This window comes from Kitasatospora sp. NPDC032121 (assembly GCF_055580145.1).
This window is the reverse complement of sequence record NZ_JBVILX010000001.1, coordinates 317638-373821: the sequence shown is the minus strand read 5'-3', so window position 1 is coordinate 373821 and position 56184 is coordinate 317638. Positions and strand designations below refer to the sequence as shown.

At 72.5% G+C, this 56184-nt stretch carries 51 protein-coding genes and 1 tRNA gene (3 of these 52 running past the window's edge); 33 read left to right on the top strand and 19 right to left on the bottom strand.

The features are described 5' to 3' along the window. Positions 1 to 3, bottom strand: partial view of a DUF1990 family protein gene (locus tag ACZ5OX_RS01695; RefSeq protein ID WP_465628113.1) — the 5' end (the start) only. 513 nt of this gene lie to the left of the window's left edge; only the first 3 of its 516 coding nucleotides appear in the window; its start codon is at positions 1 to 3; the stop codon falls past the left edge of the window. After that, positions 1 to 875, bottom strand: partial view of a YndJ family protein gene (locus ACZ5OX_RS01690; RefSeq protein WP_465628873.1) — the 5' portion only. 1 nt of this gene lie to the left of the window's left edge; 875 of the gene's 876 nt are visible here — the first part of the coding sequence; the start codon lies at positions 873 to 875; only part of the stop codon is in view: it crosses the left edge, with 2 bases visible at positions 1 to 2. Before ACZ5OX_RS01690 ends, ACZ5OX_RS01695 begins: the two co-directional genes overlap by 4 nt. 166 nt (positions 876 to 1041) lie before the next feature. Between ACZ5OX_RS01690 and ACZ5OX_RS01685 the strand changes: the two genes are divergently transcribed. Continuing rightward, complete coding sequence (locus ACZ5OX_RS01685) at positions 1042 to 1311, top strand: DUF1876 domain-containing protein (RefSeq protein WP_449789873.1); 270 nt, start codon at positions 1042 to 1044, stop codon at positions 1309 to 1311. A gap of 182 nt (positions 1312 to 1493) precedes the next feature. Here the strand turns inward: ACZ5OX_RS01685 and ACZ5OX_RS01680 are convergent, their stop codons facing one another. The 4 genes from ACZ5OX_RS01680 to ACZ5OX_RS01665 form a co-directional block, all read right to left on the bottom strand. Beyond that, entirely contained in the window at positions 1494 to 1934 is a 441-nt protein-coding gene (locus ACZ5OX_RS01680; protein WP_465628111.1) for a PPOX class F420-dependent oxidoreductase, read from the bottom strand. A 30-nt stretch (positions 1935 to 1964) separates the two neighbouring features. Then, the gene (gene qcrB / locus ACZ5OX_RS01675) at positions 1965 to 3575 is read right to left on the bottom strand and encodes a cytochrome bc1 complex cytochrome b subunit (protein WP_465628109.1); all 1611 of its coding nucleotides are present in this window, start codon (positions 3573 to 3575) and stop codon (positions 1965 to 1967) included. Positions 3576 to 3886: 311 nt separating this feature from the next. Further along, the gene (locus tag ACZ5OX_RS01670) at positions 3887 to 5419 is read right to left on the bottom strand and encodes an MFS transporter (RefSeq protein ID WP_465628107.1); all 1533 of its coding nucleotides are present in this window, start codon (positions 5417 to 5419) and stop codon (positions 3887 to 3889) included. Between the two features lie 154 nt (positions 5420 to 5573). After that, complete coding sequence (locus ACZ5OX_RS01665; protein ID WP_465628105.1) at positions 5574 to 6251, bottom strand: TetR/AcrR family transcriptional regulator; 678 nt, start codon at positions 6249 to 6251, stop codon at positions 5574 to 5576. A gap of 440 nt (positions 6252 to 6691) precedes the next feature. On the opposite strand from ACZ5OX_RS01665, the gene ACZ5OX_RS01660 reads away from it, so the two are divergent. Next, positions 6692 to 7480 (top strand): VOC family protein, encoded by a 789-nt coding sequence (locus tag ACZ5OX_RS01660; protein ID WP_449789869.1) that lies wholly within the window; start codon positions 6692 to 6694, stop codon positions 7478 to 7480. 82 nt (positions 7481 to 7562) lie between these two features. Here the strand turns inward: ACZ5OX_RS01660 and ACZ5OX_RS01655 are convergent, their stop codons facing one another. Beyond that, complete coding sequence (locus ACZ5OX_RS01655) at positions 7563 to 8018, bottom strand: hemerythrin domain-containing protein (protein ID WP_465628103.1); 456 nt, start codon at positions 8016 to 8018, stop codon at positions 7563 to 7565. A gap of 144 nt (positions 8019 to 8162) precedes the next feature. Further along, complete coding sequence (locus ACZ5OX_RS01650; RefSeq protein ID WP_465628101.1) at positions 8163 to 8759, bottom strand: TIGR03086 family metal-binding protein; 597 nt, start codon at positions 8757 to 8759, stop codon at positions 8163 to 8165. A gap of 217 nt (positions 8760 to 8976) precedes the next feature. Here ACZ5OX_RS01650 and ACZ5OX_RS01645 point away from each other — a divergent pair, with 217 nt between their 5' ends. The 3 genes from ACZ5OX_RS01645 (at position 8977) to ACZ5OX_RS01635 (ending at position 14707) form a co-directional block, all read left to right on the top strand. Then, positions 8977 to 9558, top strand: a complete 582-nt coding sequence (locus tag ACZ5OX_RS01645) for a DoxX family protein (RefSeq protein WP_465628100.1) — start codon at positions 8977 to 8979, stop codon at positions 9556 to 9558. A 284-nt stretch (positions 9559 to 9842) separates the two neighbouring features. Beyond that, on the top strand, positions 9843 to 12134 hold the full coding sequence (locus ACZ5OX_RS01640) for a M9 family metallopeptidase (RefSeq protein WP_465628099.1): 2292 nt from the start codon (positions 9843 to 9845) through the stop codon (positions 12132 to 12134). Between the two features lie 332 nt (positions 12135 to 12466). Further along, positions 12467 to 14707, top strand: a complete 2241-nt coding sequence (locus ACZ5OX_RS01635; protein ID WP_465628098.1) for a M9 family metallopeptidase — start codon at positions 12467 to 12469, stop codon at positions 14705 to 14707. 87 nt (positions 14708 to 14794) lie between these two features. Here the strand turns inward: ACZ5OX_RS01635 and ACZ5OX_RS01630 are convergent, their stop codons facing one another. Beyond that, complete coding sequence (locus ACZ5OX_RS01630) at positions 14795 to 15556, bottom strand: PP2C family protein-serine/threonine phosphatase (protein ID WP_465628097.1); 762 nt, start codon at positions 15554 to 15556, stop codon at positions 14795 to 14797. A gap of 158 nt (positions 15557 to 15714) precedes the next feature. On the opposite strand from ACZ5OX_RS01630, the gene ACZ5OX_RS01625 reads away from it, so the two are divergent. The 6 genes from ACZ5OX_RS01625 to ACZ5OX_RS01600 all read left to right on the top strand — a co-directional run bounded on the left by ACZ5OX_RS01625 (position 15715) and on the right by ACZ5OX_RS01600 (position 21602). Then, complete coding sequence (locus ACZ5OX_RS01625) at positions 15715 to 16821, top strand: LLM class flavin-dependent oxidoreductase (protein WP_465628096.1); 1107 nt, start codon at positions 15715 to 15717, stop codon at positions 16819 to 16821. Further along, a complete protein-coding gene (locus ACZ5OX_RS01620) occupies positions 16818 to 17441 on the top strand; it encodes an FMN reductase (protein ID WP_465628095.1) in 624 nt (207 codons plus the stop codon). Before ACZ5OX_RS01625 ends, ACZ5OX_RS01620 begins: the two co-directional genes overlap by 4 nt. 234 nt (positions 17442 to 17675) lie before the next feature. Further along, positions 17676 to 18743, top strand: a complete 1068-nt coding sequence (locus tag ACZ5OX_RS01615; protein WP_465628094.1) for a Dyp-type peroxidase — start codon at positions 17676 to 17678, stop codon at positions 18741 to 18743. A gap of 14 nt (positions 18744 to 18757) precedes the next feature. Then, entirely contained in the window at positions 18758 to 19555 is a 798-nt protein-coding gene (locus tag ACZ5OX_RS01610) for a family 1 encapsulin nanocompartment shell protein (protein ID WP_465628093.1), read from the top strand. A gap of 253 nt (positions 19556 to 19808) precedes the next feature. Further along, positions 19809 to 20594, top strand: a complete 786-nt coding sequence (locus ACZ5OX_RS01605; RefSeq protein WP_465628092.1) for an electron transfer flavoprotein subunit beta/FixA family protein — start codon at positions 19809 to 19811, stop codon at positions 20592 to 20594. Between the two features lie 45 nt (positions 20595 to 20639). Then, entirely contained in the window at positions 20640 to 21602 is a 963-nt protein-coding gene (locus tag ACZ5OX_RS01600; RefSeq protein ID WP_465628091.1) for an electron transfer flavoprotein subunit alpha/FixB family protein, read from the top strand. A gap of 158 nt (positions 21603 to 21760) precedes the next feature. Here ACZ5OX_RS01600 and ACZ5OX_RS01595 read toward each other — a convergent pair whose 3' ends face one another. Then, entirely contained in the window at positions 21761 to 22198 is a 438-nt protein-coding gene (locus ACZ5OX_RS01595) for a PhlB family protein (RefSeq protein WP_449793658.1), read from the bottom strand. Between the two features lie 183 nt (positions 22199 to 22381). Here ACZ5OX_RS01595 and ACZ5OX_RS01590 point away from each other — a divergent pair, with 183 nt between their 5' ends. The 4 genes from ACZ5OX_RS01590 to ACZ5OX_RS01575 all read left to right on the top strand — a co-directional run bounded on the left by ACZ5OX_RS01590 (position 22382) and on the right by ACZ5OX_RS01575 (position 26454). Further along, positions 22382 to 23533, top strand: a complete 1152-nt coding sequence (locus ACZ5OX_RS01590; RefSeq protein ID WP_465628090.1) for an acyl-CoA dehydrogenase family protein — start codon at positions 22382 to 22384, stop codon at positions 23531 to 23533. 144 nt (positions 23534 to 23677) lie between these two features. Next, positions 23678 to 24361 carry a TetR family transcriptional regulator gene (locus ACZ5OX_RS01585; RefSeq protein WP_465628872.1) on the top strand — a complete coding sequence of 228 codons (684 nt, stop codon included), beginning with the start codon at positions 23678 to 23680 and terminating at the stop codon, positions 24359 to 24361. A gap of 190 nt (positions 24362 to 24551) precedes the next feature. Beyond that, entirely contained in the window at positions 24552 to 25913 is a 1362-nt protein-coding gene (locus ACZ5OX_RS01580) for a chloride channel protein (protein WP_465628089.1), read from the top strand. 271 nt (positions 25914 to 26184) lie between these two features. Then, on the top strand, positions 26185 to 26454 hold the full coding sequence (locus ACZ5OX_RS01575; RefSeq protein WP_449792419.1) for a hypothetical protein: 270 nt from the start codon (positions 26185 to 26187) through the stop codon (positions 26452 to 26454). Positions 26455 to 26592: 138 nt separating this feature from the next. Here ACZ5OX_RS01575 and ACZ5OX_RS01570 read toward each other — a convergent pair. Next, positions 26593 to 26677: transfer RNA gene (locus ACZ5OX_RS01570), tRNA-Leu, on the bottom strand. A gap of 291 nt (positions 26678 to 26968) precedes the next feature. On the opposite strand from ACZ5OX_RS01570, the gene ACZ5OX_RS01565 reads away from it, so the two are divergent. The 3 genes from ACZ5OX_RS01565 to ACZ5OX_RS01555 all read left to right on the top strand — a co-directional run bounded on the left by ACZ5OX_RS01565 (position 26969) and on the right by ACZ5OX_RS01555 (position 30057). After that, entirely contained in the window at positions 26969 to 28300 is a 1332-nt protein-coding gene (locus ACZ5OX_RS01565) for a M20/M25/M40 family metallo-hydrolase (RefSeq protein ID WP_392914098.1), read from the top strand. A gap of 290 nt (positions 28301 to 28590) precedes the next feature. Continuing rightward, positions 28591 to 28830, top strand: a complete 240-nt coding sequence (locus ACZ5OX_RS01560) for a chaplin (RefSeq protein ID WP_465628087.1) — start codon at positions 28591 to 28593, stop codon at positions 28828 to 28830. Between the two features lie 282 nt (positions 28831 to 29112). Further along, positions 29113 to 30057, top strand: coding sequence for a chaplin (locus tag ACZ5OX_RS01555; RefSeq protein WP_465628085.1), 945 nt, complete (start codon positions 29113 to 29115; stop codon positions 30055 to 30057). 197 nt (positions 30058 to 30254) lie between these two features. Here the strand turns inward: ACZ5OX_RS01555 and ACZ5OX_RS01550 are convergent, their stop codons facing one another. Continuing rightward, positions 30255 to 30461, bottom strand: coding sequence for a DUF5703 family protein (locus ACZ5OX_RS01550; RefSeq protein WP_360261758.1), 207 nt, complete (start codon positions 30459 to 30461; stop codon positions 30255 to 30257). 368 nt (positions 30462 to 30829) lie between these two features. Here ACZ5OX_RS01550 and ACZ5OX_RS01545 point away from each other — a divergent pair, with 368 nt between their 5' ends. Continuing rightward, positions 30830 to 31435 carry a hypothetical protein gene (locus tag ACZ5OX_RS01545; protein ID WP_449791861.1) on the top strand — a complete coding sequence of 202 codons (606 nt, stop codon included), beginning with the start codon at positions 30830 to 30832 and terminating at the stop codon, positions 31433 to 31435. Positions 31436 to 31503: 68 nt separating this feature from the next. Here ACZ5OX_RS01545 and ACZ5OX_RS01540 read toward each other — a convergent pair whose 3' ends face one another. Then, positions 31504 to 33672: a helix-hairpin-helix domain-containing protein gene (locus tag ACZ5OX_RS01540; RefSeq protein WP_465628082.1), complete on the bottom strand. Its 2169-nt coding sequence runs from the start codon at positions 33670 to 33672 to the stop codon at positions 31504 to 31506. A 58-nt stretch (positions 33673 to 33730) separates the two neighbouring features. Then, positions 33731 to 34711 (bottom strand): aldo/keto reductase, encoded by a 981-nt coding sequence (locus ACZ5OX_RS01535; protein WP_465628080.1) that lies wholly within the window; start codon positions 34709 to 34711, stop codon positions 33731 to 33733. 251 nt (positions 34712 to 34962) lie between these two features. Between ACZ5OX_RS01535 and ACZ5OX_RS01530 the strand changes: the two genes are divergently transcribed. Continuing rightward, the gene (locus ACZ5OX_RS01530) at positions 34963 to 36009 is read left to right on the top strand and encodes an LLM class F420-dependent oxidoreductase (protein WP_392874331.1); all 1047 of its coding nucleotides are present in this window, start codon (positions 34963 to 34965) and stop codon (positions 36007 to 36009) included. A 43-nt stretch (positions 36010 to 36052) separates the two neighbouring features. Here ACZ5OX_RS01530 and ACZ5OX_RS01525 read toward each other — a convergent pair whose 3' ends face one another. Further along, positions 36053 to 37033 carry a magnesium and cobalt transport protein CorA gene (locus ACZ5OX_RS01525; protein WP_465628078.1) on the bottom strand — a complete coding sequence of 327 codons (981 nt, stop codon included), beginning with the start codon at positions 37031 to 37033 and terminating at the stop codon, positions 36053 to 36055. 179 nt (positions 37034 to 37212) lie between these two features. Here ACZ5OX_RS01525 and ACZ5OX_RS01520 point away from each other — a divergent pair, with 179 nt between their 5' ends. The 6 genes from ACZ5OX_RS01520 to mshC all read left to right on the top strand — a co-directional run bounded on the left by ACZ5OX_RS01520 (position 37213) and on the right by mshC (position 43061). Then, positions 37213 to 37905 carry an MSMEG_4193 family putative phosphomutase gene (locus tag ACZ5OX_RS01520; protein ID WP_465628076.1) on the top strand — a complete coding sequence of 231 codons (693 nt, stop codon included), beginning with the start codon at positions 37213 to 37215 and terminating at the stop codon, positions 37903 to 37905. Between the two features lie 197 nt (positions 37906 to 38102). Next, positions 38103 to 38669, top strand: a complete 567-nt coding sequence (locus tag ACZ5OX_RS01515; RefSeq protein WP_449791855.1) for a DUF3090 domain-containing protein — start codon at positions 38103 to 38105, stop codon at positions 38667 to 38669. 44 nt (positions 38670 to 38713) lie between these two features. Continuing rightward, positions 38714 to 39511 (top strand): SCO1664 family protein, encoded by a 798-nt coding sequence (locus ACZ5OX_RS01510; RefSeq protein WP_465628871.1) that lies wholly within the window; start codon positions 38714 to 38716, stop codon positions 39509 to 39511. Between the two features lie 195 nt (positions 39512 to 39706). Next, entirely contained in the window at positions 39707 to 40636 is a 930-nt protein-coding gene (locus ACZ5OX_RS01505; protein ID WP_465628074.1) for an AraC family transcriptional regulator, read from the top strand. A 125-nt stretch (positions 40637 to 40761) separates the two neighbouring features. Further along, positions 40762 to 41589 carry a dioxygenase family protein gene (locus ACZ5OX_RS01500; protein WP_465628072.1) on the top strand — a complete coding sequence of 276 codons (828 nt, stop codon included), beginning with the start codon at positions 40762 to 40764 and terminating at the stop codon, positions 41587 to 41589. Positions 41590 to 41831: 242 nt separating this feature from the next. Then, the gene (mshC, locus tag ACZ5OX_RS01495) at positions 41832 to 43061 is read left to right on the top strand and encodes a cysteine--1-D-myo-inosityl 2-amino-2-deoxy-alpha-D-glucopyranoside ligase (RefSeq protein ID WP_465628070.1); all 1230 of its coding nucleotides are present in this window, start codon (positions 41832 to 41834) and stop codon (positions 43059 to 43061) included. 68 nt (positions 43062 to 43129) lie between these two features. Here the strand turns inward: mshC and ACZ5OX_RS01490 are convergent, their stop codons facing one another. Next, positions 43130 to 44086 (bottom strand): PAC2 family protein, encoded by a 957-nt coding sequence (locus tag ACZ5OX_RS01490; RefSeq protein WP_392914104.1) that lies wholly within the window; start codon positions 44084 to 44086, stop codon positions 43130 to 43132. 149 nt (positions 44087 to 44235) lie between these two features. Between ACZ5OX_RS01490 and ACZ5OX_RS01485 the strand changes: the two genes are divergently transcribed. Continuing rightward, a complete protein-coding gene (locus ACZ5OX_RS01485; RefSeq protein WP_465628068.1) occupies positions 44236 to 44373 on the top strand; it encodes a hypothetical protein in 138 nt (45 codons plus the stop codon). 34 nt (positions 44374 to 44407) lie between these two features. Here ACZ5OX_RS01485 and ACZ5OX_RS01480 read toward each other — a convergent pair whose 3' ends face one another. Then, entirely contained in the window at positions 44408 to 45511 is a 1104-nt protein-coding gene (locus tag ACZ5OX_RS01480; protein WP_465628066.1) for a glycoside hydrolase family 18 protein, read from the bottom strand. A 143-nt stretch (positions 45512 to 45654) separates the two neighbouring features. Here ACZ5OX_RS01480 and metH point away from each other — a divergent pair, with 143 nt between their 5' ends. From metH to ACZ5OX_RS01465, 3 genes are all read left to right on the top strand, one after another. After that, a complete protein-coding gene (metH, locus tag ACZ5OX_RS01475; protein WP_465628064.1) occupies positions 45655 to 49167 on the top strand; it encodes a methionine synthase in 3513 nt (1170 codons plus the stop codon). A gap of 139 nt (positions 49168 to 49306) precedes the next feature. Further along, positions 49307 to 50011 carry an HAD family hydrolase gene (locus ACZ5OX_RS01470; RefSeq protein WP_465628062.1) on the top strand — a complete coding sequence of 235 codons (705 nt, stop codon included), beginning with the start codon at positions 49307 to 49309 and terminating at the stop codon, positions 50009 to 50011. 221 nt (positions 50012 to 50232) lie between these two features. Next, positions 50233 to 51837, top strand: a complete 1605-nt coding sequence (locus tag ACZ5OX_RS01465) for an ABC transporter substrate-binding protein (protein ID WP_465628060.1) — start codon at positions 50233 to 50235, stop codon at positions 51835 to 51837. Positions 51838 to 51942: 105 nt separating this feature from the next. Here ACZ5OX_RS01465 and ACZ5OX_RS01460 read toward each other — a convergent pair whose 3' ends face one another. Together ACZ5OX_RS01460 and ACZ5OX_RS01455 are read right to left on the bottom strand one after the other, a co-directional pair. After that, complete coding sequence (locus ACZ5OX_RS01460; RefSeq protein ID WP_049650980.1) at positions 51943 to 52614, bottom strand: response regulator; 672 nt, start codon at positions 52612 to 52614, stop codon at positions 51943 to 51945. After that, positions 52615 to 53514, bottom strand: a complete 900-nt coding sequence (locus ACZ5OX_RS01455; protein WP_402404810.1) for a RecB family exonuclease — start codon at positions 53512 to 53514, stop codon at positions 52615 to 52617. A 264-nt stretch (positions 53515 to 53778) separates the two neighbouring features. Here ACZ5OX_RS01455 and ACZ5OX_RS01450 point away from each other — a divergent pair, with 264 nt between their 5' ends. From ACZ5OX_RS01450 to ACZ5OX_RS01440, 3 genes are all read left to right on the top strand, one after another. Further along, a complete protein-coding gene (locus tag ACZ5OX_RS01450; RefSeq protein ID WP_449791865.1) occupies positions 53779 to 54891 on the top strand; it encodes a site-2 protease family protein in 1113 nt (370 codons plus the stop codon). 61 nt (positions 54892 to 54952) lie between these two features. Further along, positions 54953 to 55912, top strand: a complete 960-nt coding sequence (locus tag ACZ5OX_RS01445) for a tRNA (adenine-N1)-methyltransferase (protein ID WP_449791847.1) — start codon at positions 54953 to 54955, stop codon at positions 55910 to 55912. A 127-nt stretch (positions 55913 to 56039) separates the two neighbouring features. Continuing rightward, a protein-coding gene (locus ACZ5OX_RS01440; RefSeq protein WP_465628057.1) for a hypothetical protein crosses the window boundary here: on the top strand, positions 56040 to 56184 show its beginning. Its footprint extends 470 nt past the window's final position; 145 of the gene's 615 nt are visible here — the first part of the coding sequence; its start codon is at positions 56040 to 56042; its stop codon lies beyond the right edge, outside the window.

Below are 56184 nucleotides of genomic sequence, written 5' to 3'. Positions count from 1 at the left end.
CATCGGGCGGTCTCCGTCGAGGCGGTCAATGGTCCGGCGGTGGTCCGCCGGGCGGCGATCCGGCGCCAGGCGAGCAGGGCGCAGAGCGCGAAGCCGAGCGCGTTGCCGACGCCGTGGGTGGCGGCCATCCAGGTCAGGGTGGGGTGGGGGAGTCCGGCGGCCCGGCCGAGTGCCCACCACAGGGCGAGCAGCATGGTGAGCGCGAGGACGGCCGAGGATGCGGCGAGCAGCCGGGCGGTGACCGGATCGCCGCCGTGGGGCCGGAGCTCGCGCCAGGTGACCAGGCCGACCAGCCACATGCCGGTGGTCAGGACGGCGGCCCCGGCGAACTGCCACCAGTCGCCGAGGAAGTACCCGGCCAGCACCAGCAGGGTGCCCGCCGGGACGCTGAGCGCCGCGCAGCGGGCCGCGGCCGAGCCCGGACGGGCGGCGCGGCAGACCAGTCCGGCGACCAGGGCGGCGGTGAACCCGGCGTAGTGGAAGTGCGGGACGGTGAGCGCCAGGATGTGCGGTTCGAAGCCGAACAACGGGTAGCCGGAGCGTTCGGCGAGCAGGGCGGGCCCGGCGACCGAGGGCGCGGCGAGCGCGGTGAGCACCGCGACCTCGGCGGGTGCGAGCGACCGGGTGCGGGCCAGCCGCAGCGGCGCGTGCAGGGCGACGGCCAGGGTGCCGAGCGCGTAGAGCGCGGCGAAGCCGGTGGCGAGGCCGCCGCGGGGCAGCCAGAGCGAGAGCGCGCCTGGTACCGCGGCGAGCGGCCACAGCCGGCGGACCCGGGCGAGGCCGGGCTCGTCGACCAGGGCGAGGCCGAGCGGGACGACGGCGCCCATGCCGAGCAGGATCAGCAGGTCGACCAGTTCCGTGGTGCCCTTCCCCATCGTGGGCACACCCCCTTGAACGCGTTCAAATAGCTTTCGCCGCCGACTCTACGCGCCGGACTTGAACGTGTTCAACTCGCCCCCGGGATGTCGCCCGACCGGCTGGCCTGGTGTTCACGATGGGTGCGGCGCACCCTGGAGGAGTAACCGATGGAGGTGATCCGCCATGAAGACTCTGGTCGGTTGGCACATCGAGATGGAGTTCCGCGAAGAGGGGCCGCGGACCAGCGCGGCCGCGATGCTGCGGCTCAGCGACGGGAGCGAACTGCGCGCCCACGGCTACAGCAGCCGCCACCCCTCCGATCCGGAACAGCTGAGAGTCGGGGAGGAGATCGCGGGGGCCCGCGCGCTCAACGAGCTCGCCTCGCAACTGCTCACCAAGGCCCACAGCGAGATCCAGGAGGTCAGCCCGGTCCCGACCCACCCGCTGTCCTGACCTCTCCCGCGGCTTCCCGGCTGCTGTCGCGAACGGCTGCTGTCGCCAACGGCCGCCGCCGTGAACCTCCGCCGCCGTGAACGGCCCCGGAAGCGGTGGCCCCGGGCGCAGCGGCCCCGGAAGCGCCGAGTGCCGGGGCCGCCTTCCCGGGGCCCCGGCACTCAACAGCGTTCGCCAGTCCGTCAGTTGACGCAGTAGGTGGCCGGCGGCTGCCACTCCGGGCCGACCAGTCGCTGTTCCAGTTCGTTCAGCGTGATCCGGATGCCGACCGTCCCGGCCAATCCCACCCGCAGCCGGCTGCGGGCCAGCGCGATCAGCGCCGACAGGCCGTACTTGTTGATCAGCGAGGTGCGGTAGCGCGCGGTGTCGTCGGCGTCGCAGAGCCGCGCCCGGGCCGGGACCGGGCGGCCGGTGGGGCGCCCGTGGGCGTCGCAGGGGCCGATCAGCACCCGGGGGTGGCGGCGGATCCGTTCGGCCTCGCCGGAGTGGGCCGGCGTCCAGACCCCGAGGGCCGTGCCGTCCGGCACCACCCAGAGCTGCGAGTCCATCCGGCTTCCGTCCTCGCCGAAGGTGGTGAGCAGGAGGTACCTGCTGTCGGCGAGCCGGTCGGTTCGGTGGTGCACCTGTCCTCCCTGTGCCGTCGGGGGCGCGGGTCAGTGTCCGTGGCCCTCGCTGATCTCGCGGTACTCCTCGGCGGTGGGCTTGGGGATCCGGCCGCCCTCACCGTAGAAGCCGCGGGAGAGCCGGGTCCGGGTGCGGGTGAGCACCCCCGCCGGGCGGGCCACTCCATTCTCGTCCACCGCGGCGGGCAGGACGAGGGGGCGGGGCTGTTCGTGCGCCGTGAGCCGGTGCAGTTCCCGCTGTGGGAGCGGGGCGTGCACTTCGGTGAACTCGCCGTGCGGCAGGCGCTTGATGACGCCGGTCTCGCGCCCGTGCAGCACCTTGTCGCGGTCCCGCCGCTGGAGGCCGAGGCACCAGCGCTTGGTGACGACGAAGACCACGACGGGGACGACGAAGAAGCCGACCCGGGCGGCGTACGTGATGGTGTTGAGCGACAGGTGCAGGTGGGTGGCGATGAGGTCGTTGCCGCCGGCCATCAGCGCCACCAGGTAGACGCTGATCCAGGCGGCGCCGAGGGCGGTGCGGACGGGTGCGTTGCGCGGCCGGTCGAGCAGGTGGTGTTCCCGGTCGTCGTCGGTCAGCCGGCTCTCCACGAAGGGGTACACCGCGATGGCGCCCAGGACGAGGGGGAACAGCGCGAACGGGATGAGCACGCCGAGGTTGAGGGTGTGTCCCCACAGCCCGATCTCCCAGCCGGGCATGATCCGGATCAGCCCCTCGGCGAACCCCATGTACCAGTCCGGTTGGGCGTCGGTGGAGACCTGGTCCGGACGGTACGGGCCGTACGCCCAGATCGGGTTGACGGTCGCGATCGCCGACACCAGCGCGACGATGCCGAAGACCAGGAAGAAGAACCCGCCGGCCTTGGCCGTGTAGACCGGCATCAGCGGCATGCCGACGACGTTCTTCTCGGTCCTGCCGGGGCCCGCCCACTGGGTGTGCTTGTGGTAGAAGACCAGGATCAGGTGCGCCACCAGCAGGCCGAGCATGATGCCCGGGATCAGCAGCACGTGGATGGTGAAGAACCGCGGCACGATGTCGTGGCCGGGGAACTCCCCGCCGAACAGGAACATCTGGATGTACGTGCCGACCAACGGGACGGCGAGGATCGAGCCCTCGATGAACCGGATGCCGGTGCCGGAGAGCAGGTCGTCGGGCAGCGAGTAGCCGAAGAAGCCGTCCAGCATGCCGAGGAAGAGCAGCAGGAAGCCGAAGACCCAGTTGATCTCGCGCGGCTTGCGGAACGCGCCGGTGAAGAACACCCGCATCATGTGGACGAACATGGCGGCGACGAAGACGATCGCGGCCCAGTGGTGGATCTGCCGGATCAGCAGCCCGCCGCGCACCTCGAAGCTGATGTCCACCGTGGAGGCGTAGGCCTCCGACATCGGGACGCCCTTGAGTGGCACGTAGGAGCTGGCGTAGACCACCTCGCCCATGCTGGGCTTGAAGAACAGCGTCAGCCAGACGCCGGTCAGGATGATGATCAGGAAGGTGTAGAGGCAGATCTCGCCCAGCATGAAGGACCAGTGGTCCGGGAAGATCTTCCGCAGGTTCGCCCTGGCCAGGGAGTAGATCCCCAGCCGGCCGTCCGCCCAGTCGGCGGCCCGCTGCCCCCGCCCAGGGCTCTGATTCCGGGTCATGTGTACGCACCTCGGTCCGAAGGAAACGGGGAGAGGTCCCCGATTCTCACTGGGAGCCACCATAATCGGGGAGAGATCCCCACTTCTACCCGGGGGTGCCTCCTTCCTCTCTCCGCTCCCTCTCTCCGCCCCGGCAACGGCGAGCTTTCTCCCCTCCGGAAAGGTCCTTCGGAAACGCCCTCCGGAAACGCCCTCCGGAAACGTCCTCCGGAAACGGCGAGCGGCCCGCCGGTGTCGTGGAAGACACCCGGCGGGCCGCGTACGCACCCGAGTCGACCCCGGAGCCCGTCGTCAGGGACGGGCCCCCGGCGTCAGTGCACCAGCACCGGCACCTCGTTCTCCTTCGCCGAGCCCGCGCCCGTGCCCGAGCCCGCCGCGGCACCCGGCCGGCCGGCGTTGACGAAGGTGAAGGCGACGGCGGCGGCCGCCACCAGGATCCCGAAGGACACCCAGATCGCGGTGGAGAAGCCGTGCACCATGCTCTGGAACTGCAGCACCTTGGCGGCCTCCGGCGAGGCGACCGCGCCGGAGGCGTGCGAGGCCAGCCAGGTGGTGGTCGCGCTGGCCGCGATGGTGTTCAGCAGCGCGGTGCCGATGGCGCCGCCGACCTGCTGCGAGGTGTTGACCATCGCCGAGGCCACACCCGCGTCGCGCGGCTGGACGCCGTGCGTGGCCAGGCTCATCGCCGGCATGAACGCGGTGCCCATGCCGAGGCCCATCAGGACCAGGCCGGGCAGGATCACCGCCGGGTAGGAGGTGTCCAGGCCGATGTGGGTCAGCAGGAACATGCCGACCGAGGCGACCAGGAAGCCGGGCGCCATCAGGTAGCGGGCCGGGATCCGGGTCATCAGCCGGGCGCCGATCTGGGTCGAGCCGGTGATCATGCCCGCCACCATCGGCAGGAAGGCCACGCCGGTCAGCACCGGGCTGTAACCGAGCACGATCTGCAGGTAGTAGGTCAGGAAGAGGAACAGGCCGAACATGCCGATCACGGCCATGCCCAGCGACAGGTACACCCCGCCGCGGTTGCGGTCGAGGACCACGCGCAGCGGCAGCAGCGGGGCCTTGACCTGGCGCTCCACCAGCACGAAGGCGGTCAGCAGCACGGCGGCCGCGACGAACAGGCCCACGGTGCTGCCGGCCGACCAGCCGTCGGACTCGGCGCGGGTGAAGGCGTAGACCAGCGAGACCAGGCCCGCGGTCACCAGCAGCACGCCGGGGACGTCCAGCTTGTTGCGGTTACGGCCCTCGGCGGGCTCGCGGATCACCAGCACGGCGCCCGCGGCGGCCACGATGGCGAACGGGATGTTGACGAAGAAGGTCCAGCGCCAGTTCATGTACTCGGTGAGCAGGCCGCCGAGGATCAGACCGATGGCGCCGCCGCCACCGGCGATCGCGCCGTAGATGCCGAAGGCCTTGGCGCGCTCCCTGGCCTCGGTGAAGGTCACCGCGAGCAGCGACAGCGCGGCCGGCGCGAGCAGCGCGCCGAACACGCCCTGGAGCGCGCGGGCGCCGAGCAGCATCGCCGTGTTGGCCGCGGCGCCGCCGAGCGCGGAGGCCAGGGCGAAGCCGGTCAGGCCGACGATGAAGGTCCGCTTGCGGCCCCAGAGGTCCGCGATCCGGCCGCCGAACAGCAGCAGGCCGCCGAAGGCCAGCGCGTAGGCGGTGATCACCCACTGGCGGTTGCCGTCGGAGATGCCCAGGTCGTGCTGCGCGGACGGCAGGGCGATGTTCACGATGGTCGCGTCGAGGACGACCATCAGCTGGGCGAGGCCGATGAATATCAGCGCCTTCCAGCGCCGGGGATCGGGCAGCGTCGCCGGTCGGGCGTCGGTTTGAGGCATGGGGGTACTCACTTCACGGTGCGGGTGCCGTACGGGAACGGCACGTTGCCGTACGGGAAGGGGTGCGGTGGGAGAGGGTGCCGGGGCGCGCGGCAGGGCGCGGCCGGGCGGTCGGTGCCGGCGGTCGGTACTGGTGGTCGGTGCTGGTGGTCGGTCAGTTCTCGGGCTGGAAGTCCTCGAAGGTCGCGGCCCGGCCGGGCAGGACCGAGGCGGCCGGCGCGCGCAGGCCGTCCAGGAAGATCTGCAGGTGCCGGTGGACGAACTCGCCGTGGAGGCGGCAGGCGGTGTTCGGCAGCGGGCGGGTCAGCTGGCTCAGCGCGATGAACAGGTCACCGTTCTCGACGTCCGGCCGCAGCTCGCCCGCCACCCGGGCGCGCTCCATCAGCCCGCCCACGGCGGCCTGCAGGCGCTTGCGGATGTCGGCCAGCTCCGGGTCGTACGGGTCGACGTGGTTGCTGAACAGGGCGCAGAGGCCGCCGACCTTCTCCTCGACGGACGCGTGCGCGAACCGCTGGAGGGCGTCGAACGGGCCGTCGCCGTCAGGGGCGTCCGCCTCCGCCATCGCCGTCTCGGCGAGGGCCAGGACGCGGTTCTTGACGAGCACCGCCACCTCGTGGATCAGCGCCACCCGGTCCGGGAAGTTCCGGTACAGCGTGGCGTTGCCGACTCCCGCCCGCTTCGCGATCTCGTCCAGTGCCGCATCGGCACCGTGCTCGACGAACGCGTCCCGGGCCGCCAGCACGATCCGCTCCCGGTTCCGGCTCGCGTCCGCACGCAACTTCGGCGTGCGCGCGCTCCCCGCGGGACGGGCCGACTCGGCGGTGGTGGTCACGACGACTGCTCCTGATCAAGGTACCGGGGAACTTCTCCCCGTTTCTGCCAACGTACTCCGAAACGGGGAATCCGTCCCCGGAATTTCCTCCGGCACTGTGACCTGCATCACGTTTGAATCGCGCCACCCTGCGCCGAGGCCGGGGTTCCGATCTGCCTCCTGATCGACCGGGACTCCGCCGAGGTCATCGTCCACAGCGAGCCCGACGGCGGCCGCTACGACACCGTCCAGACCCTCCCCTTCGGCAGGACCGTCCGCCTCCCCGACCCCGTGGGCATCTCCCTGGAGGCCGAAGCCCTCAAGAACCGGGTGCGCTGATCCCGGGCATGGCTTCCCCGGGGCGGTGCCGGTGGCGGCCTAGGCTGTGGGCGTCCCGGGCGGCCGGTGGGTCGTCGGAGCCGGGAGGGGCCCGGCGGTCGGGTGGGCGGAGGAGGTTCGCGATGGGCAGCGGTGAGAAGGTCGCCAGGGTGCGCTGTGTGGTGGCCGTGCCGTGCTGGGTGAGCCTGACGGCCCGGAGCCTGGAGGACGCCGAGGAGTTCTACGGGCCGTTGCTGGGCTGGGAGTTCGAGCCCGGGCCGGACCGCTTCGGGCCGTACGTGCACGCGGTGGTCGGCGGGGAGGCGGTGGCCGGGCTGGGGGTCGGCGGCGCCGGGGCGATCCCGCTCGCGTGGACCAGCTACTTCGGGACGGAGAGCGCCGACGCCGCCGCCGACGCGGTGCGTGAACGCGGCGCGACGTTGGCGGTCGGGCCGCTGGCCTTCGACGCCGGACGGGTGGCCTTCGCGGCGGACCCGGCGGGTGCGGTGTTCGGTATCTGGGAGGGCCCGCTGGGCCGGGCCCGGAAGCTGGACCTGTTCGGTGCGCCGGTCTGGATCGAGCTGCGCACCCCGGACCCGTTCGCGGCGGCGCTGTTCTACGGCGAGGTGTTCCGCTGGGACGGCCGCGACCCGGAGCGCTTCGACGTCCGCTGGGAGCACGACCGGGTGGTGCTGCGGGCCGAGGGGCACAGCGTCGCCGCGCTGGCCAAGGAGCAGGCGGGCGGCCCGGCCGGGATGCCGCCGCACTGGGAGGTGTCCTTCGCCGTCCCGGACACCGACCGGGCGCTGGCCCGGGCCGTGGAGCTGGGCGGAGGGGTGATCGGGCCGGCCTTCGACTCCCCGTACGGGCGGGTGGCCCGGCTGCGGGACCGCGAGGGCGCGCGGTTCGCGGTGATCGGCCCCAAGGACTGATCGGCCTCAAGGACCGGCCGGGCCGGAGAACCGGCCGGGCCGGAGAACCGACCGGACCGGAGAACCGACCGGGCCGGAGCGCTCAGGGCGCGTCCAGCTCGGCCCGCTCCGCCCGCAGTCGGTCGCCCAGCGCGGTGCGGGCCGCGGTGGGCAGGGCCTTGCGGGCGGCGGGGAAGAGCTGCTTCTCCTCGCCGCGCAGGTGGCGCCGCAGGGTTTCGGCGAGGCCGCGCAGCAGGGTGTCGAAGGTCGGGTCGTCCGGTTCGAGGCCCTGGAGGTCGGCGAGGTACTGCCCGATCGCCAGGTGGTCGTGGATGCTGCGGAAGACCAGTTCCCCGCCGTCGGGCACGTCGTGCTGCACCACCGGGAAGAGGTGTTCCTCCTCGGCGGCGCAGTGGGTGAACAGCAGGTCGGTCAGCCGGGCCAGCAGCTCGCCGCGCCCGGGGTCGCCGACCGGTGCGGCCTCGATCCGGTCGAGCAGCTCGGTGACCGCCCGGTGGTCGGCGGTGAACTCGCCGAGGATGTCAGGCCTGCGGCTCATGGCTCGCCCGCCTCTCGCACGGAAGACTTCCCCCCGCCGCCTTCCAGTATCCGGCGCCGGGCCGCCCGCCCGGAGACGTCCCCGGTCACCCTCCGTCCCCGTCTCCGGTCCGGAGAGGTGTCCGCTCACCCGCCGGCGCCCCGGTCATCCTCCGTCCCGCCGCCCCGTGAGGGCGAGCAGCCGGGTCTGCGGGCCGGCGTCCTCGGGCACCGGCAGCGGCGGGTCGAAGAGCCCGCTGCCGGAGAGGTCCCCGTATCCGGCGAACTCGCCGAGCGCGAACTCGACGAGCTCGTCCGGGAGCCGGGTGAGCCGCCCGATGCCCTCGGCGAGGTCCCAGGAGTGGATCACCAGGTCGGTGGTGAGCTGGTCCAGGTAGTACTGCCCCGAGGTGTCGCCGAAGGAGAGGTGGACGGTCAGCTCGGTGGCGCCCGGGACGGCCCAGGTCTCTCTGGCGGCCTCGGCGGCCTCGGTCCAGGAGGTGAGCGGGTCGTCGCCGAGCACGTCGCCGTCGAAGCGTCCGCCGACCTCGCCGATGGTGGCGCCCATCAGCAGCTCGGGCACCCAGAGCTGCTCGCAGGTGAGGTGGTTGACCAGGTCGCGGACGGACCAGTCGCTGCAGGGGGTGGGGGAGTCCCACTGGCCGGGGGCGGTCAGCCGGACGCGTTCGCCGAAGGCGTCCAGCGCCTCGGGGTAGGGGGTGCCGGTCCGGGCTCCCCGTCGGTGCTGCCTGTGCTGGGCCATGCCTCCACCCTCCCTGGCCCGGACGGGCGCCGCGAGTCGTCGACGGGACGTCAGTTGTTCAAATTCGAACTTCGAGGTACGGTCGAACGAGCGGCGGTTCAAATTTGAACAATGGCGCCGGGGTGACGACCCCGCCTGCCGCACCACCACACTCCGTAGCCGCGTCCGGCCGTGCCGGACGACGACCGCACCCCGATCGACACCGATGGAGACGCGCATGCCGAGCAGCAGCCCGAGCACGACCGCCGCCACCACTGCCGCCACCACTGCCGTCAGCCCGGCCCGGGACACCGCCGGGCCCGCGACGACCTCCCCGCACGCCTACGACGCCGGACTCCTGCTCCTGCGCCTCGCCCTCGGCCTGACCATGGCCGCGCACGGCAGCCAGAAGCTGTTCGGCTGGTTCGGCGGCGGTGGCATCGACGGCACCGGTCAGTTCTTCACCATGAGCGGCTACCCGGCCGGCCACGCCATGGCCGTGGTGGCCGGCCTCACCGAGACGCTGGGCGGACTCGCCCTCGCCGTCGGCCTGTTGACCCCGCTGGCCGGTGCCGCGATCGTCGGCACGATGGTCAACGCGCTGGCCGTCACCTGGGGTGGCGGCTTCTTCGCCCCGAAGGGCAGCGAGTACGAGCTGCTGCTGACGGCCACCGCGGCCGCGCTCGCCCTGACCGGCCCCGGCCGCTACGCGGTGGACCGCTTCCTTCCGGTGCTGCGGGCGCACCGCCTGGTGTACGGCGCGGCCGCCGTCGTGGTCGGCCTGGTGACGGCGGGCGTGATCCTGCTGCTGCGCAAGTAGCCGACCGTTCCCGGTACGGAAAGGGCATGGTGACGACCCGTCGCCATGCCCTTTCCGTCATTTCGGATGAGTAGACCTCGGGTAAAGGCCTTCACAATGTTGTGTGATGTGTGCAATGGTACATGTCACATCCCCACTTCCTTGACGGAACCGCCCCACGCGGTGCCGCCGAGGACGGTCCTCGCTCCACCGCAGGCCGCGCCCCAACTCGCGGCCGTCGACGGCCCGGAGGCCCCCACGTGAATGGCCAACGCTTACTGCGAGTCCCGCAGTTCGCAAGACTGTTGACGTTCGTCCTGTCCCTGTTCCTGGCGATCGGCCTGTTCGCCCCGCAGTCCCAGGCCGCGCCCACCAGCCCCGCCCCCGGCGGGGCGACCCCCACCGGCGTGCCCGCCGGCACGGCGCCCGCCCACCTGGCGCCGCCGCCCGCGATCGGCGACAGCCGTACCGACACCGACCCGGCCAAGCCGGACGGCCGCAAGCGGCTCAGCCCGGAGGACCTGGTACCCCAGTCGCCGACGGCCCCGCTCACCGGCCTGCCCACGGCCGAGCAGCCGCAGGTCAAGGCCCTCGGCCTCGGTGCGGCGGCCGAAACTCCCTGCAACGTCGGCGACTTCACCGGCAGGACCGGCAGCGCGCTGGTCCAGCAGATCAAGTCCGTCGACCTCCAGTGCGTCAACTCGCTGTTCAAGATCGGCCGCAGCGACGCCGCCAACGCCTTCCGTGAGTCGCAGATGACCACCGTGGCGAACGCGGTGCGCGACGCCGCGAACAGCTACCAGGGCAACAACAGCGCGTCGATCTCGCAGCTGATGCTCTACCTGCAGGCCGGCTACTACGTGCACTTCTACAACCCCGACGTGGTGGGCCCCTACGGCAACGGCCTGAAGGACGCCTCCCGCGCCGCGCTGGACGCCTTCTTCGCCGGCCCCCGTACGCGGGACATCACGGCGGACAACGCCGGCCCGCTGGCCCGGGCGGTCACGCTGATCGACAGCATCAAGGACAGCGCCCGCTACCTGCCGGTCGCCAAGCGCCTGCTGACCGACTACGACAGCGCCACCTGGAACCCGACCGGCATGGTCTACGCGGTGACCCCGGTGCTCACCCAGCTCTTCGCCGGGCACCGGCAGGCCGACTTCCTCCCGGCCGTCAAGGCCGACCCGACCGTGCTGGACGCCCTGTACACCTTCATCTCCCGCAACCAGGGCCTGCACGGCGGCGCCTACGGCCGGATGGTCTACGAGGCGACCAACGAGCTCACCCGCTTCATGCAGTACCCGGAGCTGCTGCCCAGGCTGCGCCCGTACGCGCGGACCCTGGCCCAGCAGTCCGCCCCGAGCGGCCCCACCATGTACCAGCGCGGCTCGGTGGCGCTCGCCGTGAACTGGTGGGACAAGGCCGACTGCTCGTACTACGGCACCTGTGAGGACCCGGCGAAGTTCAAGGCCGCCAACCTGACGGTGAAGCACACCTGCAGCCCGAGCATCAACATCCTGGCCCAGGCGCTGGACGCGACCCAGCTGGCCGCCGCCTGCGCCAGCCTGAACGGCCAGGACGCGTTCTTCCACGCGGTGGCCAAGGACAGCGGCCCGGTCAAGGACGACAACAACGGCACGATCGAGGTCGTGGTCTTCCACTCCTCGCTCGACTACCAGGTGCTCGCCGCGGTCATCTACGACATCAACACCAACAACGGCGGGATGTACCTGGAGGGCGACCCGGCGACGGTCGGCAACCAGCCGCGCTTCCTGTGCTACGAGGCCGAGTGGGCCCGCCCGTCCTTCGAGATCTGGAACCTCAACCACGAGTACACCCACTACCTCGACGGTCGGTTCAACGTGTACGGCGACTACGACGCCGGCCAGGTCCAGCCGATCGACTGGTGGGTGGAGGGCTTCGCGGAGTTCGTCTCCTACTCCTACCGCAAGGTCAACAACGACGGCGCCATCGCGGTGGCCCCGCGGCACACGTACAAGCTGAGCGAGCTGTTCGACACCGTCTACGCCAAGAGCGACCAGGACCGGGTCTACCGCTGGGGCTACCTGGCCGTGCGCTACATGCTGGAGCAGCACCGCTCCGACATGGACGCGGTGCTCGCCAAGTACCGCGCCGGTGACTGGGACGGTGCCCGCACCATCCTGAAGACCACCATCGGCACCCGCTACGACGCCGACTTCGACGGCTGGCTGACCAGGTGCGCCGCCGGCGCCTGCGCCACCGGCACCCCGGGCCAGCCGCAGCTGCCGGAGTGCACCGGCGCCGACACCCGGCAGCTGGACGCCAACTGCGTGCGCAGCAACGTCGCGGCCACCACCGGCAACTACGCGCACTTCTACGTCATGGTGCCCGCCGGCACCAAGCAGCTGAAGGTCACCAGCAAGGGCGGCACCGGCAACGGCGACCTCTACTACAACCCGGGCAGCTGGGCGTACGCCAACTCCTACGTCACCCGCTCGGCCGGCCCGGACAACTCCGAGACGCTGACCGTCACGGACCCGCCGGCCGGCTACGTCTTCTTCAGCCTCTACGCCCAGCAGGGCTTCAGCGGGGTGAGCGTCACGAGCGAATTCTGAGCCGGCAACGGCAGACCGGACAGGTGACCGCCCCGGGCGGAGCGCTACGGCGCCCCGCCCGGGGCGGCCCATTTGACGGACCGTCATCACCGGTCCTTCCTGAATTCCCCGCAAACCGTGCACAACGCCCCGGGTTCCCAAGGCCATGTGAGATGTGCCATGGTACATGTCACATCCCCCACCGCGCCCGACGGAGCCGCCCCCACGCGGCGCCGTCGCCAACGGTCCTCGACCACCCCATCGACCGCGCCCCAACTCGCGGTCGACGACGGCCCGGAGGCCCCCACGTGAGTCCTTCACGGCTGCTGCGAATCCCGCAGCCGGCACGATTGATGACGCTCCTCCTGTCCCTGTTCATGGCGATCGGCCTGTTCGCCCCGCAGTCCCAGGCCGCCCCCGCCACCCCCGTCCCGAGCGGAAAGCCCGCGCCCGTCCCCGCCGGGCCGGCCCCGCAGCCCGCCACCGGATCCGCCGAACGAGCCGACAGCGGGCAGCAGTTGGCCTCGGTCGACCAGCGCGCCCCGCTTCCGGTCGACACCCGGCCGGCCGAGGTCCGGCCGGCCGCCAAGGCCCTCAGCCTCGGCGTGGCGGCCCAACAGGCCTGTACCATCGGCGACTTCACCGGCCGGACCGGCAGTGACCTGGTCCAGCACATCAAGGCCGCCGACATCCAGTGCATCAACAGCCTCTTCCAGCTCACCGGCGGCGACGCGCGCGGCGCGTTCCGCGAGGAGCAGATGAGCACGGTGGCCTACGCGCTGCGCGACGCGGCGGCCGCCTACCCCGGCGACAACAGCACCTCCGTCGAGCAGCTGGTGCTCTACCTGCGCGCCGGCTACTTCGTGCAGTGGTACCACAAGCAGGACGTCGGCGAGTACGGCGCCGGCCTCAAGACCGCGATCCAGTCCGGGCTGGACGCCTTCTTCAACAGCGCGCACTCGCGCGACGTCGTGGCGGGCAACGCGCCCATCCTGGGCGAGGCCGTCACCCTGATCGACAGTGCGCAGGAGAACATCCGCTACCTGCCGGTCGTCAAGCGGCTGCTGGGCGACTACAAGGCCGACACCTGGAACCCGGCCGGCATGGCGTGGGCCGTCAACCCGGTGTTCACCGTGCTCTTCCGCGGCCACCAGGTGCCCGGCTTCGACGCGGCCGTCGAGGCGGACCCGAGCGTGCTCGACACGCTCTCCGACTTCGCGACCCGCAACAACGCCCTGCTCGGCGACACCTACGGCGTGCTGGTCTACAACGCGACCAAGGAGCTGACCCGCTTCCTGAAGGACACGGCCCTCCAGGCCAAGGTCCGCCCGCTCGCCAAGGGGCTGGTCGCCGCGTCGGAGCCCAAGGGCCGCACCGTCTACCAGTGGGCCGCGGTCGCCGAGGCCGTCGACTACTACGACAGCGGCAACTGCTCGTACTACGGCACCTGCAACAAGGCCGACCAGCTCAAGGCCGGCGTGCTCACCGTGACGTCCACCTGCAGCCCGAGCATCAAGCTGATCGCCCAGGCGCTGGACGCCACCCAGCTGGCCACCGCCTGCACCAGCCTGACCGGCCAGGACGCGTTCTTCCACGCGGTGGCCAAGGACAGCGGCCCGGTCAAGGACGACAACAACGGCACGATCGAGGTCGTGGTCTTCCACTCCTCGCTCGACTACCAGGTGCTCGCCGCCGCGATCTACGGCATCGACACCAACAACGGCGGGATGTACCTCGAGGGTGACCCGGCCAAGGCCGGCAACCAGCCGCGCTTCCTGTGCTACGAGGCCGAGTGGGCCCGCCCGTCCTTCGAGATCTGGAACCTCAACCACGAGTACACCCACTACCTCGACGGCCGGTTCGACATGTACGGCGACTTCAACGCCGGCATGACCACCCCGACCATCTGGTGGGTGGAGGGCTTCGCCGAGTACGTCTCCTACTCCTACCGCAAGGTCAACAACGACGGTGCCATCGCGGCGGCCGGCCGGCACACGTACAAGCTGAGCGACCTCTTCGACACCGCCTACGGCGACCAGGACCGGGTCTACCGCTGGGGCTACCTGGCCGTGCGCTACATGCTGGAGCAGCACCGCTCCGACATGGACGCGGTGCTCGCCAAGTACCGCGCCGGTGACTGGGACGGTGCCCGCACCATCCTGAAGACCACCATCGGCACCCGCTACGACGCCGACTTCGACGGCTGGCTGACCAGGTGCGCCGCCGGCGCCTGCGCCACCGGCACCCCGGGCCAGCCGCAGCTGCCGGAGTGCACCGGCGCCGACACCCGGCAGCTGGACGCCAACTGCGTGCGCAGCAACGTCGCGGCCACCACCGGCAACTACGCGCACTTCTACGTCATGGTGCCCGCCGGCACCAAGCAGCTGAAGATCACCACCAGCGGGGGCACCGGCAACGGCGACCTCTACTACAACCCGGCCGGCTGGGCCTACACCGACGCGAACACCGCGCGGTCGACCAACCCGGACAACTCCGAGACGCTGACCGTCACGGACCCGCCGGCCGGCTACGTCTTCTTCAGCCTCTACGCCCAGCAGGGCTTCAGCGGGGTGAGCGTCACGAGCGAATTCTGAGCCGGCAACGGCAACTGGACAGGTGACCGCCCCGGGCGGAGCGCTACGGCGCCCCGCCCGGGGCGGGTCCGTGTCCCGACCCGGTGGCTACGCACCGACCCGCACCAGCGCCAGAGTGATGTTGTCCGGCCCGCCGGCCTCGATGGCCGCCTTCCACAGCTCGAACGCCGCCTTGCCGTCCGAGCGGTCCGCCCCCTCGGAGGACCGCGCCAGCAGCGCGGCCAGCTCCTCGTCGGGCACCGGGTCGGTCAGGCCGTCGCTGCACACCAGGTACCGGTCCCCGGCGGTCAGCCGCGCGGCCCGGACGTGCGGTTCGACGTAGGTGAGACCGAGCGAGCCGCCCAGGGTCTGGGTGACCGCCGAGGTGGTGCGCCGTCCGGGCGGCAGCGGGGGGCTGTCGTCCACGCTCACCCGGCGCAGCCCGTCCCCGGAGATCCGGTAGACCCGGCTGTCGCCGACGTTGAAGGCCAGCGCCTGCCCGGGCAGCAGCACCAGCCCGGCGACGGTGGTGCCCATCGCGGCGAGCCCCGGCTCTTCGGCGGCGGCCGCGTAGACGGCCCGGTTGCAGGCCTGGAGCTCCTCGCGGACGGCCTCCTCGTCGTCCAGCGCGCCCCCGTCGGCGGCGAGCCGGCGGGCGACCAGGGCGCTGGCCACCTCGCCGCCCGGGTGGCCGCCCAGGCCGTCGGCGACGGCGACCACACAGGGCGGGCCGAGCGGGAAGAGCAGGGTCTGCGGGTTGGTGGTCACGGTGGCGCAGAGCGTCCACGGCCCGACCGTGAGGCTGTCCTCGTTGTGCTCCCGCACCAGGCCCTCGTGGCTCAGCGCGCTCACCGCGATGTACGGACCCATCGTCCGCCGTCCTTCCGGAGGGATCCCCGTCTTCCATTGTCGGCGGGAGTCGGCTTTCGGCGGGAGTCGGGGGAGCCGGGGGAGTCGGCGGGAATAGCTGCGCGCACCCCGGTGCTAAGGTGGTTGAAAGTTTTACTACCTGGGATGTGGTGATCAGCATGCAGTTCGGAATCTTCTCCGTCGGCGACGTGACGACCGACCCCACCACCGGCCGCACCCCGACGGAGCACGAGCGGATCAAGGCGATGGTGGCCATCGCCCGCAAGGCCGAGGAGGTCGGCCTGGACGTCTTCGCGACCGGCGAGCACCACAACCCGCCGTTCGTCCCGTCCTCCCCGACCACCATGCTCGGCTACATCGCCGCGCAGACCGACCGCATCATCCTCTCCACCTCGACCACGCTGATCACCACCAACGACCCGGTGAAGATCGCCGAGGACTTCGCGATGCTCCAGCACCTGGCCGAGGGCAGGGTGGACGTCATGATGGGCCGCGGCAACACCGGCCCGGTCTACCCGTGGTTCGGCCAGGACATCCGCCAGGGCATCCCGCTCGCGATCGAGAACTACGCGTTGCTGCACCAGCTGTGGCGCGAGGACGTGGTGGACTGGCAGGGCCGCTTCCGCAGCCCGCTGCAGGGCTTCACCTCCACCCCGCGCCCGCTGGACGACGTCGCGCCGTTCGTCTGGCACGGCTCGATCCGCAGCCCCGAGATCGCCGAGCAGGCCGCCTACTACGGTGACGGCTTCTTCGCGAACAACATCTTCTGGCCCAAGGAGCACTTCCAGAAGCTGATCAACCTCTACCGCGAGCGCTACGCCCACTACGGTCACGGCACGCCCGAGCAGGCGGTCGTCGGCCTCGGCGGGCAGGTGTTCATGCGGAAGAACTCCCAGGACGCGGTGCGCGAGTTCCGTCCGTACTTCGACAACGCGCCGGTGTACGGCCACGGGCCCTCGCTGGAGGAGTTCACCGAGCAGACCCCGCTGACCGTGGGCAGCCCGCAAGAGGTCATCGAGAAGACCCTGACCTTCCGCGAGACCTTCGGCGACTACCAGCGCCAGCTGTTCCTGATGGACCACGCCGGCCTGCCGCTGAAGACCGTGCTCGAGCAGCTGGACCTGCTCGGCGAGGAGGTCGTGCCGGTGCTGCGGGAGGAGTTCGCCAAGGGCCGCCCGGCCGGGGTGCCGGACGGGCCGACCCACGCCGCGCTGGTCGCGGCCCGGGACGCGCAGGAGAACGAGAAGACGGAGGTGGCCAAGTGACCGCGTTCAAGCTGGTGGTGGTGAGTGCCGGACTGAGCAAGCCGTCCTCGACGCGGCTGCTGGCCGACCGGCTCACCGACTCGACCGTGCGCCGACTCGCTCAGGAGGGGCGCGAGGTGGACGTCACCGTGGTCGAACTGCGGGACCTGGCGGTGGAGATCGCCAACAACTTCGTCACCGGTTTCCCCGGCGCCGGGCTGCGCGCGGCGATCGAGGCGGTGACGGAGTCGGACGCCCTGATCGCGGTGACGCCGATCTTCACCGCTTCGTACAGCGGTCTGTTCAAGTCCTTCTTCGACGTGATCGACAACGACGCGCTCACCGGCAAGCCGGTGCTGATCGCCGCCACCGGTGGCACGCCCCGGCACTCGCTCGCCCTGGAGCACGCCGTCCGCCCGCTGTTCAGCTACCTGCGCGCGGTGGTGCTACCGACCTCCGTCTTCGCGGCCACCGACGACTGGGGCGCGGCGGGGGACGGGCTCACCGACGGCCTGCCGCGGCGGATCGACCGGGCGGCCGGCGAGCTGGCGGCCCTGCTGGCCGGGCGCGGCCCGGCGGCGCCGGACCTGCCCCAGCAGGTGGTGCCGTTCGCCGAGCAGCTGGCGGCGCTGCGGGTGTGAACCCGGGCCGGAGGGTCGAACAAGGGCCGAACGAGGGGCGATCGAGGGCCGAATGAGGGGCGGGCGTGCGAGGAAACGCGCCCGCCTCTCGGCGTACCCGCCCCTCGGCGCGCCCGTTCGGGCAGCGCGGCACGCCCGCGCGGGAAGCACCCTCCCGGGCCGCCGACCGCGCCGAAATGTCCGCTCCGGGGTGTAATCGTACGGACGATCAGGCCCGGAGACCGGAGTCCGTCCATGCCGCTCGCGCCACCCCCGCCCACCCCGCAGTCCGTGCTCTCCCCGCTGACCGACGCGGCCGTCTTCCTGGTCCTCACCGTCCCGCCCGGCGGTGAGCAGGCCGTCCGCGAGCTGCTGCCCGACCTCGCCGGTCTGCGCCGTTCGGTCGGCTTCCGGGCGCCCGAGGGCGGCCTCACCTGCGTCACCGGCATCGGCTCCGAGCTCTGGGACCGCCTCTTCGCCGGCCCCCGCCCGGCCCTGCTGCACCCCTTCCAGGAGGTGGCCGGCCCCCGCCACCGCGCCCCGGCCACCTCCGGCGACCTGCTGCTGCACCTGCGGGCCGCCCGGATGGATCTCTGCTTCGAACTGGCCGGGCAGCTCGTCGACCGGCTCGCCGGGGCGGCCGCCGTGGCCGATTCCGTCCAGGGCTTCCGCTACTTCGACGACCGGGACCTGCTCGGCTTCGTCGACGGCACCGAGAACCCGGAGGGCGGGGCCGCGGTGAGCGCCGCGCTGGTCGGCGAGGAGGACCGGGACTTCGCCGGCGGCAGCTACGTCATGGTCCAGAAGTACCTGCACGACCTGGACAAGTGGAACGCGCTGAGCGTCGAGGAGCAGGAGGGGGCGGTCGGCCGCACCAAGCTCACCGACATCGAGCTGGCCGACGACGTCAAGCCCGCCGACTCGCACGTGGCGCTCACCGTGATCACCGGGCCGGACGGCGAGGAGCGGAAGATCGTCCGCTTCAACATGGCCTTCGGGTCGTTCGACCGGGGCGGCGAGTTCGGCACCTACTTCATCGGTTACGCGGCCGACCCCGGGGTGACCGAGGAGATGCTGCGCAACATGTTCGTCGGCAACCCGCCCGGCACCACCGACCGGCTGCTCGACTTCTCCACGGCCGTCACCGGCGGGCTGTTCTTCGTCCCGACCGCCGACTTCCTCGACTCCCCGCCGCCGGCCCCGCCGGCCGAGCCTGCCGACGCTCCGGCCCCCGACGCCCCGGCCCCCGCCCCCTCGTCGGGGGACGGCTCGCTCGGCATCGGCAGCCTCAAGCAGACCGGCAGCCTCAAGCAGACCACCTGAACAGGACCGCGCCCATGAACAACCTCCACCGGGACCTCGCCCCGATCTCCGCCGCCGCGTGGGAGGAGATCGAGGAGGAGGCCCGCCAGACCTTCAAGCTCCACATCGCCGGCCGCCGGGTGGTCGACCTCAGCGGCCCCGACGGCGCCACCCTCGCCGCCGTCGGCACCGGTCACCTGACCGCCGTCGACCCCCCGACGGACGGCATCGAGGCCCGCGCCCGCGCCGTCCAGCCGGTGGTCGAGCTGCGCGTCCCCTTCACCGTCCGCCGCGACGCCGTGGACGACGTCGAACGCGGCTCCCGGGACTCCGACTGGCAGCCGGTCAAGGACGCGGCGCGCAAGCTCGCCCTGGCCGAGGACCGCGCCGTCTTCGAGGGCTACCGAGCCGCCGGCATCGACGGCATCCGTGCCGCCTCCACCAACCCGCCGGTCCAACTCCCCGACGACGTCCGCGAATACCCGGAGGCCGTCAGCCGCGCCCTGACCGCCCTGCGCCTCGCCGGGGTCGGCGGCCCCTACTCGCTCCTGCTCGGCGCGGCCGCCTTCACCGCCGTCAACGAGACCAGCGACCACGGCTACCCGGTCCACAACCACATCGCCCGCCTCCTGGACGGCGACATCATCTGGGCCCCGGCCATCGAGGGCGCCTACCTGCTCTCCGCCCGCGGCGGGGACTTCGAGCTCTTCCTCGGCCAGGACGCCTCGGTGGGCTACCTCTCCCACGACGCCGAGACGATCGGCCTCTACCTCCAGGAATCGATGACGTTCCGCGTCCACACCGGAGAGGCCGCCGTCGTCCTGCGAGGCTAGCCGGGTCCGTGCCGCCGGCCGCCCCCGGGAGGCCCCGGAAGGGTACTGAGTTCCTTTACGAGGGGTACTGAGTGCCGTATCCTCTCCGTGGAGCCTCTGACGCCAGTCGACGGGAGTCGACCCCGGTCTGCCGGTCCAGGTGGCGCTTGCGGTGCGCGGGTCGCGCCCGGGCCGGCTTGGCACTCAGTACCCTCGGCATGCCTGAGGCCATTGGATCCAGTGCATCCGTGCACCCGTGACAGGAGAACCGCTCATGAGCTTGAGGATCGTTGTCTGCGTGAAGTACGTGCCGGACGCGACGGGTGACCGTCGTTTCGCGGACGACCACACCACGGACCGGGAGGGTGTGGACGGCCTCCTGTCGGAGCTGGACGAGTACGGCGTGGAGCAGGCGCTGCGGATCGCGGAGGCGAACGAGGGCGCCGAGGTGACGGTGCTGACGGTGGGGCCGGACGACGCGAAGGACGCGCTGCGCAAGGCGCTGTCGATGGGTGCGGACAAGGCCGTGCACGTGAACGACGACGACATCCACGGTACGGATGTGATCGGGACGTCGGCGGTGCTGGCGAAGGCGCTGGAGAAGACCGGGTTCGACCTGGTGATCGGTGGCATGGCGTCGACGGACGGCACGATGGGTGTGCTGCCGGCGCTGCTGGCGGAGCGTCTGGGTGTGCCGCAGGTGACGCTGCTGTCGGAGGTGTCGGTCGAGGGCGGTGTGGTGAGGGGCCGTCGTGACGGGGACGCGGCGACGGAGCTGGTGGAGGCTTCGCTGCCGGCGGTGGTCTCGGTGACGGACCAGTCGGGTGAGGCCCGGTACCCGTCGTTCAAGGGGATCATGGCGGCGAAGAAGAAGCCGGTGCAGTCGCTGGACCTGGACGACCTGGGCATCGAGGCGGACGAGGTCGGCCTGGCGGGTTCGTGGACGGCCGTGGAGTCGGTGGCGGCGCGTCCGGCGCGTACCGCGGGCACGGTAGTCAAGGACGAGGGCGAGGGCGGCAAGGCGCTCGCCGGCTTCCTCGCCGACCAGAAGTTCATCTGAGCCGCCCCCACCCCCCGACCCAGCGAAACACGGAGACATTGAGCAATGGCTGAGATTCTCGTCCTGGTGGACCACGCCGACGGTGCGGTCCGCAAGCCGGCCCTGGAGCTGCTGACCCTGGCCCGCCGCATCGGTGAGCCGTCCGCCGTCGTCCTCGGTGCCGGTGCGGCCGCGGCCGACATCGCGGCGAAGGCCGGCGAGTTCGGCGCGGTGAAGGTGTACGTCGCCGACGGCGCCGAGTTCGCGGACCAGCTGGTCGTCCCGAAGGTGGACGCCCTGGCCCAGATCGCCAAGGCCAACGACGTCGCCGCCGTGCTGGTGACGTCCTCGGGTGAGGGCAAGGAGGTCGCCGCGCGCGTCGCGCTGCGGATCGGCTCCGGCATCATCACCGACGCCGTCGACCTGCGCGCCGGCGACCAGGGCCCGATCGCCACCCAGTCGGTGTTCGCCGCCTCGTACACCGTCGACTCCCGGGTGAGCAAGGGCGCGCCGGTCATCACCGTCAAGCCGAACGCCGTCGCCCCGGAGGCCGCCCCGGCCGCCGGCGCGGTGGAGAACGTGGCCGTGGAGTTCACCGGCAACGCCGCCAGGGTCACCTCGCGCACCCCGCGGGTGTCCTCCGGCCGTCCCGAGCTGACCGAGGCCGCGATCGTGGTCTCCGGCGGCCGCGGCGTCGGTGCCGCCGAGGGCTTCGGCGTGGTCGAGGAGCTCGCCGACGTGCTCGGCGCGGCCGTCGGTGCCTCGCGCGCCGCCGTGGACGCCGGCTGGTACCCGCACAGCAGCCAGGTCGGCCAGACCGGCAAGCAGGTCTCCCCGCAGCTGTACGTGGCCAACGGCATCTCGGGCGCCATCCAGCACCGGGCCGGCATGCAGACCTCGAAGACCATCGTGGCCGTCAACAAGGACCCCGAGGCCCCGATCTTCGAGCTGGCCGACTACGGCGTGGTCGGCGACCTCTTCGAGGTGCTGCCGCAGCTCACCGCCGAGGTGAAGGCCCGCAAGGCCTGATCCCGCAACGACGACGACGGAGGGCGTGGCACCGAGGGGTACTCGGTGCCACGCCCTCCGTCGTCTCCCGGCGGTTTCCCGGCGCGCCGCCCGGCCCGACCGGTCGGTGGCGCGGTCCGCGACCGGGCCCGTGACGCACCCCGCGGCGAGCCCGCGGCTCACTCCGCGACGAAGGCCGCGAGGTGCTGGGTGAAGCCGCCCTGGGCCGGCGGCAGCGGGCGCGGTTCGGTGTCCGGCGGCGACGGCGGCTCCTCCATCGGCAGCAGCCGCAGCTCCGGCTGTTCGGAGTCGGGGGAGGAGAGCAGCCGCACCCGGGTGCCGACCGGGACGGTGCTGCGCATCCCGTCCACGATGCACCAGACGTCGAAGCCCTCCGCCATCCGGATCAGCGACTTCTGACGCACCAGCGGCGTCCGGGCCTGCTCGACCGCGCAGCGCCGCACCACGCCCGTGCCCTCGCTGGGCTCCAGCCTGAGGTCGGTGGAGCCGCAGGTGGGGCAGAGCAGCCGTTGGAAGGTCGGGTTGTTGCACCACGTGCAGCGCTGGAAGTACAGCGTCGTGCTCCGGGTGTCGGCATCGATGGCTGGGTGGACCACGCTGTCATCTCCCTGCGCTCGGACGGGCTCGTTCGGCGGAAGTACGGCGAAAGTACGCCGGAAGTTCGGCACGAAAAGGATAGGGAACTCAGTACCGCCAAGGGAAGGCACTGAGTTCCCTTTTTGCCGCGCGCATGCATAATGAAGGGTACTGAGTACCGTCGTGAAACAGGAGTGGCGATCATGAGCCAGGAGTTCGATCTCTTCCGGATCTCCGAGGAGCACGAGATGCTCCGTGAGGCGGTGCGTTCGCTGGCCGAGGCGAAGATCGCTCCGTTCGCGGCGGAGGTGGACGAGCAGGGGCGGTTCCCGCAGGAGGCGTTGGACGCGTTGCAGGGCAATGACCTGCACGCGGTGCACGTGCCGGAGGAGTACGGCGGTGCGGGGGCGGACGCGCTGGCGACGGTGATCGTGATCGAGGAGGTGGCGCGGGTGTGTGCGTCGTCCTCGTTGATCCCGGCGGTGAACAAGCTGGGGTCGCTGCCGGTGCAGCTGTCGGGTTCGGAGGAGCTGAAGGCGCGGTACCTGGGGGCGCTGGCGCGTGGTGAGGGGATGTTCTCGTACTGCCTGTCGGAGCCGGAGGCGGGTTCGGACGCGGCGGGGATGAAGACCCGGGCGGTGCGGGACGGGGACTTCTGGGTGTTGAACGGTGTGAAGCGGTGGATCACCAACGCGGGTGTGTCCGAGTTCTACACGGTGATGGCGGTGACGGATCCTTCGATGCGCTCGAAGGGGATCTCGGCGTTCGTGGTGGAGAAGGGCGACGAGGGGGTGTCGTTCGGTGCGCCGGAGAAGAAGCTGGGGATCAAGGGGTCGCCGACGCGTGAGGTGTACTTCGACAATGTGCGGATTCCGGCGGATCGGATGATCGGTGCGGAGGGGACGGGTTTCCAGACGGCGATGCGCACGCTGGACCACACCCGGGTGACGATCGCGGCGCAGGCGGTGGGGATCGCGCAGGGGGCGTTGGACTACGCGAAGGGGTATGTGAAGGAGCGCCGGCAGTTCGGGAAGGCGATCGCGGAGTTCCAGGGTGTGCAGTTCATGTTGGCGGACATGGCGATGAAGCTGGAGGCGGCGCGTCAGATGACGTATGTCGCGGCGGCGAAGTCGCAGCGTGGGGACGCGGATCTGACGTTCTTCGGTGCGGCGGCGAAGTGCTACGCGTCGGACGCGGCGATGGAGATCGCGACGGACGCGGTGCAGTTGCTGGGTGGGTACGGGTACACCCGGGACTACCCGGTGGAGCGGATGATGCGGGACGCGAAGATCACGCAGATCTACGAGGGGACCAACCAGGTCCAGCGGATCGTGATGGCCCGCAACCTCCCGTAACCCGCGCCGACACCCCCCGACGGCCGGGCCGGTCAGCCGCCCGGCCGTCGGGGGCCGACGCATCCTCCCGATGCTAAGTTCCGGTGAATGAGCGAGAAGGAAGAGCAGGACCAGCCCATGAACGACGGGCCCTCGAAGCCGGCGATGCGCGAGGCGCTGGTGGCCGCGGCCTTCGAGCTCTTCCTGGAGCGCGGCTTCGAACAGACGACCGTCGACGACATCGTGTCGCTGGCCGGCGTCGGCCGGCGCTCCTTCTTCCGCTACTTCCCGGCCAAGGAGGACGTGGTCTTCCCCGACCACGAGCGCAGCCTCGCCGAGATGACGGAGTTCCTGGAGTCCGGCACCGGCGAGGAGGACCCGGTCAGGCACGCCTGCGACGCCGCCCGCCTGGTCCTGCGGATGTACGCCGAACAGCCCTCCTTCTCCGTCCAGCGCTACCGGCTGACCCGCAAGGTGCCCGGCCTGCGGGCGTACGAGCTGTCCGTGGTCTGGCGCTACGAGCACACCCTCGCCGCGTACCTGCGCGGCCGCTTCGCCGACCGCCCGGACGGCCCGCTGCGGGCGGACGTGATCGCCGCCGCCGTCGTCGCCGCGCACAACCACGCCCTGCGCACCTGGCTGCGCTCGGGCGGGGAGAGCGACTGGGTGGCCGAGGTGGACGCGGCGATGGCCTTCGTCACCGGCACCTGGGGCGACCGCCCGGCCGAGGGCGCCGCCGAGGGCGAGTCCGACGACGTCGTGGTCCTGGTCGCCAGCCGCCGGGCGCCGCTGTGGCGGATGGTCCAGGGCATCGAGAGCGCGCTGGGCGCCGACGCCCGCCAGGTCTGACCCCACCCGGGCCGCCGCCCTCGCCCCCACCCGTCCGTCACCCCCGCCCTCACCCGCCCGGAGCAGCCGGGTCCGCCGCGGCCCCGCTGACGGCCCGTGCGCCGTGCGGGGCTCCCGGCTCCGGGCGAGACTCGGTCGCAGGACGCGGTCTCCCGGGCAGCGGGCGGCCCGGGAGCGCGAGGGAGCGGCGATGCCGACGACGTCCCGGCAGCCTGACGGCGGTCCGACCCTGCACGAGGTGCTGCTGCACCGGGGCTACCTCCGCCTGCTGCTGGTCTCCGGGCTGGTCGGCGTCCCGGTCTCGCTGGCCGCGTTCGGCTTCGTCAGCCTGGAGCACGAACTCCAGCACTGGGTCTGGGAGAGCCTGCCGACGGCGGCCGGCTACGGGCGCGCCCCCTGGTGGTGGCCGCTGCCCGCACTGCTGCTGGCCGGCCTGCTGCTCGCCCCGATCGTGACCCGGCTGCCCGGGCGCGGCGGCCACGTCCCGGTGGACGGGCTCGGCGGCCCGCCCACCCCGCCGGTCGCCGTCCCCGGTGTGGTGCTGGCCGCGCTCGCCGGCCTGCCGCTCGGCGTGGTGCTCGGCCCGGAGGCGCCGCTGATGGCGCTCGGCGGCGGGCTCGCCCTGCTCACCGTCCGGTCCGCCAGGCGGGCCGAACATCAGCAGCTGTTCGCGGTGTTGGGCACGGCGGGTGCGGCGGCGGCGATCTCCACCATCTTCGGCAGCCCGCTGGTGGCCGCCGTGATGCTGATCGAGGCGGCCGGGCTGGGCGGCCCGCAGCTGATCGCGCTGATCCTGCCCAGCCTGCTGGCCAGCGGGGTGGGTGCGTTGATCTTCACCGGCTTCGGCCACTGGACCGGCCTGGCGATCGGCGCACTGTCGCTGCCGCACGTGCCGAAGAGCGGGGTGCCGGACGCGGCGGACTTCCTCTGGGGCGTCCCGCTGGCCGTCGCGATCGCCCTGTTCTGCGTGGTCGGCCAGAACGTCGGCCACCGGGTGAAGGCCCTCACCACGACCGGCACCGCCCGGCAGACCGCCGTGCGCACCGTGCTGTGCGCGGTCGCGGTCGGAGGCTGCCTCGCCGCGTACGCCCTGCTCACCGGGCGCTCCCCGGAGGAGGCCGCGCTCTCCGGACAGGCCACCCTGGCCGCGCTCGCCGCCGACCCGGCCGCCTGGTCGATCGCCGCGCTGCTCGCCCTCGTGCTCTGCAAGGGGCTGGGCTGGTCGATCGCCCTCGGAAGCCTGCGCGGAGGCCCGATCTTCCCGGCGCTCCTGCTCGGGGCGGCCCTCGGCACGGCCTGCGCACCGCTGCCCGGCTTCGGCGCCGCGCCGGCCCTGGCCGTCGGCCTGGCGGCCTCCGCCGCTGCCGTCACCGGCCTGCCCGTCACCAGCACCGTCCTCGCCGAGGCCCTGCTCGGCGGAGAGGCGGCGAACTCGATGCCGCTGCTGATCGTGTCCACGGTGGCGGCCTTCATCACCGCGGAGTGGCTGCGCGGGCGGCCGAGGCAGCAGACCGACCCGGCCGGCCGAACGGAGGCGGTGGAAGTCGGCTGACGCCCGGCCCCCGCCCCCGGCCCTGGCCCCGGCCGTCCACGTCCGAGCCGGAGCGGAGAGCGGCGAGGGTGTGCTCCAGCCGACTGATCCTCAGAAATGGGCATACGAACTGTATTTCCGCTGGTAGGAGCGGTGATTCTGACGGAACGTTAGGGCCGTACGGGTTCCGGCGTCGGTTGCGGCGGGATGCGGGGCGTGGCTCTCTGAAGTCGCGGGGGTGCGGAACGCCACCGTCGCCCTGGAACCCCGAAACTCCGTGGAGGAGATCTGCATGCGTGCTTTCAAGCGTGTCCTGGCCGTCAGCGCCCTCACCGTCCCGCTGGTGATCGGTTGCGCCGGCCTGGCCTCGGCCCAGGAGGGCCTGGACGCGTCCTTCGGCAAGGGCCAGTTCATCGCCAACGAGAACGGTGCCGGCGTCGCCAGCACCCAGTCCTCCGTCAACCCCGACGGGCTCTCGCACGCAGACTTCTGGATCTGGGCCGACGAGACCGGCGTCTACGGTTCCTTCACGGGCGCGGGCGCCACCTGGAACCAGCAGTGACCTGACCTGCGGATCCCCCTCGGAGTCCCCGCGGACTCCGAGGGGGATCCTCCTGTTCGCGGAGGGACACGGGGGAACGCGGAGAAAGCCGGAGCCGAAAAGCAGAAAGGCCCCAGATCAACTGGGGCCTTTCGTCGGTGTCCGAGGGGGGACTTGAACCCCCACGCCCGATAAAGGGCACTAGCACCTCAAGCTAGCGCGTCTGCCATTCCGCCACCCGGACCGGGTGTCGTCCTCGCGGCTTCCGATCTCTCGTCCGTCGCGCTGACAGATGTAACTGTAGCAAAGATCGGCTTGGGGTCCCAAAACGGTTCCCGGAGGACCGGCGGGGCCGGTGGCGGGGGCAAGGGGAGGCGTGTGGCGGGGGCGTGACCAGGGGGTTTCGGGAGCGTGCGGGGGGTGGATCGGGATCGGGGGCTGGGGGAGGATGGGCGGACGTGCTCGTACGGCCCGGGTGCGGATCCCGGGGGTGGCGCGCTGGTGCGTCGGTGCGGGCCCAAGACGAGGAGTGACCGTGAGTGAGCGGAGCGAGTCGGCGGCGCCGAAGGTGACGGCTGAGTCGGAGGTCGCCGAGATCTGTCGCGATCTGATCCGGATCGACACCAGCAACTACGGGGACGGTTCCGGGCCGGGCGAGCGGAAGGCCGCCGAGTACGTGGCCGAACAGCTCGCCGAGTTCGGGCTGGAGCCGAAGATCTTCGAGTCGGCCAAGGGGCGGGCCTCCACCGTGGTCCGGATCGAGGGCGAGGACCGCTCCCGCCCGGGCCTGCTGATCCACGGCCACACCGACGTGGTGCCGGCCAATGCCGCGGACTGGACGTACGACCCGTTCGGCGGCGAGATCGCGGACGGCTGCGTCTGGGGGCGCGGCGCGGTCGACATGAAGGACATGGACGCGATGACCCTGGCGGTCATCCGCGACCGGCTGCGCACCGGGCGCAAGCCCCCGCGCGACATCGTGCTGGCCTTCCTCGCCGACGAGGAGGCCGGCGGCACCTACGGGGCGCGCTTCCTGGTGGACAAGCACCCGGGGCTGTTCGAGGGCGTGACCGAGGCGATCGGCGAGGTCGGCGGCTTCTCCTTCACCGTCAACGACCAGGTCCGCCTCTACCTGGTGGAGACGGCCGAGAAGGGCATGCACTGGATGCGCCTGACGGTCGAGGGCCGGGCCGGCCACGGCTCGATGGAGAACGACGACAACGCGATCACCGAGCTGTGCGAGGCGGTCGCCCGGCTCGGTCGGCACCAGTTCCCGCTGCGGATCACCAAGACCGTCCGGGCCTTCCTGGACGAGCTGTCGGACGCGCTCGGGGTCGAGCTGGACCCGGAGAACATGGACGAGACGCTGCGCGTGCTCGGCGGCATCGCCAAGATGATCGGCACCACGCTGCGCAACACCGCCCAGCCGACCATGCTCGGCGCGGGCTACAAGGTGAACGTGATCCCCGGTCAGGCCACCGCGCACGTGGACGGGCGCTTCCTGCCCGGCTACGAGGAGGAGTTCCTGGCCGAGCTGGACAGCGTGCTCGGCCCGCGCGTGAAGCGCGAGAGCCTGCACTCGGACAAGGCGATCGAGACCGGCTTCGACGGTGCGCTCGTCGAGGCGATGCAGACCGCGCTGCGCGCCGAGGACCCGATCGCCCGCGCGGTGCCGTACTGCCTGTCCGGCGGGACGGACGCCAAGTCCTTCCAGGACCTGGGCATCCGCTGCTTCGGCTTCGCGCCGCTCCAGTTGCCGCCGGAGCTGGACTTCGCCGGGATGTTCCACGGGGTGGACGAGCGGGTGCCGGTGGACGGCCTGAAGTTCGGTGCCCGGGTGCTGGACCGTTTCATCGACGCCTGCTGAGCGCGTGCCGGATGTCCTGCTGAGGGCGCTGCCAGAGGCCTGATCAGGCGACTGGGTCGGCCCGTTCCCGGAGCTTCGGGAGCGGGCCGACCGCATTGTCCGAGCTGATGATTGTGGGATGGGAAACAGAAGATCGACAGAAGCGATTCTGCAGGGAATTCCAGGCTGATCATTTGTGCGAGACCTCACCGCTGCGAGTGAATGGGAGATCCGTTCCGTACCCCGTTTGCCGCAGCGTCGTTCATCCCTGTGCAGCCCGCCGAACGGGTTGCGTTGTCCATACAGGAGGAATGATGAAGGTCAAGAAGATCGCCGCTGTCACCGCCGCCACCGGTGGCCTGGTGCTCGCCGCCGCCGGTGTCGCGTCGGCTCACGCCGGCGCCGAGGGTGTGGCCGCCGGTTCCCCGGGTGTCCTCTCCGGCAACCAGATCCAGGTCCCGGTGCACGTCCCGGTCAACGTCTGCGGCAACACCATCAGCGTCATCGGCGTGCTGAACCCGGCGTTCGGCAACTACTGCGCCAACGTCTGAGTCGACCTCCGGGCCGGCGGGGCCTGTTGAGCCGATTCGACCCGGCCCCCGGGCGGCGGACGCGCCGCACCGGGGGCGTTCGCGTCCCCGGCGGATACACGGGGTCCGACACAATCGCTCGATCGGGTGAAGCCGATTCGTTCGACTCAACCTCCCCGTTGGCCCCTCGTTAACTCGTGTGCAGTCGAAGCCCTTGCGTGATTTACGGACCTACCGAAATTCCGACTTTTTTGAAGGTTCATGTCAAGGTCGACACGTCGTCTCGAAATGTCAGGGGAAAACATGAGGAATGTAGCCAAGAAGGGGATCCTCACGGCCGTGGCCACCGGCAGTGTGCTGGCCTCGACCGCCGGCTACGCCTACGCGGGGGGAACCGAGGCGCAGGGGGTGGCCGCCGGTTCGGCGGGCGTCGTCTCGGGCAACTCGGTGCAGGTGCCGATCGAGGTGCCGATCAACGCCTGCGGCAACACGCTCGACGTGGTCGGCCTGCTGAACCCGTCCTTCGGCAACCGCTGCGCCAACGTCAACGGCGGCGGGGGCCACCAGGCGTCCAAGCCCTCCCAGGGCGGCCAGCCCGGCGGCTCGGGCGCCACCGGCGGCGGCCAGGCCGGCAGCGGCACCGGCGGTTCTGGGACCACCGGGATTCCGGGTACCAGCGGGATTCCCGGCACCGCCGGGATCCCGGGCACCAGCGGCATTCCGGGCACGAGTGGGATCCCCGGCACCACCGGAGTCCCCGGCACCACGGGCATCCCGGGTACCGCCAGCATTCCGGACGCCGCCACGGTGCCGGGTGCGAGCGCCTCCGGTGTCGCCGCCAACTCGCCGGGCGTGCTCTCCGGCAACAGCGTCCAGGCGCCGGTCGACGTCCCGGTCAACGTCTGCGGCAACTCGGCGAACGTGGCCGGTGTCGGCAACCCGGCCTTCGGCAACGAGTGCGCCAACGTCGAGCAGGCCGTCCCGGTCACCCCGGCCCCGCCGGCCGAGGGCTGCGCCGAGACCTGCCCGACCCCGCCGCAGGTCTCCGCCGAGGAGGTGCCGAACGTCGCGCGCACCGGCGCTCCGGACACCGCCGCCGAGACCGCCGTCGCGGCGCCCGCCGCGGCTCCGGCCGCTCAGCTGGCCTCCACCGGCGCCGGGAACGTCGAGCTGCTCGGGGCCGCCGGTCTCGCGCTGCTGCTCGGCGGCGGCGTGCTCTACCGCCGGGCCCGCGCCGGCGCCCGCTGACGCGCTCGGTCGGGGCGGGGCCCGTCCTCAGGCTCGCCCGCGGGGCGAGCCTGAGGACGGGCCCCGTGGCGTTCGCCTAGCCAGGGCCGCGTGCACCGGCCGTGGGAACGGCGCACCCGCGGCCGCCGGGCGAACGGGCGGCCGCGGGTGCGTGAAAGCCCGGTGTGGGTTCCGCCAGGGGCGCGGTGCCCCGCCCGTCACCAGCTCCGGACCTGCCGGATGATCCGCCGCTTCAGCCGGACGGTCCGGCTGCCGTCGGGGAACAGCCTGAGCCGGTCGAGCTCCCAGTGCCCGTACTCGGCGTGCTCGGTGAGCAGTTGGCGCGCCGCGTTGCGCGTGGTGCCGCGCGGCATGCGCAGGGACTGGTACTCGTACTCCGGCTGCCGGACCGGCTTCCGTGGGATCAAGACGCTCCTCCTGGGGATCACCTGAAGGGCAAGCCTACGGGCTGCCCCGGACGGGCGGCCCGGGTGTTTCCGGCCGTCCTCCCACGGGGGAGCGGCGGCCCGAGGGGGTGCCACCCGGGCCCGTCGACTGACAGTGCATCAGTCCCGTTGCCGCTGTGGAGGGGATACCCCGATCCCGGCGCGCGAAGCGGCACCCGGACGGCCCCGGCGGGCCCGCTGCGCGCCCTCCGCGCCCGCTTCGCGCCGGTGCCACGCGAGAACGAAAGGGCATGGATCGGACATCAGGGGGGAAGTTGCGGTGAAATCGCGGGTGTAGATGACAACCGCTGTGCGTACCGGCGTCGCGGGGAGATAGCGTCTGCACCATGTCTGATGCCGCGCAGCCCACCATTGCCGAGGTACGCGCCGCCGCTGAGGCGGTCAAGGCCGCCATCGACCGTCATCTGGAAGCGGTGTCAAGCCCCAACGCAGCCGATGATCCCGCCGTTTCCGCCGCCTACGAGCAGCTCGCGACGGCGGCCATCGCCTACGACCAGCTCCTGTACGAGGCCTACGACGAGGTCACGCCCTTCGAGATCCCGGGGGACGAGGGCCCCGGCGGGTACCACGGCCCCGAACAGCCCGAGGCGATCAGCGTGTTGATCCGCCGTGACTACCACGTCGTCGATCCCGAGCGGCTGCGTGCCCAGGCCGAGCGGCTGGACGAGTCGCTGACCCCGGGCGGGGCCGGTGCGGGCGGGGTGAACGCCGCGATCGGCGTGCTGTTCGGCGAGTACGAGCCCGACGAGATCGCCGCCCGCAGCGAGGAGTTCGGCCTGGAGGAGGCCGACTCGACGCTCTGGGTCGCGGCCGCCGAGCCGACCGAGCCCGGCGAGTGGCTGCCGGAACCCTTCGAGCACGCCGATCCGCAGCTGCTGATCTGCCGGTTCGACGTGAGCGAGGTCTACGACGACGAGGACCCGGACGACTGACACCGTCCGGAAGACGGCCGACGGGCGGGCCCGGGATCACCGGGGCCCGCCCGTCGTGCGTTCGCGCCTCAGTACTCCGAGGCCGCGGTGTTCTCGGCGAGGACCGCCCGCAGCCGGGTGGTGCGCGGCTGCGCCTGGCGCTCGGCGACGGCCTGGGCGAGCGCCGGGCCCGCCGCGTGCACCACGGACAGGTGCCGCTCGCCGCGGCCGAAGGCGGTGTAGACCCACTGCCGGGTCAGGGCGGGGGCGGCGTCCTCCGGAAGCACCACCACCGCGCCCGGCCAGCGCCGGCCGAGGGCCTGGTGGACGGTCAGCGCCCAGCCGTGCCGCAGCCGGGCGGCCTCGGCGGGCGGCACCGTCCGGCGCGAGCCGTCGGCGTACTCCAGGTGCAGACCGGTGGCGTCGCCGTCCAGCACCCGGGCCGGGCGGGTGACGCCGGGGGTGGGGGAGTCGACCACCCGGTCGCCCGGGTCGAAGCCGCCGAACCGGCCGGGGCCGGGGTTGAGCCTGGCCTTGGCGGCGGCGTTCAGCGCGCGGGTGCCGGCCGGGCCGCCGTGGCCCGGGGTGAGCAGCACCACCTGCTCGACCGGGATGCCCAGCGCGCGCGGGATGGAGTCGGTGAGCAGCTGGACGGCCCGGTGGACGGCCTCGCCGGCGTCCTTGGCGGTCAGGATGACCACCTCCTTGTCCGGCGCCTCGACCGGCTGGAGCTCGCCGATGCCGACACCGGAGACCAACTCGCCGATCGGGCCGAAGTCCGGGGTGCGGGAGGCGACCGCCGGGCAGGCCTTGGCGGCCAGCAGGTCGGCGAAGAACCGGCCGGGGCCGGCCGACCAGAGCTGGCCCGGGTCGCCGCTGAGCACCAGCCGGGTGCCGTCGGCCAGCGACTCCAGGACGGTGGCGGCCAGTTCGACGTCCAGCAGCGGGGCGTCCAGCACGACCAGCAGGTCGAGGGCGAGCGTGCCGTCCGGGGCGCGGCCGGGGCCGGCGGCGCCGGAGAGCAGGTCGGCGAGGGTGACCACGGGGGCCCCACCGCCGGCGCCCGGGCCGGCGAGTGCGGCGAGCGAGTCCCGGCCCTGGTCGGTCCAGGTGGCGGCCCAGGCCCGCAGCCCGAGGCCGCGGGCGGCGGTGACCAGAGCGGCCGGCTCGGCGCGGGCCGCCTCGCCGCCGGTGTGCAGCACCAGGGCGTGCTCGGCGACGGCCTTGACCAGGGCGGTCGCGGAGGAGGACGGCGCGGCCTCGGCGGCGGCCGCCCAGGCGCTCGGGCCGGGGTCGACGCGGGGCTGCTCGGCGGATTCCTCGACGGGGGCGGCCGCTTCGCCGGCCCCGGCCCCGGTCTCGGCTCCGGCTCCGGCCTTGTCCTCGGCCCCGGTCTCGTCGGGGACCTCGGCCTCCTCGGAGTCCTCGGCCTCCTGCGGGTCCTCGCCCGGTACGAAGGTGGCCATCAGCTGGAGCAGCTTCTCGGCGAGGCTGTCCTCGGCCATCGCCAGCCCCTCCAGCGCGAGCAGCGTGCGGGTCGGCGCCTCGTCCTCGTCGCCGCCCGCCGCGTGCGCCTCGGCGCCGGTCAGCTCCTCCTGGAAGGGCAGCACCCGCCCGTCCGCGACGGCGGCCTGGATCGCGGTGGCCGGGTCGGGCATCCGGAGCCGGGTGAGCCCGGCCGCGACCTCGGGCAGTTCCAGGGCCGAGTGCCCGCGCAGCGCCGCCTGCTCCAGCAGCCACGGCACCAGCGCCCGGGCGCGGCGCTCGTCGCCCGGGGCGGCATCGGGGCCGAGCAGCTTCTGGGCGAAGCCGTCCGCGTGCTCGGGTCGGACGCCGGGCAGGCCCAGCACCGCCCACGGGTCGTCGCGCAGCCGCTCGGGGGCCTCCTCGCCGAGCGCGGCCACGGCGGCGGCCGCCAGCTCGGCCGGGGCGCCGCCGGCGGCCAGCACCTCGGCGGTGGCGCGCAGCGCGTCGCCGTGCTGCCGCTCGGGCACCGCGGCGGCGGGGGCGGCGGCCGGGGCGGCCGCCGTAGGAGCCTGCGGTCCGGATGCGGCGGGCTCCGCCCCCGCGGGCCCCGAGGCCTGCGGCCCCGACGCCTGCGGCGCGGGGATCCGCGCGGCAGGGGCCGCGGCCCCGGGCCCCTGGGCGGCGATCTCCCGCATCCGCCGTGCCAGCTCGGCGACCTTCGCGGCCTTCTCCTCCGGGGTCAGCTGGGCCCCTTCGGTCACCTCCGGAGCGCCGTTCCCCGTGTCAGTCATCGTCGTCCGCTCCAAAGGTCACTCCACTGCAGGTTCTGCTCGACAACCCGGGCCGGGGTCACAGCTCGGTCCACCCCTGGTCCGGGTAGTGGTGCACCGGCGACGAGATGTCGTCCAGCGCGCCACGGATCTCATCCGGAAGCGTAAGCGTCTCCACCGACAGCGCTGCCTGCAGCTGGGCCACCGTCCGGGCCCCGACCAGGGCGCTCGCCACCCCGGGCCGGTCCCGGACCCAGGCCAGCGCGACCTCCAGCGGGGTGCTGGCGAGCCCGTCGGCGGCGGTGGCGAGGGCGTCCACGATCCGCCGCGAGCGCTCTCCGAGGTAGGGCTGGACGAACCCGGTCAGGTACGGCGAGGCGCCGCGCGAGTCCTGCGGGATGCCGTGCCGGTACTTGCCGGTGAGCACCCCGCGCCCGAGCGGCGAGCCGGCGAGCACCCCGACCCCGGCGTCCAGCGCGGCGGGCAGGGCCTCCCGCTCGATGCCGCGCTGGAGCAGCGAGTACTCCAGCTGCGCCCCGGCCAGCGGCACCCGTCCGTGGTGGGCGTGCTGCCAGGTGGCGGCCTTGGCGAGCTGCCAGCCGCTGAAGTCGCAGACCCCGACGTAGCGGGCGCGCCCGGAGGAGACGGCGATGTCGAGGGCGCTGAGCGTCTCCTCGACCGGGGTGGCCGGGTCGAAGGAGTGCACCTGCCACAGGTCGACGTGGTCGGTGCCGAGCCGGCGCAGCGAGGCGTCCAGGGCGGCGAGCAGGTGGCCGCGCGAGCCGTCGAAGCGGCGGGCGGACTCGGGGGCGCTGCCGGCCTTGGTGGCGATGACGAGTTCGGAGCGCGGGATCAGGTTGTCGGTGAGCCGGGAGATCAGGTACTCGGCGCCGCCGTCCGCGTACACGTCGGCGGTGTCGACCAGGTTGCCGCCGGCGTCGACGAACTCCTTGAGCTGCTCCGCGGCCTCCTGCTCGTCGGTGTCCCGGCCCCAGGTCATGGTGCCGAGGCCGAGCCGGGAGACCTGCAGGCCGGTACGGCCGAGGTGACGCTTTTCCATCGGACGGGCCCTTCACTGGCCGGTGGCCCCGCGAGCCCCGGCAGCCGTGTAAACGCGCAGGTGGGCAGAGTGCTCCCCACCCCGGCTGAGCGTAGCGGCCGGTGCCAGGACAGGGGTGCAGACCCGCAGAACGATCACTGCGGCACGAACCCGTGCGACTGTGACCCAGACCACCCCTACCCGTCAGTAGCATGTCCGGCGCGGGCGCGGTTACCCTCGCCACAACCCCAACCCACTGGAAGGTGCGGCAGATGCGACTCGGGATCAACCTCGGCTACTGGGGACTCGGCATGGACGCCGACAACATCGCCGTGGCCCAGGAGGCGGACCGGCTCGGCTACTCCGTCTGCTGGGCGGCGGAGGCGTACGGCTCGGACGCCGCGACGGTGCTCAGCTTCGTCGCCGCGAAGACCGAGCGGATCGACGTGGGCTCGGCCATCTTCCAGATCCCGGCGCGTACCCCGGCGATGACCGCGATGACCGCCGCCACCCTGGACACCCTGTCCGGCGGCCGGTTCCGGCTCGGCCTCGGCGTCTCCGGCCCGCAGGTGTCCGAGGGCTGGTACGGCGTGAAGTTCGACAAGCCGCTCGCCCGCACCCGCGAGTACGTGGAGATCATCCGCAAGGCGATGTCCCGCGAGCGCCTGGTGCACGAGGGCGCCAACTGGACGCTGCCGCTGCCCGGCGGCCCCGGCAAGCCGATCAAGCTCACCGTGCACCCGGTGCGCGAGCACATCCCGCTGTACATCGCCGCGATCGGTCCGAAGAACCTGGAGCTGACCGGTGAGATCGCCGACGGCTGGCTCGGCATCTTCTTCTCGCCCGAGCACTCCGCGCTCTCGCTCGACCCGCTGACGGCGGGCCGCGCCAAGGCCGGGAAGACGCTGGAGGGCTTCGACCTCTGCCCGACGGTGAACCTCGCCGTCGGCGAGGACATCAAGGCCGGGGTCGACGGCCTGCGTTCCTACGCCGCGCTCTACATCGGCGGCATGGGCAGCAAGGAGAAGAACTTCTACAACCAGCTCGCCCGGCGGATGGGCTACGAGCAGGCCGCCGACGAGGTCCAGGAGAAGTACCTGGCCAGGGACTACGCGGGCGCCGCGGCCGCCGTCCCGCACGACCTGATCGACGCCACCTCGCTGATCGGCGACACCGCCCGGATCGCCGACCGGATGCAGGCCTACGCCGACGCCGGCGTCACCACGCTCACCCTGGCCCCGTCCGGCTTCACCCTGGACGAGCGGATCCGGGCGCTGCGCACCGGCGTCGAGGCGCTGGAGCGGGCCGGCCTGGCCTGACCGGCCCGACCGGTCGGGCCCGGTGGCCGGCGGTCGAGCGGCACTACAGCCAGTCGTGCCGCTTGAACACCCGGTGCAGCACCAGGCAGACCACCAGCATCAGCACCAGCACCGCCGGGTACCCCCAGACCTGGTGCAGCTCGGGCATGTGCTCGAAGTTCATCCCGTAGATGCCCGCGATCATCGTCGGTACGGCGGCCAGCGCCGCCCAGGCCGAGATCTTCCGCATGTCGTTGTTCTGCTGGACGCTGACCTGCGCCAGGTTGGCGTTCAGGATGTCGGACAGCAGCCGGTCCATGCCCTCCATCTGGTCGTTCACCCGGGCCACGTGGTCGGCGACGTCCCGCAGGTAGGGCGCGGTCTCGGGGCGGACGAAGCGGGCGCCGCGCTCCAGGGCCAGCATCGGCTCCACCAGCGGGCCGACGGCCCGGCGCGCGGACATCACCTGGCGCTTGTAGCCGTAGATCCGGCCGGCGGTGTCGCTGCCGACCCGGCCGGGGGAGAAGATGTCCGCCTCCAGCTCGTCCAGGTCGGACTGGAGCGCGGACGCCACGTCCACGTAGCCGTCCACGATGGTGTCGCAGACCTGGTGCAGCACCGAGCTGGGCCCGTAGCGCAGTTGCCCGGGGTCCTGTTCCAGGGCGGCCCGCAGGCCGCTGAGCGGGCTGTCCTCGCCGTGCCGGACGGTCATCACGAAGTCCGGCCCGAGGAAGACCATCACCTCGCCGACCGTGACGACGTGCCCGCCGGGGTGGTAGCCGAGGGTCTTCAGGGCGACGAACAGCGAGCCCTGGTAGGCCTCCACCTTGGGGCGCTGGTGGGCGCTGACGGCGTCCTCGACGGCCAGCGGGTGCAGCGTGAACTCCTTGCCGACGCGGCCGAGTTCCTCGGTGGTGGGCTCGAACAGGCCTATCCAGACGAAGCCGCCCGGACCGGCCGCGCGGGCGGCGGCGAGCGCGCCGGCGGGATCCTCGGGGGCCTCGATCCGGCGGCCGTCGTGGTAGGCGGCGCAGTGGACGATCATGGGGGCCATTGTCACCCGGGCGGGGCCGTCCGGCACGGATCCGGGGCAACCAGGGCCCGCGTCTTGGATCCTTGCCTGATCCGACGAAATCCGAGAGACAGGCCCGAGGCCCACCGGGCGGGACGTCCGGAAGGGAGAGCGGGGCCCACCGCGGGGCCCGGAGGCCGTAGGCTGACCCCATGCCCACGCTGCTGCTCGTCCGTCACGGCCGCTCCACCGCGAACACCGCCGGAATCCTGGCCGGTTGGACGCCCGGCGTGGACCTCGACGACACCGGTCGGGCGCAGGCCGCCGCGCTCGCCGGCCGGCTCGCCGGCATCCCGCTGGTGCAGGCGGTCAGCAGCCCGTTGGAGCGCTGCCGGCAGACGCTGGAGCCGCTGCTGGCGGTCCGCCCCGAGCTGGGCCCGCCGACCGAGGACGAGCGGCTGGGGGAGTGCCACTACGGCGACTGGACCGGCCGGCCGCTGGCCGAGCTGGCCAAGGAGCCGCTCTGGCGCACGGTGCAGGACCACGCCGCGGCGGCCGCCTTCCCCGGCGGGGAGTCGCTGCGCGCGCTGAGCCACCGCACGGTGGACGCGGTGCGCGAGTGGAACCGGAAGATCGCCGCCGAGCACGGCGAGGACGCGGTCTGGGTCGCCTGCTCGCACGGGGACGTGATCAAGGCCGTGGTGGCCGACGCGCTCGGGCTGCACCTGGACCACTTCCAGCGGATCAGCGTCGAACCCTGTTCGGTCACCGCGATCCGCTACACCCCCCAACGGCCCTTCGTACTGAGGATGGGCGACACCGGCGACCTCGCCTCGCTCGCCCCCAGGTCCCACCCGGCCGAGGCCACCCCGGCCGGTGACGCGGTGGTCGGCGGCACCGTCTGAGCCGCGCCGCCGACGGGTCGCCCGGGGAGGCACCGTCCGGGCGGCACCGTCCGCTTCCCCGGGTGCCACCCCGCCCGCGGCCGTCGGCTCGGCTCCCCGGCCGGAGCCCGAAGGTCGTAGGGTGACTGATGAGTCCATCCGGCCGCGATCCCGCCCCCTGTGGAACCGCGCCGACCGACACGATCCGGAGCGAGAGCGTGCCCCGTCAGGTCTTCTTCTACGACCAGCCCGAGCGGTTCGTGGCCGGCACCGTCGGCCAGCCCGGTGCCCGGGCGTTCTACCTCCAGGCCAGCGCCCGGGGCCGGATCACCAGCGTGCTGCTGGAGAAGACCCAGGTCGCCGCGCTCGCCGAGCGCATCGAGGAGGTCCTGGACGAGGCGCTGCGGCGCAGCGGCGGCGACGCCGCCATCCCGGCCGCCGCCCCGAAGGACCTGCTCGACACCGCCCCGCTGGACCTCCCGCTGGAGCAGGAGTTCCGGGTCGGCACCATGGCCCTGGCCTGGGACAGCATGGACGCCTGCCTGGTGGTCGAGGCGCAGGCGCTGGTCGAGGAGGACGACGAGGAGGCCGCCGAGGCGGTCTTCACCGACGACGAGAACGGCCCGGACATGCTGCGGGTGCGGCTGTCCGGCGCGATGGCCAGGGTCTTCGCCAAGCGCGCGCTGGACCTGGTCGCGGCCGGCCGCAAGCCCTGCCCGTTCTGCAACCTTCCGCTCGACCCGGAGGGCCACCTGTGCCCGCGCGCGAACGGCTACCGGCGCTGAACACCGACACCCCGCCGCAGGCCGACCCGGCGACCGCCGCCGCGCTGGCCGCCGACGTGCCCACCGCCCTCGCGCTGCTGCGCCAGGGCGAGCTGACCGTGCACGGCCGGCTCACCGACGCCTCCAACGCCGCGCTGTACTGCACGGTGGCGCACGGCTCGCTGAGCGCGCAGGCCGTCTACAAGCCGGTGGCCGGCGAGCGACCACTGTGGGACTTCCCCGACGGCACGCTGGCCGGGCGCGAGGTCGCCGCGTACGAGCTGTCGGCCGCGACCGGCTGGGCGCTGATCCCGCCCACCGTGCTGCGCGAGGGCCCGCACGGGGCCGGCATGGTGCAGCTGTGGGTCGAGCCGGACCCCGGGGCCGATCCGCTGCTGGCGCTGCAGGACCCGCGTGGCCCGGAGGCGGGCTGGCTGCCGATCGTCCGGGCCGAGGTCGAGGGCGGGCGGACGGCCCTGCTGGTGCACCACGACGACCGGCGGCTGCGCCGGCTCGCCGTCCTGGACGCGGTGCTCAACAACGCCGACCGCAAGGGCGGCCACCTGATCCCGGCCGCCGACGGCCGGGTGTACGGGATCGACCACGGCGTCACCTTCAACACCGAGGACAAGCTGCGCACCCTGCTCTGGGGTTGGGCCGGGGACCCGCTGCCCGTCGAGGCGCTGGAGGTGCTGGCCCGGCTGGCCGAGCAGTTGGACGGTGCGCTCGCGGAGCGGCTCGCCCCGCACCTGACGGCGGCCGAACTGGACGCCACCCGGGCCCGGGTGGCCGGATTGCGCGGCTCCGGCCGGCACCCGCTGCCGCCGGAGGACTGGCCCGCGATCCCCTGGCCGCCGGTGTAGCGAGTGCGGCCGGTGTAGCCGGTGCGGCCGGGGCGCCTGCGGGCCCGCCCCGGCCGCACCGGTCCGGTCCGTGGTCGCGGCCCGCGCGGGCATTTTGCTCCCGACCGCCCTGACCCACCACTGGTCTGGACCGGTTCTCGAAAACGGCGACAGATGGTCTGGACCTGTCCCCGGAACAGGTCGCACACTGCTCCGATGGATGTGCGACGGACCACCCCCACCCCCCGAACCACGACGGACCTGCCGTTGCACCGGTTACAGGTCCCGCTGCCCCACCTGCTCCCCTTCGCCGTCGGCAGTTTCGACGCCATCGGCCCGCTCTCCCGGGCGGGATTCCCGCACCGGCACTCGTTCTACGAGATCGTCCACGTCACCGGCGGCCACGGCGCCCACGTCCTGGACCTCGTCCACCGGCCGCTGGCGCCACCGCAGTTGTGCGTGATCACCCCCGGCCAGGTGCACTACTGGGCGGACACCGAGGAACTGGCCGGCCGGGTCGTCCTGTTCAACGAGGACTTCCTGCTCGGCCACCCCCAGGACCTCGCCGCCCTGCGGGCCCTGGCCTCCCGCCCCGCCCTCGCGCTCGGCGAGCAGGCCGACGCGATCGACGCGCTGCTCACCGACATGGAGCACGAGTACCGGACCAGGGCGCCCGGCTACCAGGGGGTGCTGCGGGCCAGTCTGCACATCCTGATCGTCCGGGCGCTGCGCGCCTGCGCCCCGGCCGACCGCCCGGCGGTGCCCAGTCGCCCGGCCGAAGTGGCGGCCGCCTTCACCCGGTTGATCGCCCGGCCGGGCGGGGTGCGGTACTCGGTGGCCTCCATCGCGCAGGAACTGGGCGTCTCCCCGGGGCACTTGCAGACCCTGGTGAAGCATGCCACCGGCCGCACCCCCGGCGGGCTGATCCGCCACCAGCAGACCCTGGAGGCCAAACGGCTGCTCGCCTGCACGGACTTGACGATCCGCCAGGTCGCCAAGGAGGCGGGCTTCGTCGATCCGGCGTACTTCTGCCGGTTCTTCCGCCGGGAGACCGGGATGACCCCGGGGGAGTTCCGGGCCGGGGTCGACGGAAATCACCACGATCCCCGGATCACGTCCATCGCGGTCGCGCCGGACGGCCCGTAACTTTGCTGCTGGCCACCGGTGGCCGGTCCGGCGCGCGCGGACGGGCGGCCGGTCCGGCCCTTGTCATGCCCCCACCATGGCAAGGGCCGCCCCCACCCCCCCGCCTCACGAGAAGGAGACGGCTCATGCCCACGCCCGACGGCATGATCAGCCGCAAGACCGTCCTGAAGGCCGCCGCCGCGCTCGGGGCAGCCCCGCTGCTGGTCGGCGGCGGAGTGGCCCTGGCCCGGGACCAGATCCACAGCGGCGAACCGCTCGGCCTCACCCCCGAGTGCCACGACGGTGACGCCCCCACCGTCGAGCAGATCGAGGGCCCCTACTTCAAGCCCAACTCCCCGCTGCGCAGCTCGATGGTCAACGACGGGCCCGGCACCCACCTGGTCGTCAGCGGCTACGTCTTCGGCCGCGCCTGCCGGCCCATCTCCGGGGTGCTGCTGGACTTCTGGCAGGCCGACAACGGCGGCAACTACGACAACGTCACCTACACCTTCCGCGGTCACCAGTTCACCGACGCCAACGGCGCGTACCGGCTGGACACCATCGTGCCCGGCCTCTACCCGGGCCGCACCCGGCACCTGCACGTCAAGCTCCAGGCCCCCGGCCGCTCGATCGTCACCACCCAGCTGTACTTCCCGGGCGAGCCGCGCAACAGCACGGACAGCATCTACGACCCCCGGCTGCTGATGAACGTCCGCCAGAACGGCCAGACCCGCGAGGCGAGCTTCGACTTCGTGCTGGACGTCCCGCAGACCCCCGGCACGCCGAGCCCCACCCCCACCCCGACCGGCGGGCCCAGCACACCGCCGCCGAGCGGGACCTGGGCAGCGGGCACCTCGTACCAAGCGGGCGACCGCGTCACCTACTCCGGCGTCTCCTACACCTGCCTCCAGGCGCACACCGCCATGGTGGGCTGGGAGCCGCCGAACGTGCCGGCCCTCTGGCAGCGGTCGTAGCGGCTCCGACCGCGTCCCCCGGGGCGCCGGGCGCCCGGTCGGCGGCAGGGCCGACCGGGCGCTCACCCGTGCCCGGCGCCGGGTCCCGTACGGCACGGCAGGTCCGGTACGGCACGGGCGTCACGCCCGCCGGTTCCGTGCAATACCAGTCGGGAAACAGTCGGGCAATGCCGAGAAGCGAATCCAGTCGATCTTTCGTACTGGTTAGGCTTTCAAATGTTCGCAAGGTTAAAGTTGTTTCCATGCATGCCTGGCCCGCCTCCGAGGTTCCCGCCCTGCCTGGTCAGGGGCTCCCCCTCCGTATCCACGACACCGCAGCGGGCACGGTCCGCGAGGTGGTGCCGCAGGACGGCACCGCCCGGATCTACGTCTGCGGCATCACGCCCTACGACGCGACCCACATGGGCCACGCCGCCACCTACAACGCGTTCGACCTGGTGCAGCGCGTCTGGAAGGACGCTGGCCACGACGTCCTGTACATCCAGAACGTCACCGACGTCGACGACCCGCTGCTCGCCCGCGCGGTCGAGACCGGCCAGGACTGGACGGCCCTGGCCGAGCGCGAGACGGCCCTGTTCCGCGAGGACATGACCGCGCTGCGGATGCTCCCGCCGGCCCACTACATCGGCGCCGTCGAGTCGATCCCGTGGATCGTCCCGATCGTCCAGAAGTTGCTGGCCTCCGGCGCCGCCTACAAGGTGGACGGCGACATCTACTTCTCGGTCGACGCCGACCCGCGCTTCGGCGAGGTCTCCGGCCTCACCCGCGAGGCCATGCGCCCGGTCTTCGCCGAGCGCGGCGGCGACCCGGAGCGCCCCGGCAAGCGCAACCCGCTGGACGCCCTGCTCTGGCTGGCCGCCCGCCCGGGCGAGCCCGCCTGGGACACCGAGCTCGGCCACGGCCGCCCCGGCTGGCACATCGAGTGCGTCGCCATCGCGCTGCAGTACCTCGGCATGTCCTTCGACATCCAGGGCGGCGGCAGCGACCTCTCCTTCCCGCACCACGAGATGGGCGCCGCGCACGCCCAGGTCGCCACCGGCACCCACCCGTACGCCAAGGCGTACGTGCACGCCGGCATGGTCGCCCTGGACGGCCACAAGATGTCCAAGTCCCGCGGCAACCTGGTCTTCGTCTCGGCGCTGCGCCGCGAGGGCGTCGACCCGGCGGCGATCCGCCTGGCGCTGCTCTCGCACCACTACCGCGCGGACTGGGAGTGGACCAAGAGCACCCTGGACGAGGCCGTCGAGCGTCTCGCCCGCTGGCGCGCAACGGTCTCCCGCCCGGACGGCCCGTCGGCCGAGCGGCTGCTCGCCGAGGTGCGCGAGGCGCTCGCGAACGACCTGGACACGCCCGCCGCGCTGGCCGCGGTCGACCGCTGGGCGGCCGGTCAGGAGGCCGAGGGCGGCACCGACACCGGCGCTCCCGGCCTGGTGACCCGCACGGTGGACGCCCTGCTCGGCGTCGCGCTGTAACCCGCACCCGCACCACACGCCGAAGGGGCGTCAGGACTGGTCCTGACGCCCCTTCGGCCGTACGGAGGTCACTCCTCCTCGGCGCCGTCCTGGCTCTCCCGGGCGCCGCCGCCCGGCGTCTCCGGATCGGCCGGCCGCTCCGCCGTGGCGTGCCCGGCCACCGGCTTCTCGCCCGTCGGCCCGACGTTCTCCCGGCGGCGCAGGTAGCGCTCGAACTCGCGGGCGATGGCGTCGCCGGAGGCCTCCGGCAGCTCCGCGGTGTCCTGCGCCTCCTCCAGCTGCTGGACGTACTCGGCCACCTCGCTGTCCTCGGCGGCCAGCTGGTCCACGCCGATCTGCCAGGCCCTGGCGTCCTCGCCGAGCTCGCCCGGCGGGATGCGCAGGTCCAGCAGGTCCTCCAGCTTGTTGATCAGGGCCAGCGTGGCCTTGGGGTTCGGCGGCTGCGAGACGTAGTGCGGCACCGCCGCCCAGAGCGTCACGGCCGGCACCCCGGCGTGGGTGCAGGCCTCCTGGAGCACCCCGACGATGCCGGTCGGGCCCTCGTAGCGGCTCTCCTCCAGGTCCAGCCGGCGGGCCAGCTCGGGGTCGGAGGTGACGCCGCTGACCGGCACCGGACGGCTGTGCGGGGTGTCGCCGAGCAGCGCGCCAAGGATCACCACCAGCTCGACGCCCAGCTCGTGCGCGAAGCCCAGCAGCTCGTTGCAGAACGAGCGCCAGCGCATGCTCGGCTCGATGCCGCGGACCAGCACGACGTCCCTGGTGGTCGGTTCCGTCACCCGGATCACCGAGAGCCGGGTGGTCGGCCAGGTGATCCGGCGGATGCCGCCGTCCAGCCAGACCGTGGGCCGGTTGACCTGGAAGTCGTAGTAGTCCTCCGCGTCCAGGGCGGCGAACACCTTGCCGCCCCAGGTCTCGTCCAGGTGCGCCAGAGCCGCGGACGCGGCGTCGCCCGCGTCGTTCCAGCCCTCGAACGCGCAGACCATCACCGGGTCGATCAACTCGGGAACATCTTCCAGCTCGATCACCCAGCGTCTCCCTCCGGTCGGCGGTCGGACCTGCGCCGCCCCGGCTGGCCTGCCGGGGCGCCGACGGGCCGGCTGCCGACTGTCGAACCTCTCGTCTCCCATGGAACGCCTCGCCCCATGGTCCCTACCTGCCCAGCCTACGGGCTTTGATGCGCACCACGGCCGGGCACCGGGACAGTCTGGGGGAGCGGACCGCCGCGATCCACCGGATATCGGCGGGCTTCGGGCTGACGGTCCGTCAGGTGTCCGGCGGGGGCGAAGGGTGTTCGATCGGCGACGCGGTGTGACGGTCGCCCGGCCGCACGGTCCGCCGGGCCGGCGCTACCCGCCCTGCCCCGCCGTCGCCCAGTCCTCGCGGTACGCCGCCCAGTGCTCGGGCAGCGCGGCGAAGTCCACGTACAGCGCGACGCCGAAGTCGGCCCGCCGCCGGTCCTCCCGGCCCAGGCCGAGCCGGACGCCCCGGACGGCGGCCCGGACGGTCTCGGCGTCACCCCGGTGGCCCCACTTGTCGTCCCAGTAGAACGGCAGGCCCATCAGCAGGTCCACGCCGGCCGGGGTCGACCGCAGGGCGAGCTCGGTCTGCCGGGCCACGTAGCCGCCGTACAGCGGCTCGGTGGGCATCGAGGTGTCGTAGCTCATCACCGCGATCTGGTCGACCCGGCGGGCGGTCTCGGTGAAGTACGCCCGGTCCCACCACTTGCCGTGGCCGGTGAGCAGGATGCCGGCCGTGTGCAGGCCGGGGACGGGGTCGATCTGCGGGGCCGCCACCGACAGCTTGGCGCCGCGGGCCGCGGTGACCGGGCGGACCCGGTCGAGCAGCGCCAGCCAGCCCGCCGAACCGGGGCGGATCGGCTCCATGTCGAAGTGCACGCCGTCGAAGCCGAGGTCCAGCACCTGGCGGGCGGAGGCGGTGACCCGGTCGCGGGTGGCGCCGTCCTCCAGGTCCAGGGCGTCCTTCTCCGGCTTGACCTCGTCGCCCAGCCAGCTCTGCACCCGGATGCCGGGCAGTTCCCGGTGCACGGTGTCGGTGAACCAGCGGGCCCGCGGGTGGGCGGAGGGTGGCAGCGAGCCGTCGTGCTCCAGCGGGCCGGTGTGCACGTAGAGGTCCCGGATGCCGGTGCCGGCCAGCTGTCGGCCCAGCTCGGCCACGTCCGCCTCGGTCTTGCGGCCGTCCACCCAGGCGTGGCCGAGCCAGAGCGCGTCCCGGCCCCTGGTGCGGGCGTCGGCGGCGGGCGTGCCGGTGTAGTGCAGTCGGAACATCACGAACACCGATCCCAGTGCGGCGGCCGGCACGGCCGCCACCAGGGCCAGCACCAGCAGTGCCCGCCGCCACCGGGACCAGGCCCGCCAACGGTGGCGCAGCGCGCGGAACGGGGCCGTCAGGCCCCGGCCGGCACGCCGCGCGGAGGTCCGGAATCCGGCCACGCGCTCGCTCCCCCCTTGCGCTCGAGCGCTCAGGATACGGAATGGCCCGGCGGGCCGAGCCGTGGGCCGGATACCCTGGCCAGGTGCGTGCCCGACCAAGCGGGCTCGCAAAGCCGACAGCCGTCGCACCAGGGAGAAGCCCCATGGCCGCAGCAGCCACCCCGTCCATCACTCAGCAGAGCCGCGCGAACGCACTGCGTGAGGCCCTCGCCACCCGGGTGGTGGTCGCCGACGGTGCCATGGGCACCATGCTCCAGGCGCAGGATCCGACGCTGGAGGACTTCCAGAACCTCGAAGGCTGCAACGAGGTCCTCAACATCACCCGCCCGGACATCGTCCGGTCCGTCCACGAGGCCTACTTCGGGGTCGGCGTGGACTGCGTGGAGACCAACACCTTCGGCGCCAACTTCAGCGCCCTCGGCGAGTACGAGATCGCGGAGCGGATCTTCGAGCTGTCCGAGTCCGGCGCCCGGATCGCCCGCGAGGTGGCCGACGCCCACGCCGCCGCCGACGGCCGCACCCGCTGGGTGCTCGGCTCGATCGGCCCCGGCACCAAGCTGCCGACCCTCGGCCACGCCCCGTACGAGACGCTGCGCGACGGCTTCCAGCAGAACGCGGCCGGCCTGATCGCCGGCGGCGCCGACGCGCTGCTGGTCGAGACCAGCCAGGACCTGCTGCAGACCAAGGCCGCCATCCTGGGCTCCAAGCGGGCGCTGGCCGAGGCCGGGCTGGACCTGCCGGTGCTGGTGCAGGTGACGGTGGAGACCACCGGCACCATGCTGCTCGGCTCGGAGATCGGTGCCGCGCTCACCGCGCTGGAGCCGCTGGGCGTGGACTACATCGGCCTCAACTGCGCGACCGGCCCGGCCGAGATGAGCGAGCACCTGCGCTACCTGGCCAAGAACGCCAGGATCGGCCTGTCCTGCATGCCGAACGCGGGTCTGCCGGTGCTCGGCAAGGACGGCGCCCACTACCCGCTGTCCCCGGCCGAACTGGCCGACGCCCACGACGTGTTCACCCGCGAGTACGGCCTCTCGCTGGTCGGCGGCTGCTGCGGCACCACCCCCGAGCACCTGCGCCAGGTGGTCGAGCGGGTCCAGGGCCGCCCGATCGCCCCGCGCGACCCGAGGCCCGAGCCCTCGGCGGCCTCGCTGTACCAGGCGGTGCCGTTCCGTCAGGACACCTCGTACCTGGCGATCGGCGAGCGCACCAACGCCAACGGCTCGAAGAAGTTCCGCGAGTCGATGCTGGCCGGCGACTGGCAGGCCTGCGTGGAGATCGCCCGCGACCAGATCCGGGACGGCTCCCACCTGCTGGACCTCTGCGTGGACTACGTCGGCCGCGACGGCGTCGCCGACATGAAGGAGATCGCCGGCCGGCTGGCCACCGCCTCCACCCTGCCGATCGTGCTGGACTCCACCGAGCCGCCGGTGCTGCAGGCCGGTCTGGAGGCGCTCGGCGGCCGCGCGGTGCTCAACTCGGTCAACTACGAGGACGGCAACGCCCCCGACTCGCGCTTCGGGAAGATCGCCTCGCTGGCCCGCGAGCACGGCGCCGGCCTGATCGCGCTGACCATCGACGAGCAGGGCCAGGCCCGTACCGCCGACACCAAGGTCGCGATCGCCGAGCGGCTGATCGCCGAACTCACCGCCGACTACGGCATCGACGAGGGCTCGATCCTGGTCGACTGCCTCACCTTCACCCTGGCCACCGGCCAGGAGGAGTCCCGCCGGGACGGCATCGAGACCATCGAGGCGATCCGCGAGCTCAAGCGCCGCCACCCGAAGGTGCAGACCACCCTGGGCCTGTCCAACATCTCCTTCGGCCTCAACCCGGCCGCCCGGGTGGTGCTCAACTCCGTCTTCCTGCACGAGTGCGTGGAGGCCGGACTGGACTCGGCGATCGTGCACGCCTCCAAGATCCTGCCGATCTCCCGCATCCCCGAGGACCAGCGCGAGGCCGCGCTCGACCTGGTCTACGACCGCCGCCGGGACGGCTACGACCCGCTGCAGCGCCTGCTGGAGCTGTTCGAGGGCGTCTCCGCCGCCTCGGTGAAGGCCTCCAAGGCCGAGGAGCTGGCCGCGCTCCCGCTGGAGGAGCGGCTGCAGCGCCGGATCATCGACGGTGAGCGCAACGGCCTGGAGGCCGACCTGGACGAGGCGCTGACCGTCCGCCCGGCGCTGGAGATCATCAACGACACCCTGCTGGCCGGCATGAAGGTGGTCGGCGAGCTCTTCGGCTCCGGCCAGATGCAGCTGCCGTTCGTGCTCCAGTCCGCCGAGGTGATGAAGACCGCGGTGGCCCATCTGGAGCCGCACATGGAGAAGTCCGACAGCGAGGGCAAGGGCACCATCGTGCTCGCCACCGTCAAGGGCGACGTCCACGACATCGGCAAGAACCTGGTCGACATCATCCTGTCCAACAACGGCTACAACGTGGTCAACCTGGGCATCAAGCAGCCGGTCTCGGCGATCCTGGACGCCGCGCAGGAGCACAACGCGGACGTCATCGGGATGTCCGGCCTGCTGGTGAAGTCCACCGTGATCATGAAGGAGAACCTGGAGGAGCTGAACCAGCGCAAGCTGGCCGCCAGCTTCCCGGTGATCCTCGGCGGCGCCGCGCTCACCCGCGCCTACGTCGAGCAGGACCTGCACGAGATCTACGAGGGCGAGGTCCGCTACGCCCGGGACGCCTTCGAGGGCCTGCGGCTGATGGACGCGCTGATCGCGGTCAAGCGCGGCGTGCCCGGCGCGGCCCTGCCGGAGCTCAAGCAGCGCCGGCACGCCCGGGTCGAGGTGGAGGAGCCGGAGCCCGAGGTCAACCTCGGCCAGATCCGCTCCGACGTCGCCGTCGACAACACCGTGCCGGTGCCGCCGTTCTGGGGCGACCGGATCGTCAAGGGCATCCCGTTCGCCGACTACGCCTCCTGGCTGGACGAGGACGCGCTGTTCAAGGGGCAGTGGGGCCTGAAGGCCGCGCGCTCCGGCGAAGGGCCGTCCTACGAGGAGCTGGTGGAGACCGAGGGCCGGCCGCGGCTGCGGGCCTGGCTGGACCGCCTGCAGACCGAGGGCTGGCTGGAGGCCGCCGTGGTCTACGGCTACTACCCGGCCAACTCCAAGGGCGACGACCTGATCGTCTTCCACGAGGACGGCACCGAGCGCACCCGCTTCACCTTCCCGCGCCAGCGGCGCGGCCGCCGGCTCTGCCTGGCCGACTTCTTCCGCCCGGAGGAGTCCGGCGTGCGGGACGTCGTGGGCCTCCAGGTGGTCACCATGGGCAACCGGATCTCGGAGGCGGCCAACGAGCTGTTCGCCGGCAACTCCTACCGGGACTACCTGGAGCTGCACGGGCTCTCGGTGCAGCTGGCCGAGGCGCTGGCCGAGTTCTGGCACGCGCGGGTCCGCTGCGAGCTGGGCTTCTCCGGCGAGGACCCGCAGGACGTCAAGGACATGTTCGCGCTCAAGTACCGCGGCGCCCGCTTCTCGCTCGGCTACGGGGCCTGCCCCGAGCTGGAGGACCGGGCCAAGATCGCCGAGCTGCTGAAGCCGGAGCGGATCGGCGTGGTGCTCTCCGAGGAGTTCCAGCTCCACCCGGAGCAGTCCACCGACGCGATCGTGATCCACCACCCGGAGGCGAAGTACTTCAACGCCCGGTAACTCCCGGTTTCCGTTGCGTTCGCTCTTTTCGGACGAAGCGGGCGTATTCTTGATGATCCTGAACGGGCCGGTCCGCTCACCTGCGGGCCGGCCCGCGCCTTCCCCGGAGACGCTCCGGGCCTGCCGGAAGGACCCCGCCATGACGACCAGCTCCACCGCCACGCGCATCCTCGAGCACGGGGACGACCGCGGGCTCCAGGCGGTGCTGCTGGACATGGACGGGACGCTGGTGGACACCGAGGACTTCTGGTGGCAGGCCGAGGCCTCGCTCTTCGCCGAGCTGGGCCACGAGCTGGACGAGGCCGACCGCGCCCACGTGGTCGGCGGCCCGATGACCAGGGTGATGGAGTACCTGGTCGCCAGGACCGGCGCGGACATCGCGCCGGCGGACCTGGGCGTGCTGGTCAACCAGCGCTTCGTCGACCTGCTGGCCGGCGGCGTACCGCTCATGCCGGGCGCCGAGCGGCTGCTCAACACCCTTGCCGCGCACGGGGTTCCGGCCGCCATGGTGTCCGCCTCGCACCGGCACGTGATCGACATCGTGCTGCGCTCGCTGGGCGCCCACCACTTCGCCTTCACCATCGGCGGGGACGAGGTGCCGCGCACCAAGCCCTTCCCCGACCCGTACCTGGAGGCCGCCCGGCGGCTCGGCGCGGAGCCGGTCCGCTGCGTGGTGATCGAGGACACCCCGACCGGGGTGCGGGCGGGCGAGGCGGCCGGCTGCCCGGTGATCGCGGTGCCCTCGGTGGCGGCGATCGAGCCGGCTCCGGGGCGGCTGGTGCTGCCGTCGCTGGAGCAGGTCGACCTCGATCTGCTGCGCTCCCTGGTCGCCTCTCGGGTGTGATTGTCGTCTCATTGCGGCCCGGCCTTACCGGCCGATAAACGGCCCCGCAGGCCTCCGGGCCGAAGTCGCCGGGGGAGAAAACGGGCAATGGCTGACAACTCGTCGGGCGCGCCGTGATGCCCTGAACCGCCGTGTCCCAAACGTCATCAGCGCGGGTATCGGTCGTACGTGTTCGATGTGGCACGCTACTCCAGTTCGTGCCACCCAAAAGGACGCGCCTCGTGAAGACTTCAGCTGAACGCCTGGCAGTACTCGGATGCGCCGGCCTGGTCGCCGTGTCGGTGGCGGGCTGCGGATCGGTGACCGACGTGGTCAAGGGGGACGGCGGCAAGTCGATCACCATGGGCACCAGTCAGCTGACCGGTGTCCTGGACCCGGCGGCCGCCTACGACGCCGGCTCCTGGCTGCTGCTGCGCAACACCTTCCAGTCGCTGCTCACCTTCCAGGCCGCGGCCAGCTCGCCGTCCCCGGATGCCGCGCAGTCCTGCGAGTTCACCAGCGCCGAGGCCACCGAGTACCACTGCACCCTGAAGCCCGGCCAGAAGTTCTCCAACGGTCACCCGCTGACCGCCCAGGACGTGGTCTTCTCGATAGAGCGCACCAAGAAGATCAACGACCAGACCGGTCCGGTCGAGCTGCTGGACTCGATCAAGTCCGTCGAGGCCAAGGGCGACAACGAGGTGATCTTCCACCTCTCCACGCCCGACGCCACCCTGCCGGCGAAGCTGGCGAGCCCGGTCGGCGCCATCGTGGACCACCAGGTCTACCCCGCGGACAAGGTCGTCCCGAACGACAAGCTGATCGGCTCCGGCCCGTACCGCTTCGACGCGGTCGAGAACCTGAGCGGCGGCAAGCAGCTGGGCAAGGTCGTGCTGTCGGCCAACGACAAGTACGGCGGCGAGGCCAAGCGGCGCAACAACAAGTTCACCGTGCGGTTCTTCGACAAGTCGGAGGACCTCAAGGCGGCGCTGGACAAGGGCGAGATCGACCTCACCGACAACAGCCTGGAGCCGAACACCGCCGCCCAGGTCCGTTCCGACCAGCAGGGCGGCAAGACCGACCTCCAGGTGACCGAGGGCGACAGCAACGACACCCGTTCGCTGGTCCTCAACACCAAGGACCCGCTGATGAGCAACGTCGCCGTCCGCCAGGCCGTCGCCCAGATGATGGACCGCAAGGCGCTGGCCCGCGACGTCTTCGCCCGCACCGTCCAGGCGCTCTACTCCATGGTCCCGGCCGGCCTGCCCGGCCACACCACGGCCTTCTTCGACCGCTACGGCGACCAGGACGTGAACAAGGCCAAGAAGATCCTGGCCGACGCCAAGATCCAGACCCCGGTCAAGTTCACCCTCACCTGGTCCCGTTCGCGGGCCGGCAGCAACGAGGCCGAGACGCTGAAGAAGCAGCTGGAGACCGGTGGCCTCTTCCAGGTGACGCTCGTCCAGGAGCCGGACTGGGACTCGTACCGCAAGGGCTGGACCGAGGGCAAGTACCAGGCGTACATCATCGGTTGGTTCGCCGACTACCCGGACCCGGACAACTACCTCGCCCCGCTGCTGATCAACGGCGGTGCGTACCACCACGGTTGGGACGACCCGCGGATCAGCGGGCGGCTGGTGCCGGAGGGCCTCAAGCAGACCGACCGCAGCGCCGCGGCCTCCACCTACGCGCAGATCCAGGCGATCGAGGCCGAGAACGTGCCGCTGATCCCGCTGTACCAGAACAAGTCCTTCTTCGCGGCCCGCTCGTACGTCACCGGCGTCGAGTCCACCGTCGACACCACCGGCTACTTCCGCTTCTGGGAGATCAGCCGGAACAACAAGTAGCGCCCGCAGGACGGCGGCCCGCCCGCATCCCCGTCGGTACGGGGAGCGGACGGGCCGCCGTGACGTTTCCGCGGCCCCCGGGAGGCCCAGGGGCCGCCGGAACCGCTACAGGGCGCCGGGGCGCACCAGCCCGCTCTCGTAGGCGTACACGGCCGCCTGCACCCGGTCGCGCAGCTGCAGCTTGGTCAGCACGTGGCCCACGTGCGTCTTCACGGTCGTCTCGCTGACGAACAGCTCGGCCGCGATCTCCGCGTTCGACAGCCCGCGCGCCACCAGCTTCAGCACCTCCAGCTCGCGCTCCGTCAGCGCGCCCAGCGCCTGCGGCGGCGCCTCGTCGCCCGAGGGCAGCTTGGTGGCGTACATGTCCAGCAGTCGGCGGGTGATGCTCGGCGCCAGCATCGCCGCGCCGTCCGCGACCACCCGGATCGCCTGCACCAGCTCCTCGGCCGGGACGTCCTTCAGCAGGAAGCCGCTGGCGCCCGCGCGCAGCGCCTCCACCACGTACTCGTCCAGGTCGAAGGTGGTCAGCACCAGCACCTTGGCCGGGCCGTCCCGCCCCGGGCCGGCGATCCGGCGGGTCGCCTCGACGCCGTCCATCCTGGGCATCCGGATGTCCATCAGCACCACGTCGGGCTGCAGCGCCCGCACCTGGTCCAGCGCCTGCTGGCCGTCGCCGGCCTCGCCGACCACCACCAGGTCGGACTCGGCCTCCAGGATCATCCGGAAACCGGTGCGAAGCAGCGGCTGGTCGTCGACCAGCAGCACTCGGATCGTCACCTAGGACTCCTTGCTCATCGGATCCCCCGTGGGATCGCTCTCGTCCGACGTACGGGCTACCGGCAGCGGGTACGGCGGCGGGGTGCCGCCGAACTCCGGGCAGCTGGCCTGGTGGTCGCACCAGTCGCAGAGGCGGTTGCGGGTGGCCGGGAAGTCCCCGGTGGCCACCGCGTGGCCGATCCGCTCCCACAGCGCCAGGAGCTTGCGCTCCACCGCCAGCAGGTCCGCCTGGTCCGGGTCGTAGCTGACCACGTCCCCGCCGCCACCGAGGTAGACCAGCTGGAGGCGCTTGGGGATCACGCCCTTCCAGCGCCACACCACCAGGGCGTAGAACTTCATCTGGAACATCGCCTTGCCCTCGAAGTCCCGCGAGGGCGCCCGGCCGGTCTTGTAGTCCACCAGCCGGACCTCGCCGGTCGGGGCGACGTCCACCCGGTCGATGTAGCCGCGCAGCAACAGGCCCGAATCCAGGGCCGTCTCCACGTAGAGCTCCCGCTCCACCGGGTGCAGCCGGGTCGGGTCCTCCAGCCGGAACCACTGGCCGACCAGCTTCTCGGCGTCCGCCAGCCAGCGGGTCAGCGCCGCGCCGTCCGGGTCGTCCGGGAACAGCGTGCCCAGCTCCGGGCGCTCGCCCAGCAGCCGCTCCCACTGCGGGCGCAGCAGGCCCAGCGCCCGCTCCGGCGTCCGCTCGGCCGCCGGGCTGTCGAAGAGCCGCTCCAGCACCGCGTGCACCAGCGTGCCCCGGGTCGCCGCCGAGCTCGGCGGCTCGGGCAGCCGGTCGATCACCCGCAGCCGGTACAGCAGGGGACAGGTGAGGAAGTCCCCCGCTCGGGACGGGGAGAGCCCGGTCGGGGGTGCCGCCGGTCGCGCGGTGGCACTGCTGGTCTCGGTGTGCTGCATGGCTACGACCCTATTGCCCTTCGCCGTCATCCCGCTGCCACGGTGCTGCCACGGCCGCCGTGAGTGGGTAGGAAGCTGGAAGCAGGGCCGTGCGGCGCCGGAGGGCCACGATCACGTAGCGTGGGCGCACCGGGCACGACGGGGGAGACGACCGAAGGGATCACGGTGAGCGACAGCAGGGGGCAGCAGTCCTCCGACCAGCCACCGCAGGCGGGCGAAGGGCGCCCGGCCGGGCCACCGCCCGAGCGCCGCGGCGGCATCCTGATGGGCCGGCCCTTCGGGGTGCCCGTCTACGTCACACCCTCCTGGTTCGTCATCGCCGCGCTGATCACCTGGGTGTTCGGCGGACAGCTGGGCGACGTGCTGCCCGACCTCGGCGGTGCCCGCTACCTGGTCGCGTTCTTCTTCGCGGTGGCCTTCTACGCCTCCGTGCTGGTGCACGAGCTCGCCCACACCCTGGTCGCGCTGCGCTACAAGCTGGGGGTGCGGCGGATCCAGCTCCAGTTCTTCGGCGGGGTGTCCGAGATCGAGAACGAGGCGGAGCGCCCCTGGCGGGAGTTCTGGCTGGCCTTCGTCGGCCCGCTGCTCTCGCTGCTGCTCGGCGGCGTGTTCTACCTCGCCGTGCGGGCGGTGGAGCCGTCCACCGTGCCCGGGGTGCTGCTCACCGGCCTGATGGTCTCCAACCTGGTGGTCGCCGCCTTCAACCTGCTGCCCGGCCTGCCGCTGGACGGCGGCCGGATGCTGCGCGCGCTCGTCTGGGCGGTCACCGGCAAGCCGATGACCGGCACGGTGGCCGCCGCCTGGGTCGGCCGCGGGCTGGCCGTCGCCGTGCTGATCGGCCTGCCGCTGCTCAGCGCCTCCCGCGGGGTCGAGCGCACCACCACCGACACCCTGGTGGACGCGGTGCTGGCCGCGGTGCTCGCCGCGATCATCTGGAACGGCGCCACCGGCAGCCTGCGCAACGCCCGGCTCAAGGAGGTGCTGCCCGGCCTGCGGCTGCGAGAGCTGGCCCGGCGGGCCGTCGAGGTCACCGCCGACACCCCGCTCGGCGAGGCGCTGCGGCGCGCCCGCGAGGCCCAGGCCGGCGCGGTGATCGTGGTCGACGGCCGGGGCGAGCCGATCGCCCTGGTGCGCGAGTCCGCCGTCCGCTCGGTGCCCGAGCACCGCCGCCCCTGGGTGGCCGTCGGACCGCTCGCCCGCGACCTCGAACCCGGCATGCGACTGGACGCCGACCTCGGCGGTGAGGACCTGCTGCGGGCCGTCCAGGCCACCCCGGCGGGGGAGTACCTGGTGGTCGAGCCGGACGGCCGGGTGTACGGCGTCGCCGCGCTCAGCGACATCGAGCAGCGGCTGACCGCCGCCCTCACCGGCCGCTGACCGGACGGCCGACGATCACCCGCGTCCCGCGGGCCGGTCCGCTTCCCTTAGGATTGTCGGCATGTCCGAACCGACCGGTGCCGCCCGCCGACGCGGGCCCTTCCAGGTCGGGGACCAGGTCCAGCTGACCGACCCCAAGGGTCGCCACTACACGTTCACGCTCCAGGCCGGGAACCAGTTCCACACCCACAAGGGTGCGTTCCCGCACGACGAGCTGATCGGCGCTCCCGAGGGCACGGTCGTGCGCACCACGGGGAACGTTCCGTACCTCGCGCTGCGCCCCCTGCTCCCCGACTACGTCCTGTCCATGCCGCGCGGCGCCGCCGTGATCTACCCCAAGGACGCGGGGCAGATCCTGGCCATGGCCGACATCTTCGCGGGTGCCCGCGTGGTCGAGGCCGGAGTCGGCTCGGGCGCGCTCAGCACGTACCTGCTGCGCGCCGTCGGCGAGCAGGGCATGCTGGCCTCCTACGAGCGTCGGCAGGACTTCGCCGACATCGCCCAGGGGAACGTCGAGCGCTACTTCGGCGGCCCGCACCCGGCGTGGAAGCTCACCGTCGGCGACCTCCAGGACAACCTGGTCGAGACCGACGTCGACCGCGTCATCCTCGACATGCTGGCCCCCTGGGAGTGCCTGGACGTCGCCTCCAAGGCGCTCGTCCCCGGCGGCCTCATCTGCTGCTACGTGGCCACCACCACGCAGATGTCCAAGACCGTCGAGGCGCTGCGCGACCACGGCACCTTCACCGAGCCGCAGGCCTGGGAGACCATGGTCCGCACCTGGCACCTGGAGGGCCTGGCCGTCCGCCCGGACCACCGGATGATCGGCCACACCGGCTTCCTGCTCACCGCCCGCCGCCTGGCGGACGGCGTGGAGCCGCCGCTGCGCCGCCGCCGTCCGGCCAAGGGCGCGTACGGCGAGGACTACGACAACGGGGCGCCCGAGCCCACCCTCCAGGAGCGCGCCGCGGCCCGCAAGGCCGCCCGCGCCACGGACGCGGACCAGCCCGACCTGGGCTGAACCCGGACCCACCGAGGGGTGGTGCGAGCACGGCGCTCGTACCACCCCTTTCGCATGCCGCCGAGCACGGTGTGGGACGATGCTCGCTCACGCAGAGCGGCTTGTGGAGCCCTGGAGGGGACGCCTGGTGGAGACCGCGGTCGGGACGACGACGGCGACGACTGGACAGCGGACACCGCGGGGCCGTTCCGGGCCCGGACACGCGCGCACCGCCCCCTGGCACTGGGCCGTCGCCCTGGCCGGCTGCGGCGCGGTGGTGGGGGCCGCGCTGG

Excerpts from the sequence above, each read along its gene's own strand:
- ACZ5OX_RS01605 (WP_465628092.1), top strand. The coding sequence starts at position 19,809 with ATGAGCTTGAGGATCGTTGTCTGCGTGAAGTACGTGCCGGACGCGACG.
- ACZ5OX_RS01635 (WP_465628098.1), top strand. The coding sequence starts at position 12,467 with ATGACGCTCCTCCTGTCCCTGTTCATGGCGATCGGCCTGTTCGCCCCG.
- ACZ5OX_RS01580 (WP_465628089.1), top strand. The coding sequence starts at position 24,552 with ATGCCGACGACGTCCCGGCAGCCTGACGGCGGTCCGACCCTGCACGAG.
- ACZ5OX_RS01590 (WP_465628090.1), top strand. The coding sequence starts at position 22,382 with ATGAGCCAGGAGTTCGATCTCTTCCGGATCTCCGAGGAGCACGAGATG.
- ACZ5OX_RS01545 (WP_449791861.1), top strand. The coding sequence starts at position 30,830 with ATGTCTGATGCCGCGCAGCCCACCATTGCCGAGGTACGCGCCGCCGCT.
- ACZ5OX_RS01600 (WP_465628091.1), top strand. The coding sequence starts at position 20,640 with ATGGCTGAGATTCTCGTCCTGGTGGACCACGCCGACGGTGCGGTCCGC.
- ACZ5OX_RS01560 (WP_465628087.1), top strand. The coding sequence starts at position 28,591 with ATGATGAAGGTCAAGAAGATCGCCGCTGTCACCGCCGCCACCGGTGGC.
- ACZ5OX_RS01505 (WP_465628074.1), top strand. The coding sequence starts at position 39,707 with ATGGATGTGCGACGGACCACCCCCACCCCCCGAACCACGACGGACCTG.
- ACZ5OX_RS01575 (WP_449792419.1), top strand. The coding sequence starts at position 26,185 with ATGCGTGCTTTCAAGCGTGTCCTGGCCGTCAGCGCCCTCACCGTCCCG.
- ACZ5OX_RS01535 (WP_465628080.1), bottom strand. The coding sequence starts at position 34,711 with ATGGAAAAGCGTCACCTCGGCCGTACCGGCCTGCAGGTCTCCCGGCTC.
- ACZ5OX_RS01530 (WP_392874331.1), top strand. The coding sequence starts at position 34,963 with ATGCGACTCGGGATCAACCTCGGCTACTGGGGACTCGGCATGGACGCC.
- ACZ5OX_RS01615 (WP_465628094.1), top strand. The coding sequence starts at position 17,676 with ATGCCGCTCGCGCCACCCCCGCCCACCCCGCAGTCCGTGCTCTCCCCG.
- ACZ5OX_RS01625 (WP_465628096.1), top strand. The coding sequence starts at position 15,715 with ATGCAGTTCGGAATCTTCTCCGTCGGCGACGTGACGACCGACCCCACC.
- ACZ5OX_RS01525 (WP_465628078.1), bottom strand. The coding sequence starts at position 37,033 with ATGATCGTCCACTGCGCCGCCTACCACGACGGCCGCCGGATCGAGGCC.
- ACZ5OX_RS01670 (WP_465628107.1), bottom strand. The coding sequence starts at position 5,419 with ATGCCTCAAACCGACGCCCGACCGGCGACGCTGCCCGATCCCCGGCGC.
- ACZ5OX_RS01630 (WP_465628097.1), bottom strand. The coding sequence starts at position 15,556 with ATGGGTCCGTACATCGCGGTGAGCGCGCTGAGCCACGAGGGCCTGGTG.
- qcrB (WP_465628109.1), bottom strand. The coding sequence starts at position 3,575 with ATGACCCGGAATCAGAGCCCTGGGCGGGGGCAGCGGGCCGCCGACTGG.
- ACZ5OX_RS01470 (WP_465628062.1), top strand. The coding sequence starts at position 49,307 with ATGACGACCAGCTCCACCGCCACGCGCATCCTCGAGCACGGGGACGAC.
- mshC (WP_465628070.1), top strand. The coding sequence starts at position 41,832 with ATGCATGCCTGGCCCGCCTCCGAGGTTCCCGCCCTGCCTGGTCAGGGG.
- ACZ5OX_RS01685 (WP_449789873.1), top strand. The coding sequence starts at position 1,042 with ATGAAGACTCTGGTCGGTTGGCACATCGAGATGGAGTTCCGCGAAGAG.
- ACZ5OX_RS01485 (WP_465628068.1), top strand. The coding sequence starts at position 44,236 with ATGCGCACCACGGCCGGGCACCGGGACAGTCTGGGGGAGCGGACCGCC.
- ACZ5OX_RS01610 (WP_465628093.1), top strand. The coding sequence starts at position 18,758 with ATGAACAACCTCCACCGGGACCTCGCCCCGATCTCCGCCGCCGCGTGG.
- ACZ5OX_RS01500 (WP_465628072.1), top strand. The coding sequence starts at position 40,762 with ATGCCCACGCCCGACGGCATGATCAGCCGCAAGACCGTCCTGAAGGCC.
- ACZ5OX_RS01540 (WP_465628082.1), bottom strand. The coding sequence starts at position 33,672 with ATGACTGACACGGGGAACGGCGCTCCGGAGGTGACCGAAGGGGCCCAG.
- ACZ5OX_RS01645 (WP_465628100.1), top strand. The coding sequence starts at position 8,977 with ATGCCGAGCAGCAGCCCGAGCACGACCGCCGCCACCACTGCCGCCACC.
- ACZ5OX_RS01660 (WP_449789869.1), top strand. The coding sequence starts at position 6,692 with ATGGGCAGCGGTGAGAAGGTCGCCAGGGTGCGCTGTGTGGTGGCCGTG.
- ACZ5OX_RS01450 (WP_449791865.1), top strand. The coding sequence starts at position 53,779 with ATGGGCCGGCCCTTCGGGGTGCCCGTCTACGTCACACCCTCCTGGTTC.
- metH (WP_465628064.1), top strand. The coding sequence starts at position 45,655 with ATGGCCGCAGCAGCCACCCCGTCCATCACTCAGCAGAGCCGCGCGAAC.
- ACZ5OX_RS01555 (WP_465628085.1), top strand. The coding sequence starts at position 29,113 with ATGAGGAATGTAGCCAAGAAGGGGATCCTCACGGCCGTGGCCACCGGC.
- ACZ5OX_RS01585 (WP_465628872.1), top strand. The coding sequence starts at position 23,678 with ATGCGCGAGGCGCTGGTGGCCGCGGCCTTCGAGCTCTTCCTGGAGCGC.
- ACZ5OX_RS01520 (WP_465628076.1), top strand. The coding sequence starts at position 37,213 with ATGCCCACGCTGCTGCTCGTCCGTCACGGCCGCTCCACCGCGAACACC.
- ACZ5OX_RS01445 (WP_449791847.1), top strand. The coding sequence starts at position 54,953 with ATGTCCGAACCGACCGGTGCCGCCCGCCGACGCGGGCCCTTCCAGGTC.
- ACZ5OX_RS01655 (WP_465628103.1), bottom strand. The coding sequence starts at position 8,018 with ATGAGCCGCAGGCCTGACATCCTCGGCGAGTTCACCGCCGACCACCGG.
- ACZ5OX_RS01455 (WP_402404810.1), bottom strand. The coding sequence starts at position 53,514 with ATGCAGCACACCGAGACCAGCAGTGCCACCGCGCGACCGGCGGCACCC.
- ACZ5OX_RS01650 (WP_465628101.1), bottom strand. The coding sequence starts at position 8,759 with ATGGCCCAGCACAGGCAGCACCGACGGGGAGCCCGGACCGGCACCCCC.